This window comes from Ruegeria sp. SCP11 (assembly GCF_040329455.1).
Classification (GTDB): domain Bacteria; phylum Pseudomonadota; class Alphaproteobacteria; order Rhodobacterales; family Rhodobacteraceae; genus Ruegeria; species Ruegeria atlantica_E.
Genome location: NZ_JBDZYG010000001.1, coordinates 57672 through 113775, shown reverse-complemented (window position 1 = coordinate 113775; position 56104 = coordinate 57672). Strand labels below are relative to the sequence as shown.

57 protein-coding genes, 1 tRNA gene, 1 pseudogene and 1 riboswitch (2 of these 60 only partly in view) are annotated in these 56104 nt (G+C 57.4%); of the genes and pseudogenes, 32 read left to right on the top strand and 27 right to left on the bottom strand.

Going from position 1 to position 56104, the window contains the following annotated elements; translation table 11 throughout:
• A protein-coding gene (locus ABLN94_RS00560; RefSeq protein WP_352988178.1) for a DUF1194 domain-containing protein crosses the window boundary here: on the top strand, positions 1-445 show its 3' portion. It extends 269 nt beyond the left edge of the window; 445 of the gene's 714 nt are visible here — the last part of the coding sequence; the start codon falls outside the window, past its left edge; it ends in the stop codon at positions 443-445.
• Here the strand turns inward: ABLN94_RS00560 and ABLN94_RS00555 are convergent, their stop codons facing one another.
• From ABLN94_RS00555 to ABLN94_RS00545, 3 genes are all read right to left on the bottom strand, one after another.
• A complete protein-coding gene (locus ABLN94_RS00555) occupies positions 446-943 on the bottom strand; it encodes a MarR family winged helix-turn-helix transcriptional regulator (RefSeq protein ID WP_417750491.1) in 498 nt (165 codons plus the stop codon).
• Positions 944-1020: 77 nt separating this feature from the next.
• Positions 1021-1245 carry a succinate dehydrogenase assembly factor 2 gene (locus tag ABLN94_RS00550; protein WP_417750496.1) on the bottom strand — a complete coding sequence of 75 codons (225 nt, stop codon included), beginning with the start codon at positions 1243-1245 and terminating at the stop codon, positions 1021-1023.
• A gap of 29 nt (positions 1246-1274) precedes the next feature.
• Positions 1275-1667, bottom strand: coding sequence for a helix-turn-helix domain-containing protein (locus tag ABLN94_RS00545; RefSeq protein ID WP_352988176.1), 393 nt, complete (start codon positions 1665-1667; stop codon positions 1275-1277).
• Positions 1668-1758: 91 nt separating this feature from the next.
• Between ABLN94_RS00545 and ABLN94_RS00540 the strand changes: the two genes are divergently transcribed.
• A complete protein-coding gene (locus ABLN94_RS00540) occupies positions 1759-2961 on the top strand; it encodes a pyridoxal phosphate-dependent aminotransferase (protein ID WP_352988174.1) in 1203 nt (400 codons plus the stop codon).
• 13 nt (positions 2962-2974) lie between these two features.
• On the top strand, positions 2975-3376 hold the full coding sequence (locus tag ABLN94_RS00535) for a hypothetical protein (protein WP_352988172.1): 402 nt from the start codon (positions 2975-2977) through the stop codon (positions 3374-3376).
• A gap of 8 nt (positions 3377-3384) precedes the next feature.
• Here the strand turns inward: ABLN94_RS00535 and ABLN94_RS00530 are convergent, their stop codons facing one another.
• Together ABLN94_RS00530 and ppk2 are read right to left on the bottom strand one after the other, a co-directional pair.
• A complete protein-coding gene (locus ABLN94_RS00530) occupies positions 3385-4737 on the bottom strand; it encodes an MATE family efflux transporter (RefSeq protein WP_352988170.1) in 1353 nt (450 codons plus the stop codon).
• 106 nt (positions 4738-4843) lie between these two features.
• Positions 4844-5767, bottom strand: a complete 924-nt coding sequence (gene ppk2, locus ABLN94_RS00525) for a polyphosphate kinase 2 (protein WP_352988169.1) — start codon at positions 5765-5767, stop codon at positions 4844-4846.
• 122 nt (positions 5768-5889) lie between these two features.
• On the opposite strand from ppk2, the gene ABLN94_RS00520 reads away from it, so the two are divergent.
• Positions 5890-6768: an alpha/beta fold hydrolase gene (locus tag ABLN94_RS00520; RefSeq protein ID WP_352988167.1), complete on the top strand. Its 879-nt coding sequence runs from the start codon at positions 5890-5892 to the stop codon at positions 6766-6768.
• Here the strand turns inward: ABLN94_RS00520 and ABLN94_RS00515 are convergent.
• On the bottom strand, positions 6765-7373 hold the full coding sequence (locus ABLN94_RS00515) for a carboxymuconolactone decarboxylase family protein (RefSeq protein ID WP_352988165.1): 609 nt from the start codon (positions 7371-7373) through the stop codon (positions 6765-6767). The genes ABLN94_RS00520 and ABLN94_RS00515 overlap by 4 nt on opposite strands.
• Positions 7374-7490: 117 nt before the next feature.
• On the opposite strand from ABLN94_RS00515, the gene ABLN94_RS00510 reads away from it, so the two are divergent.
• From ABLN94_RS00510 to ABLN94_RS00495, 4 genes are all read left to right on the top strand, one after another.
• The gene (locus ABLN94_RS00510) at positions 7491-8330 is read left to right on the top strand and encodes a methyltransferase domain-containing protein (RefSeq protein WP_352988163.1); all 840 of its coding nucleotides are present in this window, start codon (positions 7491-7493) and stop codon (positions 8328-8330) included.
• 160 nt (positions 8331-8490) lie between these two features.
• Complete coding sequence (gene parE / locus ABLN94_RS00505) at positions 8491-10449, top strand: DNA topoisomerase IV subunit B (protein WP_352988161.1); 1959 nt, start codon at positions 8491-8493, stop codon at positions 10447-10449.
• A 158-nt stretch (positions 10450-10607) separates the two neighbouring features.
• Positions 10608-11267 (top strand): hypothetical protein, encoded by a 660-nt coding sequence (locus ABLN94_RS00500; RefSeq protein WP_352988160.1) that lies wholly within the window; start codon positions 10608-10610, stop codon positions 11265-11267.
• A gap of 340 nt (positions 11268-11607) precedes the next feature.
• Entirely contained in the window at positions 11608-11889 is a 282-nt protein-coding gene (locus ABLN94_RS00495; protein WP_352988158.1) for a hypothetical protein, read from the top strand.
• A gap of 17 nt (positions 11890-11906) precedes the next feature.
• Here the strand turns inward: ABLN94_RS00495 and ABLN94_RS00490 are convergent, their stop codons facing one another.
• The 10 genes from ABLN94_RS00490 to ABLN94_RS00445 all read right to left on the bottom strand — a co-directional run bounded on the left by ABLN94_RS00490 (position 11907) and on the right by ABLN94_RS00445 (position 23371).
• Complete coding sequence (locus ABLN94_RS00490) at positions 11907-12677, bottom strand: alpha/beta hydrolase (RefSeq protein WP_352988157.1); 771 nt, start codon at positions 12675-12677, stop codon at positions 11907-11909.
• 66 nt (positions 12678-12743) lie between these two features.
• Positions 12744-13583, bottom strand: a complete 840-nt coding sequence (locus ABLN94_RS00485; protein WP_352988155.1) for a DMT family transporter — start codon at positions 13581-13583, stop codon at positions 12744-12746.
• Positions 13584-13651: 68 nt separating this feature from the next.
• Positions 13652-14797, bottom strand: a complete 1146-nt coding sequence (locus ABLN94_RS00480) for an iron-containing alcohol dehydrogenase (protein WP_352988153.1) — start codon at positions 14795-14797, stop codon at positions 13652-13654.
• Between the two features lie 65 nt (positions 14798-14862).
• Complete coding sequence (locus ABLN94_RS00475) at positions 14863-16245, bottom strand: aldehyde dehydrogenase family protein (RefSeq protein ID WP_352988151.1); 1383 nt, start codon at positions 16243-16245, stop codon at positions 14863-14865.
• An 89-nt stretch (positions 16246-16334) separates the two neighbouring features.
• Positions 16335-17696: a glutamine synthetase family protein gene (locus tag ABLN94_RS00470; protein WP_352988149.1), complete on the bottom strand. Its 1362-nt coding sequence runs from the start codon at positions 17694-17696 to the stop codon at positions 16335-16337.
• A gap of 57 nt (positions 17697-17753) precedes the next feature.
• Positions 17754-19439 (bottom strand): Na/Pi cotransporter family protein, encoded by a 1686-nt coding sequence (locus tag ABLN94_RS00465; protein WP_352988148.1) that lies wholly within the window; start codon positions 19437-19439, stop codon positions 17754-17756.
• Positions 19440-19584: 145 nt separating this feature from the next.
• Entirely contained in the window at positions 19585-20619 is a 1035-nt protein-coding gene (locus ABLN94_RS00460) for a TRAP transporter substrate-binding protein (RefSeq protein WP_170490594.1), read from the bottom strand.
• A gap of 51 nt (positions 20620-20670) precedes the next feature.
• Positions 20671-21990, bottom strand: a complete 1320-nt coding sequence (locus tag ABLN94_RS00455) for a TRAP transporter large permease (RefSeq protein ID WP_352988147.1) — start codon at positions 21988-21990, stop codon at positions 20671-20673.
• Entirely contained in the window at positions 21987-22571 is a 585-nt protein-coding gene (locus ABLN94_RS00450; RefSeq protein ID WP_352988145.1) for a TRAP transporter small permease subunit, read from the bottom strand. The genes ABLN94_RS00455 and ABLN94_RS00450 overlap by 4 nt, the downstream gene beginning before the upstream one ends.
• Positions 22568-23371 (bottom strand): N-formylglutamate amidohydrolase, encoded by an 804-nt coding sequence (locus tag ABLN94_RS00445; protein ID WP_352988144.1) that lies wholly within the window; start codon positions 23369-23371, stop codon positions 22568-22570. The genes ABLN94_RS00450 and ABLN94_RS00445 overlap by 4 nt, the downstream gene beginning before the upstream one ends.
• 90 nt (positions 23372-23461) lie before the next feature.
• Here ABLN94_RS00445 and ABLN94_RS00440 point away from each other — a divergent pair, with 90 nt between their 5' ends.
• On the top strand, positions 23462-24349 hold the full coding sequence (locus ABLN94_RS00440; RefSeq protein ID WP_170490585.1) for a MurR/RpiR family transcriptional regulator: 888 nt from the start codon (positions 23462-23464) through the stop codon (positions 24347-24349).
• A gap of 67 nt (positions 24350-24416) precedes the next feature.
• Positions 24417-25163: pseudogene (locus tag ABLN94_RS00435) on the top strand (hypothetical protein); the annotation flags it as partial.
• Positions 25164-25170: 7 nt separating this feature from the next.
• Here the strand turns inward: ABLN94_RS00435 and ABLN94_RS00430 are convergent.
• The gene (locus ABLN94_RS00430; protein ID WP_352988142.1) at positions 25171-25845 is read right to left on the bottom strand and encodes a TIGR04283 family arsenosugar biosynthesis glycosyltransferase; all 675 of its coding nucleotides are present in this window, start codon (positions 25843-25845) and stop codon (positions 25171-25173) included.
• Positions 25846-25917: 72 nt separating this feature from the next.
• On the opposite strand from ABLN94_RS00430, the gene ABLN94_RS00425 reads away from it, so the two are divergent.
• Complete coding sequence (locus tag ABLN94_RS00425) at positions 25918-26655, top strand: YgfZ/GcvT domain-containing protein (protein ID WP_352988140.1); 738 nt, start codon at positions 25918-25920, stop codon at positions 26653-26655.
• Between the two features lie 103 nt (positions 26656-26758).
• A complete protein-coding gene (locus tag ABLN94_RS00420; RefSeq protein WP_352988138.1) occupies positions 26759-27703 on the top strand; it encodes an ABC transporter transmembrane domain-containing protein in 945 nt (314 codons plus the stop codon).
• Between the two features lie 56 nt (positions 27704-27759).
• Here ABLN94_RS00420 and efp read toward each other — a convergent pair whose 3' ends face one another.
• Positions 27760-28323 carry an elongation factor P gene (gene efp, locus ABLN94_RS00415; protein ID WP_170325421.1) on the bottom strand — a complete coding sequence of 188 codons (564 nt, stop codon included), beginning with the start codon at positions 28321-28323 and terminating at the stop codon, positions 27760-27762.
• A 218-nt stretch (positions 28324-28541) separates the two neighbouring features.
• Here efp and ABLN94_RS00410 point away from each other — a divergent pair, with 218 nt between their 5' ends.
• Positions 28542-28862, top strand: coding sequence for a DUF6280 family protein (locus ABLN94_RS00410; RefSeq protein WP_037310273.1), 321 nt, complete (start codon positions 28542-28544; stop codon positions 28860-28862).
• Positions 28863-28929: 67 nt separating this feature from the next.
• On the opposite strand, the gene ABLN94_RS00405 is transcribed toward ABLN94_RS00410, so the two are convergent.
• The gene (locus tag ABLN94_RS00405) at positions 28930-29499 is read right to left on the bottom strand and encodes a cobalamin biosynthesis protein CobQ (protein ID WP_352988136.1); all 570 of its coding nucleotides are present in this window, start codon (positions 29497-29499) and stop codon (positions 28930-28932) included.
• Between the two features lie 61 nt (positions 29500-29560).
• Between ABLN94_RS00405 and ABLN94_RS00400 the strand changes: the two genes are divergently transcribed.
• Entirely contained in the window at positions 29561-31018 is a 1458-nt protein-coding gene (locus tag ABLN94_RS00400; RefSeq protein ID WP_352988134.1) for a cobyric acid synthase, read from the top strand.
• A 3-nt stretch (positions 31019-31021) separates the two neighbouring features.
• Here ABLN94_RS00400 and ABLN94_RS00395 read toward each other — a convergent pair whose 3' ends face one another.
• The 3 genes from ABLN94_RS00395 to ABLN94_RS00385 form a co-directional block, all read right to left on the bottom strand.
• Complete coding sequence (locus ABLN94_RS00395) at positions 31022-31801, bottom strand: hypothetical protein (protein ID WP_352988133.1); 780 nt, start codon at positions 31799-31801, stop codon at positions 31022-31024.
• 75 nt (positions 31802-31876) lie between these two features.
• Positions 31877-33295, bottom strand: coding sequence for a TolC family outer membrane protein (locus ABLN94_RS00390; protein ID WP_170490564.1), 1419 nt, complete (start codon positions 33293-33295; stop codon positions 31877-31879).
• A 96-nt stretch (positions 33296-33391) separates the two neighbouring features.
• The gene (locus ABLN94_RS00385) at positions 33392-34045 is read right to left on the bottom strand and encodes a protein-L-isoaspartate O-methyltransferase family protein (protein ID WP_352988131.1); all 654 of its coding nucleotides are present in this window, start codon (positions 34043-34045) and stop codon (positions 33392-33394) included.
• 230 nt (positions 34046-34275) lie between these two features.
• On the opposite strand from ABLN94_RS00385, the gene ABLN94_RS00380 reads away from it, so the two are divergent.
• From ABLN94_RS00380 to ABLN94_RS00365, 4 genes are all read left to right on the top strand, one after another.
• Positions 34276-34349: transfer RNA gene (locus ABLN94_RS00380), tRNA-Cys, on the top strand.
• Positions 34350-34512: 163 nt separating this feature from the next.
• Positions 34513-35928, top strand: coding sequence for a tyrosine-type recombinase/integrase (locus ABLN94_RS00375; RefSeq protein WP_352988129.1), 1416 nt, complete (start codon positions 34513-34515; stop codon positions 35926-35928).
• Between the two features lie 9 nt (positions 35929-35937).
• Positions 35938-36276, top strand: a complete 339-nt coding sequence (locus ABLN94_RS00370) for a hypothetical protein (protein ID WP_352988128.1) — start codon at positions 35938-35940, stop codon at positions 36274-36276.
• 512 nt (positions 36277-36788) lie between these two features.
• Positions 36789-37361, top strand: a complete 573-nt coding sequence (locus ABLN94_RS00365; RefSeq protein WP_352988126.1) for a tyrosine-type recombinase/integrase — start codon at positions 36789-36791, stop codon at positions 37359-37361.
• Between the two features lie 90 nt (positions 37362-37451).
• Here ABLN94_RS00365 and ABLN94_RS00360 read toward each other — a convergent pair whose 3' ends face one another.
• Positions 37452-38099 carry an FG-GAP repeat domain-containing protein gene (locus ABLN94_RS00360; RefSeq protein ID WP_352988124.1) on the bottom strand — a complete coding sequence of 216 codons (648 nt, stop codon included), beginning with the start codon at positions 38097-38099 and terminating at the stop codon, positions 37452-37454.
• 446 nt (positions 38100-38545) lie between these two features.
• Positions 38546-39373, bottom strand: a complete 828-nt coding sequence (locus ABLN94_RS00355) for a heparin lyase I family protein (protein ID WP_352988122.1) — start codon at positions 39371-39373, stop codon at positions 38546-38548.
• 141 nt (positions 39374-39514) lie between these two features.
• Here ABLN94_RS00355 and ABLN94_RS00350 point away from each other — a divergent pair, with 141 nt between their 5' ends.
• On the top strand, positions 39515-39811 hold the full coding sequence (locus ABLN94_RS00350; protein ID WP_209509588.1) for a hypothetical protein: 297 nt from the start codon (positions 39515-39517) through the stop codon (positions 39809-39811).
• Between the two features lie 4 nt (positions 39812-39815).
• Complete coding sequence (locus ABLN94_RS00345) at positions 39816-40394, top strand: hypothetical protein (RefSeq protein ID WP_352988120.1); 579 nt, start codon at positions 39816-39818, stop codon at positions 40392-40394.
• 1106 nt (positions 40395-41500) lie between these two features.
• Here the strand turns inward: ABLN94_RS00345 and ABLN94_RS00340 are convergent.
• Positions 41501-42295: a sulfotransferase family 2 domain-containing protein gene (locus ABLN94_RS00340; RefSeq protein ID WP_352988118.1), complete on the bottom strand. Its 795-nt coding sequence runs from the start codon at positions 42293-42295 to the stop codon at positions 41501-41503.
• Between the two features lie 403 nt (positions 42296-42698).
• The gene (locus ABLN94_RS00335) at positions 42699-43655 is read right to left on the bottom strand and encodes an NAD(P)-dependent oxidoreductase (protein ID WP_352988116.1); all 957 of its coding nucleotides are present in this window, start codon (positions 43653-43655) and stop codon (positions 42699-42701) included.
• Between the two features lie 102 nt (positions 43656-43757).
• On the opposite strand from ABLN94_RS00335, the gene ABLN94_RS00330 reads away from it, so the two are divergent.
• The 8 genes from ABLN94_RS00330 to cobJ all read left to right on the top strand — a co-directional run bounded on the left by ABLN94_RS00330 (position 43758) and on the right by cobJ (position 52974).
• On the top strand, positions 43758-44642 hold the full coding sequence (locus ABLN94_RS00330; protein ID WP_352988114.1) for a LysR substrate-binding domain-containing protein: 885 nt from the start codon (positions 43758-43760) through the stop codon (positions 44640-44642).
• Positions 44643-44714: 72 nt separating this feature from the next.
• A riboswitch (cobalamin riboswitch) is annotated at positions 44715-44924 on the top strand.
• A gap of 93 nt (positions 44925-45017) precedes the next feature.
• On the top strand, positions 45018-45398 hold the full coding sequence (locus ABLN94_RS00325; RefSeq protein WP_352988970.1) for a DUF1636 domain-containing protein: 381 nt from the start codon (positions 45018-45020) through the stop codon (positions 45396-45398).
• Positions 45395-46450: a cobalamin biosynthesis protein CobW gene (gene cobW, locus ABLN94_RS00320; RefSeq protein WP_352988112.1), complete on the top strand. Its 1056-nt coding sequence runs from the start codon at positions 45395-45397 to the stop codon at positions 46448-46450. Before ABLN94_RS00325 ends, cobW begins: the two co-directional genes overlap by 4 nt.
• A 3-nt stretch (positions 46451-46453) precedes the next feature.
• A complete protein-coding gene (gene cobN, locus ABLN94_RS00315) occupies positions 46454-49747 on the top strand; it encodes a cobaltochelatase subunit CobN (RefSeq protein WP_352988110.1) in 3294 nt (1097 codons plus the stop codon).
• Entirely contained in the window at positions 49744-50871 is a 1128-nt protein-coding gene (cobG, locus tag ABLN94_RS00310; RefSeq protein WP_352988108.1) for a precorrin-3B synthase, read from the top strand. Before cobN ends, cobG begins: the two co-directional genes overlap by 4 nt.
• The gene (locus ABLN94_RS00305) at positions 50871-51500 is read left to right on the top strand and encodes a precorrin-8X methylmutase (RefSeq protein WP_352988106.1); all 630 of its coding nucleotides are present in this window, start codon (positions 50871-50873) and stop codon (positions 51498-51500) included. The genes cobG and ABLN94_RS00305 overlap by 1 nt, the downstream gene beginning before the upstream one ends.
• Positions 51497-52225 carry a precorrin-2 C(20)-methyltransferase gene (locus ABLN94_RS00300; protein ID WP_352988104.1) on the top strand — a complete coding sequence of 243 codons (729 nt, stop codon included), beginning with the start codon at positions 51497-51499 and terminating at the stop codon, positions 52223-52225. Before ABLN94_RS00305 ends, ABLN94_RS00300 begins: the two co-directional genes overlap by 4 nt.
• On the top strand, positions 52222-52974 hold the full coding sequence (cobJ, locus tag ABLN94_RS00295; protein ID WP_352988102.1) for a precorrin-3B C(17)-methyltransferase: 753 nt from the start codon (positions 52222-52224) through the stop codon (positions 52972-52974). The genes ABLN94_RS00300 and cobJ overlap by 4 nt, the downstream gene beginning before the upstream one ends.
• Here cobJ and ABLN94_RS00290 read toward each other — a convergent pair.
• Positions 52947-53696, bottom strand: a complete 750-nt coding sequence (locus tag ABLN94_RS00290; protein ID WP_352988100.1) for a cobalt-precorrin-6A reductase — start codon at positions 53694-53696, stop codon at positions 52947-52949. The two genes, cobJ and ABLN94_RS00290, sit on opposite strands and share 28 nt — an antisense overlap.
• Here ABLN94_RS00290 and cbiE point away from each other — a divergent pair.
• The 4 genes in view from cbiE to ABLN94_RS00270 are tightly spaced (each overlapping or abutting the next) and all read left to right on the top strand, a layout consistent with a single transcriptional unit that may run on beyond the window.
• Positions 53695-54894 (top strand): precorrin-6y C5,15-methyltransferase (decarboxylating) subunit CbiE, encoded by a 1200-nt coding sequence (gene cbiE / locus ABLN94_RS00285; protein ID WP_352988098.1) that lies wholly within the window; start codon positions 53695-53697, stop codon positions 54892-54894. The genes ABLN94_RS00290 and cbiE overlap by 2 nt on opposite strands.
• Positions 54891-55259: a cobalamin biosynthesis protein gene (locus ABLN94_RS00280; RefSeq protein ID WP_352988096.1), complete on the top strand. Its 369-nt coding sequence runs from the start codon at positions 54891-54893 to the stop codon at positions 55257-55259. The genes cbiE and ABLN94_RS00280 overlap by 4 nt, the downstream gene beginning before the upstream one ends.
• Positions 55256-56050 carry a precorrin-4 C(11)-methyltransferase gene (cobM, locus tag ABLN94_RS00275; RefSeq protein ID WP_352988094.1) on the top strand — a complete coding sequence of 265 codons (795 nt, stop codon included), beginning with the start codon at positions 55256-55258 and terminating at the stop codon, positions 56048-56050. The genes ABLN94_RS00280 and cobM overlap by 4 nt, the downstream gene beginning before the upstream one ends.
• Positions 56037-56104, top strand: partial view of a cobyrinate a,c-diamide synthase gene (locus ABLN94_RS00270; RefSeq protein ID WP_352988092.1) — the 5' end (the start) only. 1255 nt of this gene lie beyond the right edge of the window; the window shows 68 of its 1323 coding nt (coding positions 1-68); it begins with the start codon at positions 56037-56039; the stop codon falls past the right edge of the window. The genes cobM and ABLN94_RS00270 overlap by 14 nt, the downstream gene beginning before the upstream one ends.

The window sequence follows — 56104 nt, the reverse complement described above, 5'->3', positions numbered from 1 at the left end:
ACGATCAGCCACTGACCTTGAAAGCATCGCAACCCTTTTGAGCAGCACCAAACGCAGCGCGGCACCACAAGGTACGGCCGTTGGATCAGCGATGCTGTTCGGCGCGGATCTATTGTCTCAGCAATCAGACTGCTGGAAACGCACGTTGGATCTGTCCGGTGACGGCAAACACAATCTCGGCCCCCACCCGCGCGACGCCAAGACTGCCCTAAGAGCCTCAGGCGTCACCATCAACGGGTTGGTTATTGGCGCGGACGACCCAAGCCACGGCGATAAACGCTATGTTCAAGTTGGCGAACTGTCCGCCTATTACAGTGCTTGGGTCATTCTGGGCGCGGACGCATTTGTCGAGGTTGCCCTGGGATTTGACGCCTACGAAGAGGCCATGACCCGAAAGCTGATCCGGGAACTCGAAGGGCTGGTCTTGTCAGACGCGCACCCCTGATCAGTAGATGTACCGGATTTGGTCGGTCCAGTAGCGTTCGACCCGGCGCAGCGAGGTGGTGATGTCGTCGATGCCCTCCAGCCCCAGCACCCCACGGGTCTGCAGCCCTTCGGCGTGGCGCGAGAAAAGCTCTGCCACGATATCGCGGATTTCCCGCCCACGTGGGGTTAGTCGGACCCGAACCGAGCGCCGGTCGATCTCGCACCGTTGGTGGTGCATATAGTCCATTTCCACCAGTTTCTTCAGGTTATAGCTGACATTGCTGCCTTGATAGTAGCCACGGCTTTTCAACTCACCCGCCGTGACTTCATGATCGCCGATATTGAACAACAGCAAGGCCTGAACCGCGTTGATTTCCAGCACGCCCACACGCTCGAACTCGTCCTTGATCACGTCCAGCAATAGGCGGTGCAGCCGTTCAACCAGGGCAAGCGCCTCAAGATAGCTGGTCATAAACCCTTTGGTTTCCGGCGCGGAGACCTGCATTTCCATACTCATCCGACCCTCCGATTCAGTCGCGCTGTTTCAGGCAGCATGAATCTAAATTCCGAAGAATCGGTTAAGCTGGATTTTCTTTATTTTTGAAAGGTCTGCGCGATATCCGCGATCAAGGCCCCGAACGCTTCGGGCGGCTGGATCTGACCGGTGACCCACTGATACAGATCCTGATCGTTTTCGTGCAGCAGCGCATCATACAAGTCCAGACCGGCTGCATCCATCGCCGCCAAATTGCGTTCAGCATAGGCGGACAGGATCAGGTCCATCTCTTTAATCCCGCGGCGCATCGAGCGCATCTGCATGCGTTTGATCCTGACGTCCCGTGTCTCGGTCACTTTCCTTGCTCCAACATCAAGCGCAACTTCTTTTCCAACCGCGCGGCGCGTTCGGCGCTGGCACGCATCTCCCCGCGGATGGCCCGCAATTCCGCGACGGCGTCGGCCAGTTCCAGACTTGCTTCACCGTCTTCAACAGGGGCTTCCATACCTTCGCCCTCGCCGGTCAGCAACCACATGATCGAGACGTTGATCATCCCGGCCATCATCGACAACCGGTTGGCCCGCGGTTCAGAGAGATCGTTTTCCCACGCTGCGATCGTCGCCTTTTTGATCCCGAGCCGCCGCGCGAGTTGGGCCTGTGTCATCCCGGCCGCCTCACGCGCGCCTGCCAAACGGTCCCCGAAGGTTGCTGCTTCTGGTCCGAACCAGTCGTTTTCGTCGTTCATCGGGGTCTCCAATTCTTCAATTCATACGGCTTGATCGTCATTCGGGCGCACCCTATGACAGACAGGTTGAACATACAAACCGAGGCCACCCATGAGTTTCCTGTCTGCGACACTGTCACGCGTAAAACCTTCGCCTACGATCGCGATGACGGCCAAAGCAGCCGAGTTGAAAGCCGCCGGTCGAGACGTGATCGGCCTGAGCGCGGGGGAACCCGACTTCGACACGCCGCAGAACATCAAGGACGCGGCAGTTGCGGCCATCGCGGCAGGCAAGACCAAGTACACCGCGCCCGACGGCATCCCCGAACTTAAACAAGCCGCCTGCGCCAAGATGAAGCGCGATCACGGGTTGGATTACACGCCCGCGCAGATCTCGGTCGGGACTGGCGGCAAGCAGACGCTGTATAACGCGCTGATGGCGACGATGAACGACGGGGATGAGGTCATCATCCCCGCCCCCTACTGGGTCAGCTACCCGGATATGGTCCTGCTGGCCGGTGGTACGCCCGTCGTCGTCGAAACGGCATTGGAAAACAGCTTCAAACTGACCGCCGAACAGCTTGAGGCCGCGATTACACCAAAGACCAAGTGGTTCATCTTCAACTCGCCTTCGAACCCGACCGGCGCAGGCTATAGCCGCGCGGAACTGAAGGCTCTGACAGATGTGCTGATGCGCCATCCGCATGTCTGGATCATGTCCGATGATATGTATGAACACCTGGCGTATGACGGCTTCGAGTTTTGCACACCGGCCGAAGTTGAACCGGGGCTCTATGATCGCACGCTCACCTGCAACGGTGTCTCCAAGGCTTATGCAATGACCGGCTGGCGCATCGGCTATGCCGCCGGTCCGGTCGAGGTCATCGCCGCGATGCGCAAGATCCAGTCACAGTCCACCTCGAACCCCTGCTCGGTCAGCCAATGGGCAGCGGTCGAGGCGCTGAACGGAACCCAGTCATTTCTGGCCCCGAATGCCGAAACCTTCAAACGCCGCCGCGATCTGGTGGTTCGCATGCTGAACGAGATCGACGGCATCTCATGCCCGATGCCCGAAGGCGCGTTCTACGTCTACCCTTCCATCGCAGGGCTGATCGGAAAGACCACTCCGGCGGGCACGGTGATCGACTCGGATGAAGCATTCGCCACCGCGCTGCTGGAAGAGGCGGACGTCGCTGTAGTGTTCGGCGCGGCCTTTGGCCTATCGCCGAATTTTCGGGTCAGCTATGCCACCTCGGATGAAGCCCTGACCGAGGCTTGCACCCGCATCCAGCGCTTCTGCGCGGCCCTGACCTGATCCGGAGTGAACGATGACCGCAGAACTGCCCGAATACTATTTCCGAGTCCGCGAGAATGGCGCGGCGGTTTTCAGAATCGACACTGAAAACCGCCAGCGGCGGATCGAGATGGATCAGATCGCGGTCATCAACATCCGCAATGGCGAGGTCAAACCGCAGGGCCAGCGCACCTTGACCGAGACTGACCAAGCGGAAATCACACGCTGGATGGAAGAGCGCAAAGCCGTGCTGGCGCAGCGCGATATCGACGATATCCACCGCGCGGTCGACTATCTGAACCTGACCACCCAATGGGCGCAGTCAAAGGCATCGGACGATCAGCTTGAGGACGTCACTGATCGTTTGCTACTGGCGATGCACGATTTGCGCACCATTCTGGTGCGCAAAAAGGCGGACCGGCTGAACAAGGGCTGAAGGCTCGGCTATTCCGCAGGCACCCCAACGGTTTGAACTGAGCGCGTCCAGAACCGCGCCATCAACAGGACAGCCGCGCAGGCAAGCCCCAGAACAAGGCCCAACCAGATGCCGATCCCGTCCATTCCCTGCACAAAGCCAAAGTAATAGGACGCCGGAATTCCGACCACCCAATAGCTGAGCCCTGCCATGACCATCGGCACCTTGGCGTCCTGCAATCCGCGCAACAGGCCCAGCGCAATCACCTGGGCCCCGTCGACCAACTGGAACAAGGCGGCCATTGCCAACAAGCCCGTACCGATGGCCAGGATCTGAGGACGTTGCGGATCGTCCGGTTCCACGAATATGGAAATCAGCGGTTCGGCGCAGGTCACGAACAGAGTGATCGTCAGGACAGATACCAGCAGGGACATCACGGTCACCGCTTTTGCGCCTTTTTCCAGATGCGGGCGATCTTTGCGCCCCAGGGCGTTCCCGGCGCGGATCGTGGCCGCATTGGAGAGACCCAGATGCACCATGAATGTGGCCGAAGCCAAGTTCAGCGCAATCCCGTGCGCTGCCAGCGGCACCGGTCCAATCCAACCCATCATGAATGCCGACATGGCGAACAGCGACACCTCGGCAAGCAAAGTAAACCCGATGGGAATGCCCAGACGCAGCACGCTGCACAGCATCTCCCAATCCGGGCGCCAGAACCGCTGGAACAGGTTGTGTTCGGGCAAAACGCGCACGGCGTAGACCACGACGGCAATCAGCGACACCATCTGCGTTACGACCGAGGCAATTGCCGCGCCCATCACGCCCAGTTCAGGCGCGCCCCAATTGCCAAAAATCAGCGCATAGTTGGTCAGCGCGTTGACGACCGCGGCCGTCACGGTGATCCACAAAACGATCTGCGTGCGCTCCAACGCCGCCAGATAGGATTTCAGCACCATAACCACCAGTGCCGGGAACAGCCCCCATCCTGCAACACGCAGATATTGCGATGCGGTTTCAGCCACCTGTGGATCTTGCCCTGCGGCAATCAAAATCGGATGGGACCACCAAAGCAAAGGCATAACCAGCACGGCATATAGCAAGGATAGCCACAATCCCATGCGGGTCGAGCGGCGAATGCTGGTCTCATCCTCTTCGGCAGCAGCTGTCGCCACCATGGGCATCACGGCCAGACCAAAACCGCCGCCAAACAGGAACAGCACGAAATAAAAGCTGCTGGCCAGTGTCACGGCGGCCAGCGCCTCGACCCCGTACCAGCCCAGCATTATCGTGTCTGTCAGACCAATGGCAAATTGTGCCAAGTGCCCGCCAATCAGAGGCAGACCCAGCACAGCGATGGCCCGGAAATGGCCGCGATATGTCATCACCTTATTCATTGCACCAGCCATATGCCCGGCCTGAGGCCGGGACAAGAGGCGATCAATGAAATTTCAAGATGACACCAATCACGCGATTATATAGCCTGCCCGTTTACCGCGCGTCCGGATGCAGAGAATTGCCCAGGATATGCTCGGACCGGTGGATCACGTGATGCGCCTGCCCCACGATCAGGGGATCAGGCTGCCCCACGATATCGTGGTCCTTGTCAGGGTAGTCCAAAGTCGACAGGAAGTGACGCATGGTATTCAAGCGGGCACGTTTCTTGTCGTTTGATTTCACGATCGTCCAAGGTGCATCGGCCGTGTCGGTATAGAAGAACATCGCCTCTTTGGCTTCGGTGTAGTCATCCCATTTATCAAGGCTGGCCTTGTCGATCGGCGACAACTTCCACTGCTTCAGTGGGTCGGTCTCGCGGCTTTTAAACCGACGCTGCTGTTCTGTCTGCGTGACAGAAAACCAATACTTGTAGAGCTGAATGCCCGAACGCACCAGCATCCGCTCCAACTCGGGCGTCTGCCGCATGAATTCGAGATATTCGTTGGGGGAACAGAACCCCATGACCCGCTCAACACCCGCGCGGTTGTACCAGGAGCGGTCGTAGAACACCATTTCGCCGACCGTCGGCAGTTCCTGAACATAACGCTGATAGTACCACTGGCCCTTTTCTTCCCAGGTAGGTTTGTTCAGAGCCACGACGCGAGCCTGACGGGGGTTCAGGTGTTCCATGAACCGCTTGATCGTGCCGCCCTTGCCTGCGGCATCGCGGCCTTCGAACAGCAAAACGAACCGCTGTCCCGTCTCTTGCGCCCAAAGCTGAACCTTCAGTAATTCAGCCTGCAACTGGGCTTTCTGCGCCTCATAGGTGCTGCGCGCCATCTTGCGACCATAGGGATACTTGCCGCTTTCAAACGCCTGCCGAATACGCTCGGGGCTGGGCTGTGACGGTTCGGGGTTCGGTGTTGGGACGATTCTGACAGAGGGGTGTTTTTGTTCGATTTGTGCCGCAGCTTCCATTCAATTTTTCCTTTTTCACTATCCGCATGAACGCCTAGCAAAAAACACGATTTCGCGCTTTGATGCGGGTCAATTTGAAAACCAACAAACCGCGGAAAATGCTGGGTGTAGGAGGTCAGACCATGAACTCGGAATTCATCAAGCTGAACGGCCAAACCTTCTTTCTGCGCAGCTGGGGATCACCCGAGCTTCCCCCTCTTCTGATGCTGCACGGTTTTCCCGAATATGGCGGAGCATGGAGCGATCTGGCTCCGCACCTTTACGACCACTTTCATTGCCTCGCCCCAGATCAACGCGGGTATGGGCAAAGCTGGTGTCCGGACGGTGTTGGGAATTACACACTTTCAAAACTGGTTTCTGACATGGCCGCGCTGGTCGAAAGATTTGACGGTCCGATCACCGTTTTGGGTCATGATTGGGGTGCTTCAGTGGCTTATGGGCTGGCCATGTCCCGACCCGATCTGGTCAGCCATCTGATTATTGCAAATGGCGTCCATCCGGTTCCTTTCCAACGCGCCATGGCCGCCGGCGGAGCGCAATCCAAAGCATCGCAGTACATCAACTCTTTGCGTGCCCAGAACGCGACGGCCCTATTGTCCGCAGACAATTTTGCAAAGCTAGAAATCTTCTTTCGCCACGGCATGGGCGTCGATTGGTTGTCTGAGCCTCGCATGAAAGATTACCGCACCGAGTGGGCCCGCCCTGGCCGACTTGAGGCGATGCTGAACTGGTACCGAGCCTCCCCGCTGGTCGTGGCAAACCCTGGCGAACCCCGCACCGACCTGCCCCACCTTCCACCAGAGCGCCTGATGATCCGCTGCCCGCATCTGCTGATTTGGGGGCCGAACGACAAAGCGCTGCTGCCTGAAGCAACCGAAGGACTCGAGACTTTCGCCCCCGGCCTGACCCGCATCGACATCCCCGACACGGACCATTGGCTGCACCACCAACGCCCCGAGGTCGTAGCGCAAGCTATTCTGGGCTGGATCGCGACCGCTTAGCGATGCCCCCAATCCGCAGGATCGTCCGAGTTCTTCGGGGACAGCCCCAGAATATCACCGTCGGTCGAACATCCCAGACCGAGGACGGTCCGGTTCGCGTATGAGAAGTAGGCGCAGACCTGATTGATCTCAAGAATCTCGCCATCGTCCCAGCCCGCATCCCGCAGGGCCTGGACATCCGCCCGAACCATTTCCGCAGGAGCCTCGGTCAGTTTGCGTGCATATTGCATCGCCGCGATCTGCGCCTCATCCAACGGAGCGGTGCTCAGCGTTTCCGCCTCAATCGCGGTGCGGATCGCATCGCCCCGAGCCGTATCTTTCAGCAAGCGTTGCAGCCCGCTGAAATGATGTTCAACACAATACCCGCACTGGTTCAGCGAACTGACCCAGACCCCTAGGACTTCAAGAAACCATTTGGGAACCTTGTTGGCGGAATGATGCAGAACGTTCTTGTACAGCGCCATATGGCCTTCCATCGAATGCGGTCGCAGCGAATGCACCATCATGATGTTATCCACATTGTTGCCCGGCCCCGTCACACGCTCGTACAGCTTCCTTAGCTTGCCGGTGGCTTCGTCAAACGGAACAGTCTTAATCCAACTCATTCGGTTCCCGCCTTGTTTCTCTAGCTACTCCAGCTTCACGCATCTTAATTTGGCGCAAAACTGGATCAACACACCATGTCAGGCTAGTCTGCCCAAATGCAAGGGAGGGAGTAACTAATGGAAATGGCGGAAAAGACTGTCGCGGAATGGTATGCCAATCATCCAATCTCGGCGCCGCATATTTTGACGAAATTGACGAACCTCCGTGGTTCTACAAAGGATGTGACGCCGCAGGAGCTCTACCCCTACGATCAGGATCACTATGACGGTCTGAATGCAAATGCCCGATTGGCGGACAAGACACAGATGAAGCCCGGTGATCACGTTCTTGATGTCTGCGCTGGATTGTGTGGACCTGCGCGCTGGTACGTCACCGAACGCGGCGTCGACGTAACCGGCATCGATATCAGCCCCAACCGGGTCGATGGCGCCAAGGAACTGAACGCGCTTGTCGGCATGCAGGATCAGATACAACCGATTTTGGGCAGCGCAATGGACATGCCGTTTGACGATAACCAGTTCGATGCGGCGGTCAGCCAGGAGTCCTTCCTGCACATTCCCGACAAGGCCAAAGCCCTGTCCGAAGTGTTTCGCGTTCTGCGCCCCGGTGGCCGCTTTGCCTTCACCGACTGGGTTATGCACTCCTCTCTGTCCGAAGACGAGATGGAGCAATACAGCCAGCGTTTCGCCTGCCAGTCCTTGCTGAGCATTCCCGAATACCAGGACAAATTGGAACAGACAGGTTTCAAAGTAGTCTCAGCCGACGATGTAACCGCATCCTGGGGCGAAATACTGGCCCGGCGGCTCAGTATGTATCAGACGTTGGACGCCGAAGCGGAACGCGCTGGAAACCCCTCCAAAGGAGATGAATTCCTTAAGATGTACGCGCAATTCGTGAGCGACGTACAACAACGAAGGATCGGAGGCGTTCGCTTGGCAGCAGAAAAACCTCAATAACTCTCGCCTGATCGCAGAATCTGCGCATTGATGCGCGCGAAAGGTGCGCATCTTTCTGGAACGGTTTGCAGCCAATCGCCCACAAGACCTCGCGCCCCTCTTCCCCCGGACCACATCACCTGCCATAATGGGCTCCAACCTAAAAACAAGAGCAGCACCGATGCCCGACGATCTGTTGACGCCCAGCGCGACCGCCACCTATGACGCCTCCTCGATCGAGGTGCTTGAAGGGTTGGAGCCGGTCCGAAAACGCCCCGGTATGTATATCGGCGGCACGGATGAGCGTGCTTTGCACCATATGGTCGCCGAGATCCTCGACAACTCAATGGACGAAGCCGTCGCCGGTCACGCCAACCGGATCGAGGTCGAGCTGCACGCAGATTACGCCCTGACGGTGCGCGACAACGGGCGCGGCATTCCAATCGACCCACACCCAAAGTTCCCGGATAAATCGGCGCTGGAAGTGATCCTGTGCACCTTGCACGCAGGCGGTAAATTCTCGGGTAAAGCGTACCAGACCTCGGGCGGTCTGCATGGTGTCGGTGCCTCCGTGGTCAACGCGCTGTCGGATTCGATGGTTGTGCAGGTGGCGCGCGACAAGCAGTTGTTCGAACAACGCTTCTCGCGTGGTATCCCGCTGGGCCCGGTTGAAAAGGTTGGCGCTGCCCCCAACCGGCGCGGCACCACGGTTACCTTCCACGCGGATGAAGAGATCTTTGGCCACCACCGGTTCAAACCCGCACGGCTGTTCAAATCCATCCGATCCAAAGCATACCTGTTCTCGGGCGTCGAAATCCGCTGGAAATCCCACATCGACGATGGGGAAACCCCGACCGAGGCCAGCTTCCACTTTCCCGGCGGCCTGTCGGATTATCTGAAAGAGACGATGAACGGCTCGTCCACCTATGCCGAGCAGCCCTTTGCCGGCACCGTGGACTTTCGGGAGAAGTTCGGCACCCCCGGCAAGGTCGAATGGGCGATCAACTGGACGCCTTCGCGCGACGGGTTCATCCAATCCTACTGTAACACCGTCCCCACGCCCGAAGGCGGCACCCATGTGGCGGGGTTCTGGGCTGCGGTCCTCAAGGGGATCAAGGCTTACGGAGAGCTGATCAACAACAAGAAGGCCGCGCAGATCACCCGCGACGACCTGATTACCGGCGGCTGCGCACTGGTGTCTTGTTTCATCAGCGAACCGGAATTCGTGGGGCAGACCAAAGACCGTCTGGCCACGGTCGAAGCACAGCGGCTGGTCGAAAACTCGGTCCGCGACCATTTCGATAACTGGCTGGCCGCGGACACGAAATCCGCCGGCGCCATTTTGGACTTCCTCATCCTGCGGGCTGAGGAACGCCTGCGCCGACGGGCCGAGAAGGAAACACAACGTAAGTCCGCCACTAAAAAACTTCGTCTTCCCGGCAAGCTGGTGGACTGTTCTAGTTCAACACGCGACGGAACCGAATTATTCATCGTCGAAGGCGATTCTGCGGGCGGTTCTGCAAAAATGGGCCGAGACCGCAAAACGCAGGCCCTGCTGCCCTTGCGCGGAAAAATCCTGAACGTGCTGGGCGCGGCAAGCTCGAAACTGGGCACGAACGCCGAGATCAACGACCTGACCCAAGCGCTGGGCGTGGGGCTTGGCACCAAGTTCAACGTCGACGACCTGCGCTATGACAAGGTCATCATCATGACCGATGCGGACGTGGATGGGGCGCATATCGCCTCGCTGCTGATGACGTTCTTCTTCACCCAGATGCGCCCGATGATCGACGCGGGCCACCTCTACCTCGCCTGCCCGCCCCTCTATCGCCTGACCCAGGGCGCCAAACGCGTCTATTGTCTAGACGAGGCCGAGCGGGACGAGTGGCTTGAGAAAGGTCTGGGTGGCAAGGGCAAGATCGACGTGTCCCGCTTCAAGGGTCTGGGCGAGATGGACGCCAAGGACCTGAAAGAGACCACGATGGACCCGGCCTCGCGCAAACTGATCCGCGTCACCATCGACGAGGACGAACCCGGCGAGACCGGCGACCTGGTCGAGCGTCTGATGGGCAAAAAACCCGAACTGCGGTTCCAGTACATTCAAGAGAACGCGCGGTTTGTTGAGGAGTTGGATGTTTGATCGACTGGTGTGATGCTTCGTTGAACAATTACCAGCGTTTCTAACAATATAGATAGCACTTACCGCTGGTAGGGTATTTCTGACTAGCTTCAGTTTTTGGGACTTTTACGTTGGTAGCAGGGCTTCCAAATACCCTTTGCTATGTTTCGGTAAGATCAATGAAAACTAAGGACACTCAGATTTTGGCAGTTGCATTGTCACTCGTGTGGGTTTGTAACGGGTTTACTGTTCTTGCAGAAGAAAACCCCGTTGATTTCTGGGAAAGTTGCCGCTCCGACGATAGCTGCACTATTGAATATAATCACTTAGCCGATCAAGAAACCGATCCCTTTCTATTTTTGGGAAAAGTTGTGGATAAATTGCATCCCCAATGGACGAGATACCGGCGAGTTCTGCGGCGTTATCCAGACGTTGTGAGTTGTTTGGTTGAAAGCGAGCGCGAGAAAAAAGAGCCAAACTTACTTAAATTGGATTGGGACAGAATTGGCACAGGCTCGGGTGCAGAAGTGTGCGTGTTTCGCGTCGCAAGTAGCTTAGGGAGCGCTGACCGCACCTTGACATGGCTGCAGTATCATAAGTTTCGATTTAGTGGCCTGAATAGGCGGTGGTCCCAGAATTTCCAACCGCGCTTTGACACTCAGCCGATTTACCAAGTAACCGCGCGCTGGTCTATCGAGCAGTATAGAGAGGTTAATCCATCATGGCTCTCGTCGCTAACTGGCTATGAATTGATATACGAATACCGGTTGATTTTAAACTTTGACCAACACTTCAGAGTTTCTGGAGTGGGTGCCGGCACCCCAACAAAACTAAACTAGCTGAAATCCAACTTGTAGCAGGCGAAGGAACGGAACTCGCACCTATCGTTTGGTTGAGTCCAGTTGGGCGCAAACACCCACTCAACAGAGCCACACTCGTAGCGCCCGCACATCAGGGCGGGTCGCGCACGCTTGATGCTCTGCATCAAGCATTGGTCGGATAGCGTGGGACATCTCCACAACCCGTAGGCCGGGCTTCAGCCCGGCACCCTGCAACCCCCTTGCCTAACCCGTTGATCTCGTTCACACTTACCCTCAAACCGTCATTCAAGAACGACATTTGAGGTTTCGAGCGTCCAAGACCCAATTTTAATAACGGATATCCGAACGGGAGGACGACATGAAAACACTAACCCTCGGGCTGGCCTTTGCCCTGCTCGCCAGCCAAGCGACAGCGCAACAGACCCTGACCACCGCATCCCCTATTCCGGACGGGGCCGAGACTAAGTTCTGCTATTATAACGGCATGGCTTATTCGCAAGACGCCTTTGTCCTGCTGGTCGGTGACAACACCGTCACCGAGACGATCAGTACGATTCAGGAACGCCTGTTGCGGTGTCATCGCGAAGGGGACGGCACCCTGAAATGGAAACCGCAGAGCACCTTCTCGACCAATAACTAAAGCCGAAGCTGGGCGTCCTAGCCCAGTTTCTGGTCCAGCCAGTCCGCGATCTGTCCGGCGGGTTTCTCCCAGCCGGGCTCCATGAACAGGAAATGCGCGTGGTCTTCCACGGGCATAAAGGTCGCGCGGTCTCCGTAGCGCTTGGCCAAAACGCGGCAGGTGTTGGGGTTCACGGCCCGATCCTCAGTACCCGAGACGACCAGCACCGGGCAATCGACCTTATCCATATCCACCTTCATCGCGTGGTGGTCGTCGAACATCCAGAAGAACATCTCGAACATCACCCGCCCGCTTTCGGCACCCAATTGGTCAAAAACCTCATGCTGCTGCGCCTCGGGCATCTTGTTCAGCGCAAAGGGGGTCATCAGGCCGAACTCCACTCGCATGGGCTGTTTCCAGAACGCCCCGCCTTCCATCAGCGCACGGGGAATGGCGCGTTCGTCGTCGGTTTCGGGCAAGGTGCCCCACGGCGCGTTCGGGTTAATCAGAACGATGGCACTGGCCAAGCCACGAGAGGCCACCTGCTGCGCCACAACACCCGCGATGGCGTGGCCCAGTATGACCGGCTTGGTGTCCAGCCCCTGCACGAACTCGGCAATATCATCCGCATAGTCGATCACGCTGGTATCGGTCAGGCCGGGATCAGGCTCGGCCTTGGGATCGCCGCCATGATAACGCAGCGCGGGAGTGTGTACGGTCCAACCGCGATCCCGAAAAAACCCGGCGTAATCCTGCATGCACCACGGTCCGGCAAAGGCCCCGTGGATCAGAACAATCTCTTTGGTCATTAAAACGCTCCCTATCTCTTGCCAGTATGAGAGATTGGACGCGTATTCAGCAAGGCTGTCTTGGGTTTAGACAGCCAGCCCGATCAACGCCACGCCAAAGGCCATCAGGATCGCAGCGCCGAGTCGCCGTATCCAGTTACCTTCGTGCAGGAAAATGAAGCCGATCAGTGCCGCGAAGATCACCGAAGTTTCCCGCAAAGCCGACACCGCGCCCAGCGGAGCAAAATTCTTGGCATAGAGCACCAGCCCATAGGCCGCCATCGACACCAAACCGCCCAGCAGGCCAACCACCCACACTTTGAGAGGAAGCTCGGTCAGCGTTTTGCGCCTGCGGATACCGACGAACCCGGCGATAAACAGGTGCAAAAACGCCCCCCAAGCCCAATAGCTGAGCGTATTCCCGGACAGGCGCACCCCGATGCCGTCAAACACGGAGTAGATCGAAATACATATTCCCGTACCCAGCGCAAACAGCAGGGCCGACCGTCCCACGCCCGACCGAAGCGCTTTCCAGTTGCTGAGCTGAATCCCCACCGCGATCAGAGCAATCCCGATCCAGGCCTGTAGAGGAAGGACTTCGCCCACCAAAAGCATCGCCCAAAGCGACACCAGCGCCGGTACGATACCCCGTGCGATAGGGTACACGACGCTCAGGTCGCCATGCTGGTAGGCCTTGCCCAGCATGAAATAGTAGCCGAAATGCACGACGGTCGAGATCAGGATGTAGGGAAAGCTCTCGGCGTTGGGCAGCGGCAAGGTCAGAACCATGATGGCCCCGGGGATGACATGACCCAATGCCACCAATCCCATCGTTGTCGTTCGATCCGCCGCGGATTTTACGATTGCGTTCCACACGGCATGCAACAATGCAGCCGTCAGAATGATGGCAATGACAAACGGGGTCACGTCCGAACCTTTCGTGAAAACCGGCCCGCAGATCGGGCCGGTGTTCTATTGTCCCATTGAGAGGCGGATCACAACGCAGTTCTGAACAACTCTGTCAGGTTGTTTTCAGTCAGTTCGATGGGGTTACCACCGCATGAGGGGTCGATGATCGCCCCTTGCACCAGTTCAGGGATCGATGCTTCGGTGACGCCGAGCTCGGACAGTTTGCGGGGGATTCCCAGGCTGTCGTTGAAGTCCTGCACAAAGGTACGGAAGCCGTCGAAGCCGCCATCGATGCCCAGGTAGGCTGCGGCTGACTGGAACCGGTCGGCGATGGCGGGCGCATTGATCTCCAGAACGCTGGGCATGCAAACGGCATTGGTCGTTCCGTGATGCGTGTTGAATACGGCGCCGACGGGGTGGCTCATGGCGTGGATCGCGCCGAGGCCCTTCTGGAAAGCGGTGGCCCCCATGGCGGCAGCGCTCATCATCTGGGCGCGGGCTTCGATATCGCTGCCGTCGGCATAGGCGCGGGGTAGATACTCTTTGACCAGTCGCATGCCTTCCAAGGCGATACCCTGGCTCATCGGGTGATAATGCGGGCTGGAGAACGCCTCGACACAATGGGCAAAGGCGTCCAGACCAGTACCTGCCGTGATAAATTTCGGCATGCCCACGGTTAGCTCCGGGTCACAGATCACCACCGTCGGCAGCACCTTAGGGTGGAAGATGATCTTCTTGGCGTGCGTCTCGGAATTGGTGATGACGCTGGCGCGACCCACCTCGGACCCGGTGCCGGCCGTTGTTGGCACCGCGATGATCGGCGCGATGGCATCGGCATCCGCGCGGGTCCACCAATCGCCGATATCCTCAAAATCCCACACGGGGCGCGTCTGCCCGGCCATGAAGGCCACCATCTTGCCCAGATCCAGACCCGAGCCGCCGCCGAATGCGATTACACCGTCATGGCCGCCCGCATTATAGGCCGCAACACCGGCATCGAGGTTTTTCTCATTCGGGTTCGGGTCCACCTCCGCGAACAGACCGCGGCCCAGATCGGCGGCTTCCAGGATATCCAGCGTCGCGGTGGTGATCGGCAGATCAGCCAGCCCCTTGTCGGTGACCAACAAGGGCTTTTTCATGCCCGCTGCAGCGCAGGCTTCGGGCAATTCCCTGATGCGTCCGGCACCAAATTTGATTGCGGTCGGATAGGACCAGTTTCCAACAAGGCTCATGTCAGAGTTTCCTTCAAAGCAGGGGCCCACCCCGGGGAGGGATCAATCAGGGCAGGCAAATCATTTCAGCCGGTCACCTTTTTCAGGTGATAGGATTTCGGGCGGGTCAGGTTGTGGTAGCCGATGACGGACAACCCTCCGCCCCGCCCGGTATTCTTGCAGCCGGTCCAGCACAGGCCCGGGTCCAGATAATCGGCCCGGTTCATGAACACGGTGCCGGTCTCAATCTGGTCGCCAACACGTGCCGCATGATCAACGTCGCGGGTCCAGAGGCTGGCGGTCAGGCCAAACTCGCTGTCATTCATCAGCGCAATCGCCTCGTCATCCGAGGACACTTTCATAATGCCGACAACAGGCCCAAAGCTCTCATCCCGCATCACCCGCATGTCGTGGGTCACATTTGTCAGGATCTGTGGTGTCAGGTAAGCGCCGCCATCATCCTCGGGGAAGGTCTCGATATGGGCCACAGCGCCATCGGCCACGGCCTCGGCAATCTGCGCGCGCACCTCATCGGCAAAGCGCACATTGGCCATCGGGCCGATGGTCGTCTCTGCGTCCAGCGGGTTGCCCAGCTTGTAGCCCTTCACGATCTCAACCGCCTTTGCGACAAAGTCATCGTAGAGGCTCTCATGAACGTAAATCCGTTCGATCCCGCAGCAACACTGGCCCGCGTTAAACATCGCGCCGTCGATCAGCGTGTCCACGGCGGCGTCCAAATCGGCGTCCTCCATGACATAACCGGGGTCCTTGCCGCCCAACTCAGTACCCACGCCGGTGAAGGTGCCCGCCGCCGCGCGTTCCATCGCCTGACCACCGCCAACCGATCCGGTGAAGTTCACAAAATCAAAGGCGTTGCCCGCGATCAGGTCGTTGGTCACATCATGGCACAGAAATACGTTTTGGAACACATCCTCGGGCACGCCAGCCGCATGGAAGGCCTGCGCCATACGCTCCCCGACCAACAGAGTCTGCGTCGCGTGTTTCAGGATCACCGCATTGCCCGCGATCAGCGCCGGCGCCACCGTGTTGATCGCCGTCATGTAGGGGTAGTTCCAGGGCGCTACCACAAAGACCACCCCATGCGGAATGCGTTTGATGTAGCGCTTGAACGTCTCATCCTCACCCACGGCAATATCGGCCAGAGAGGTTTCGGCAATCTCCGCCATATGGCTGGCGCGTTCATTGAAGCCGCCAAACTCACCGCCATAGCGCACCGGGCGGCCCATCATTTGGGCCAACTCGGGCACGATCTCATCATTCATCGCGCCCACTGCGGCCACGCCGGCCATGACAAGATCTATCCGCTCCTGCAACGGTCGCGCCGCCCAATCCGCCTGCGCCGCCCGCGCCCGTACGGCAACCTCAAACGCCGCATCACGCGACAGCACTGCGCGCTCGGCAAAAACCGATCCATCGACCGGTGAGATGCATTTCAGTGTCTGGCCCATGCCATCAACTCCACATAGAGGGCATCTGCGCCCTGCTTCCTCATTCCCAAATATCGGTGGTGCGAGAGGCTGACCTCTCACGCTGCCCGTTATGCTCGCTCGAACCCGCGGGCCACTTCCCAATCGGTCACCACACGCTCGAATTCCTCGATCTCGACTTCCGCCGCGCGGGCATAGTGGTCGACCACCTCGTCTCCCATGGCCGCGCGCAGCATCTCTGACCCGTGCAGCGCGTCCCGCGCCGCGCGCAAGTTGCCCGGGATCATTCCGGTATCGCCCTGATAGACGTCGCCCGTGGCGGCGGGCTGCAACTCCAGCCCTTCTTCAATGCCCGCAATCCCGGCGGCCAACATTCCGGCCATCGCCAGATACGGGTTCATGTCCGAGCCGGGAATACGGCACTCAACCCGAACCGCTTTGGTGCCATCACCACACAGACGGAACCCAGCAGTGCGGTTATCCACCGACCAGATGATCCGCGTAGGCGCAAAGGTTCCCTTCATGAACCGCTTATAGCTGTTGATGTAAGGCGCCATAAAATAGGTGTAATCGGCCGCATACTTCAACAAACCAGCCATGTAGCTTTTCATCAGCGCCGACATGCCCAGCTCATCCGCCTTGTCATAGAACGCAGGCTGACCGTCGGCCCAGAGCGACTGATGAACATGCGAGGAACTTCCAACTTTGTCGTGATGCCATTTCGGCAGGAACGTCGCCGCATGGCCGTGCTGCCACGCGATCTCCTTAACGGCATTCTTTGCAATCGAGTGATATTCTGCCGTGTCCATCGCGGGCGCGTATTTGATGTTCAGTTCTTCCTGCCCGGTCTCGGCCTCACCCTTGGTGTTCTCAACCGGAATCCCCGCATTCCACAGATGGTTGCGGATCGGGCGCATCACATGCTCTTCCTTGGTGGTCTGGAGGATGTGATAATCTTCGTTATAGCCCGAGATCGGTTCCAGATCGCGGAACCCTTCCTTACGAATCTGATCAAAGCTTTTTTCGAACAGGAAGAACTCCAGTTCGGTCGCGCACATGGCCTCATATCCCATGGCCTTCAGGCGGTTGACCTGCTTTTTCAGGATCGATCGGGGCGCATGCGGCACCTCTTCATGGGTGTGATGATCCAGCACATCGCACATTACCATCACCGTGCCCTCTAGCCATGGCACAGGGCGCAGAGTGTTTAGGTCCGGCTTCATGACATAATCGCCATAGCCCCGCTCCCAACTGGTCGAGGCGTATCCGTCCGGTGTCCCCATCTCAAGATCGGTCGCCAGCAGATAGTTGCAGCAATGCGTTTCCTGCCACGCTCCGGCAACAAAGTGACCCGCGTGAAACCGCTTGCCCATCAAACGACCCTGCATATCAACCATACAAACCAGCACGGTATCGACCTCACCGGTATCGACCCTGGCTTTCAGGTCGTCCAAACGTGCTTCATTGCCCATCCTGTTCATCCTTTGTCACTCAAAGAGCCCTTGGTCTCTCGCTTGCGTTCCCAACCGTTAATCGTCGGCCGTGTTCTTTTCCATTTCCATGACCAGTCGCGTTTCCAGAACCTGCCCGCTCTTGTAGAGGATCGGATAGGCAATGGCGGCGATGTGCCCGTGCAGGTCCCGCATGGCCCGCAACGTCTCAAGATGCAGATCGCTGGACCGGAAACTTTCCGTCTGCCCGCGTTCCAGCCGTTTCAGATGCGCCTTACGGCTGTGGCGCGACAGTCGTTTGACCTCGGCCTTGTCCAAAACCAGGCGGCGCGCGCAATCCATGTCGTCGACCAGCAGCACGTGACGCGCCAGCGAGAAGCTCTCCAGAATGGTTGCGTGCAGATCCTTCAACTCTTTCCAACCCTGCGTCGAAAACTCGGTCCGCTCGGTGTGTTTGATCTGCGCCGTGCGGGTCATACGGTTCGAAACCACATCGCCCGCCGCCTCTAACCGGATGGCGTATTCCACCAGTCCCCGAGCCGCTTTGACCTGGGCCTTGCTCATATTCTGACGCGGCATCCGAGCGACAAAACGGCGAATATCGGTGAGCTGCGCATTCACCCTCTCATCTTGCTGCCATAGGGCTGAGATGGCGTCGCTGTCGTCTTGCTCATAAATGTCCAGCACCGGGCGGAACATGCGTTCGACCTGCGTCACCATCTGCAACAGCTCATGCCGTACCGAGGACATAGCCACATTCGCCCCCGATGCGCTGGGATCGCCAAGCGGGCTGAGCGCGTCCGAGAATTGATCCATCACGTTTGTCTCGGCCTTGGGTTCCGGTAGCAGAACGCTAATCGGTCTTTCCAGCCAGTTCACAAAGCCGGTCGCCAGCACAAAGACGGCAAGATTAAATCCGATATGCGCCAGGATGAGAGACTGCCCTGCCCCCGCGACCATCAGCGCCTCATGCGCGCCGGTCACATTGACCGCCATCAGCATCACCAGTGCCGCACTGCCCCGCAACAGCAAGTTCGCAAGTGGGATACGGCGGGCTGAAACGGTCAGGTCCCGCGTCAGCCAAATCGGAATGAAGGCCGACCCCAAGTTGGCCCCGAGCACCAGCGAGAGTCCGGCTGCAAATGGAATCGCGCCGATTTGCACCAGCGTCACGCACATCAAAATCGTCGCGACCGAGCTGTGCATGACAAAGGCCAGCACCGCGCCCACGATGAAGGCGCTGAAATAGTCACTCTCAAGATACCCGGCGATGGCCGGTAAAAAGGCGCTTTCCCGGATCGGGTCGACCGCATCGCGCAGAAACTGAAGCGAGATAAGGATGAAGGCGATACCCAGAACGATCCGCCCAATCAACCGCACGTTTGCCCGCTCGGACTTCAGATACAGCCACCCACCAAGCGCCAGCAGCACTGGTTGCAGCCATCCCAGATCGTAAGACAGCACCTGAATGACCAGCGCTGCACCCAGATCGGCCCCTAGGACACCGGCCAGCGCGAGGCCAAAACTCACCATTCCCGCCGCCGCAAAGCCTGTCAGCAAAACCGTAACCGCAGCCGAACTTTGCAAGATCGTAGCCAGAACCATTCCAGCCCCACCCGCAACGAAGGTATTGGAGTGGCGCGTCAGGATTGACTGAAACAGCGCGCCAAAGCGCCGCTCGATGCCGGTGCGCACCAGCCGCACGGCAAACAGCAGCAACATGGTCGCCGCGAAAATCTCGATCAAAAAGCCTGCAATAGCCATATTTCTATACCTCGCCGCACCGGGTCGCGTCACTGCGGCCACAGTATCCGTTTTCTGTTCTCGGAATGAGAGTTAGCATACGAGGCTTCATTTCCGTTTGTTCAATCCCGACGCGCGGTCTCTCGCGCGCGTCGGGACATTGGATTTAAGTATAGCGATAGGGGCGACCAGCCTTGAGCATCTCAGCGTTGTAACGCTTGAATATGTCGACAACCTTTGCCTTGGTTTCGGACTCCGCAGCGATCTCATCCCAGAACTTCACGGCGGCTTCTTCCACGGTTGCCCATTCCTCATCCGGGATAGTAGTCAGCTGCATCTTGGTGCCGTTGACGCGCAGGTTGGCCTCACCGCCCCAATACCACCACTGACGATAGTAGTGCGACTGGTCACAGCAGACCTTGAACAGGGTTTGCAGATCCTCAGGCAACTCGTTCCAACGGTCCATATTGGCAAAGAAGTGCCCCGCCCAAGCGCCCGAGATGTTGTTGGTCAGGAAATAATTGGTCACATCAGCCCAACCGACGGTGTAGTCCTCGGTGATGCCCGACCATGCGATGCCGTCCAACTCGCCGGTTTGAACCGCGACTTCAATGTCCTCCCACGGCAGGGTGACGGGCACCACGCCGAACTGAGACAAGAACCGGCCCGCTGTTGGGAAGGTAAAGACGCGCTTGCCCTGCAGGTCGGCCAAGCTGTTGATCGGGTCTTTAGTGGCAAAGTGGCACGGATCCCATGCACCGGCGCTGATGTGTTTAACGCCGACCTTGGAATATTCTTCGTCCCAGATTTCGTTCAGACCCCACTGGTTGAACAACACAGGCACGTCCAACGAATAACGCGACGCAAATGGGAAATAGCCACCGAACACAGTGACTTCGGTGGGCGACGCCATCGAGTCATCGTCCGATTGAACCGCGTCGATAGTGCCCTTCTGCATGGCACGGAATAGCTCTCCGGTCGGAACCAGTTGATCAGCATAGAACAGCTCGATCTGCATACGGTCACCGGCGATCTGGTTAAACATCTTGATCGCCGGGTCGATCACGTGCTCAGCGAGCGCAGGTCCGGCGTAGGTCTGCATTCGCCAAGTGATAGTGCTTTGCGCCAGCGCAGGTGCGGCCAAAGGTGCAGCGGCAACGCCCACCCCAGCGGTTTGTAAGAACTTACGTCTCGTAGTCATGTCAATTCCTCTCCGTTGAAGTTTCCCGTGCCCATTCGTCGGGCATTCTTATTAATTTCCATAGACATAGCCGGGCAGCCAAAGGGCGATTTCCGGGAATGCCATTATAATAATCAGGGCCAGCACCATCACGCCGACAAAGGGAATGATCGAGCGGTAAATGTCCTTCAGCCCGATCTCGGGCGGCGCCATTGCACGCATCAGAAACAGGTTATAGCCGAAGGGCGGCGTCATATAGGCGATCTGCGTGGTGATCGTGTACAGCACCCCGTACCAGATTAGATCGAACCCCAGTGCACCAACCAGCGGAACGTAAAGCGGGGCTACGATCACCAGCATCGCCGTATCGTCCAAGAATGTACCCATGACGATAAAGCTGAGTTGCATCAGGATCAGGATCATCCAGGGCGACAGGCCCAACTGCTCGGTGAACAGGTTCTCGATGGCTTTCACAGCGCCCAACCCGTCGAACACGGCTCCGAAACCCAGTGCTGCCAAGATAATCCACATGAACATGCACGAGATCGCTAGCGTCTGTTTGGTGCAATCCTCGAAAATCTTCCACGTCATCCGACGTTTAACAACCGACACAACCAGCGCCGTCAGCGCCCCGATGGCCGAGCTTTCCACCAACGAGGTCCAGCCGTTCACAAACGGCACCATCATCGCCGCGAAAATGATCAGTGGCAGAGCCCCAGCCCCCAAAAGTCGTATTTTTTCAGACCACGGCACCTCGTGTGCATCTTCCATCGCCGGACCGAGATGCGGCTGAATGCGGCAGCGGATCCAGATGTACAGGATGAACAAACCGGCCATCAGCAAGCCTGGTACGATACCAGCCAACCACAGCTGCCCAACCGGTTGTCGCGCGATCATGGCGTAGAGCACCAGCACCACTGAAGGCGGCACCAGGATACCCAGACTGGACCCCGCCTGAATGACTCCGGTCACCATTGTCTTGTCATAGCCGCGCCGCAACAGTTCCGGCAACGCAATGGTTGCGCCGATCGCCATGCCCGCAACACTGAGCCCGTTCATGGCCGAAACCAGTACCATCAGGCCGATCGTCCCAATCGCCAACCCGCCATTTACCGGCCCCATCCACACATGGAACATTCGATACAGGTCATCGGCCAGGCGGCTCTCGGACAGCACATAGCCCATGAAGATGAACATCGGCAGCGTCAGTAGCGGGTACCATTTCATTAGCTTCATAGCTGCTGAGAAGGGGATGTCCTGTCCCCCAGTCCCCCAAAGCGCCAATGCGGCGATGGTGGCCACTGCCCCGATCGCGCCAAAAACGCGCTGTCCGGTGAACAGCATCAGCATCATCAGCGCGAACATGAAGATGGCAATAAATTCCTGGCTCATGCCCGTGCCACCCCGATTTCCTGCCCGTTGATCCGGGCTATGTCTTTGAAGAATTCCGATATCGCCTGCAGCAGCATCAGGAAGAAACCAAACACCATGATGGCTTTGACCGGCCAGATATAGGGCCGCCATGCGGTGGAGGAGCGTTCCAGCCGCCCAATCTCCTCGCTGCCCGTTATCAAGCCGGTGAAATAGGACAAAGGCTCATCGCCCCAATATCCAAGGCTATAGGCAGTCGAGCCAAGCCCGCCATAAAACAACACGCCCAGATACAGGATCAGCATGATGACGGTGAAGGCATCGAACCAGGCTTTCTTGTGCGGGCTCCAATTGTGATAGAAAAGGTCCATTCGCACATTCGATCCCAGTTGGATAGAATACGGCCCGCCCACGATGTAATAGGTCACCATCGCGAACTGCGCCATTTCCAGCGTCCACAACGAAGGCAGAAAAAACGTCTTCGAAATCGAGGACCACAGCAGGATACCCATCATCACGAACAGGCCCCACATCATCACTCGGCCGATCCGGTAATTGACCGCATCAACAACTCGAACGTATGCCGCCATCGCCCGGATCACGTCGCACCACCTTCTGGAAACTCGGCCAATATCCGGTTGATCCACGGCACCAGATAATCCGCCATCGCACTTTGCTGATCTGGTGTACGGATCAGATCGTTGCGTATCTCGATCATTACGTTGGGAAGCACGTTCGCATTGGCGTGCGCGTCCAGAGTATGCGCCACCCCGTCGGTGGCCGAATAGGGCTCGTTCAGGCGTGTTACAAATGGTGCGTTCGGTGGGGCCGCTTCCATCATCGCCACTGCAAACCGGTCGTCGCGCCCGTGCAACAGGCCCAGCTCAACATCTCTCTGCTGCCCGTGGTAGACTGGAGTGAAACTATGAACCGTCACCATCAACTTTAGCGAGGAGCGATTTTGCGCAATCTGCGCCGACAGGGCGTCAGAAAACGGAGCATAAACGTTCTCAATCCGTGCTTGCCGCTCTTTCGGTGTCATCGACACGTTGGCGGGTATTTCATACTCCTCGCTTTTGAACGGCATGGCTCCTGGGGCTTCGGGCGGGCGATTGCAGTCATAGACCAGACGAGATACGCCGCCGTAGATCAGGGGCGCGGACATGCGCGCCGCCATATGCTGTGCCACACCCAACGCGCCGGGGTCCCAGGCAATGTGGCTGTCCCGCGCCTCGGCGGTCAGCCCCATATCGCCCAGAAACTCCGGAATGCGGTTCGAGGCATGCTCGCATACCAACAACACCTCAGGCGTTCCGTCCGCTGTATCCGTGTGAACAACAGTTCCGAAGTCCAAAACACCACCCTGTGATTCCGAGAAATAGGTTTGTGGAAAAATTTCCACATGACGCATTCACCTGTCAATAATTTTCCTGTACAAATCCAAACAGACAATTTCGTGCTGAAAAATTCTTCACACAAGCGCGTAAAACTAATGCAGGAGGACTCACACGTGCGGGTGACGGACAGGCTGCTGGCCCATCGGGACGCAATGACCCCGTCTGAGAGGCAATTGATCAGTGTCTTGTTGGACGACTACCCGATGGCAGGCCTGGGTAGCATTACTGAGTTGGCCAGCGCTGCCTCTGTTTCCACCACCACCGTGGCGCGGATGCTGCAGAAAACAGGCTTTGGCGGCTATCCGCAGTTCCAGGCCGCTCTGCGCGGTGAGGTGAAAGAGATGATCTCGGGGCCAGTCGCCAAGCGTGACGTCTGGCAGAACGACCTGCCCGAAGAGCACATCCTGAACCGATATTCCCAACAAGCGCTGGCCAACCAGAAACGCACGATTGATGAAGTTGATCCCGCAGAGTTTGACAGTTTCTGCAGCCTGCTCAGCGACCCTGACCGGCGTATTTTCATTACCGGCGGACGCATTACCGGTACGCTGGCGCAATACCTTTACCTGCATCTGCAGATGATCCGCCCGGATGTCCGGCTGCTACCCTTTGCGGCATCGTGGACGCATGATCTGCTGGATGTGCGCAAAGGCGACGTGCTGATCGCGCTGGATGTTCGACGCTATGAGAACTCGACCATGCTGATCGGGCAGCTGTGTCAGGAACGCGAGGCCGAGATCGTTCTGTTCACCGATCAGTGGCGCTCGCCCATTCACCGGCTGGCCAAACACACCTTTGCGGCTCGGATCGCTGCGCCCTCTGCCTGGGACTCGATGGCCGCCATTCTGATGCTCATGGAATGCGTTATCGCTGAGGTTCAGGAACGCCTGTGGGATTCGGTCAAAGAGCGTACCGACGAGCTGGAACAAGCCTTTGACCGCACCAGGCTGTTCCGGAAATTCGGCCAAAGCTCAGGATCTTAGGTCTGAACCTCTACAACTGACCGTGAGGAGTGTTGCCAGCGTGAAGGCGCGCAGTCACTTTGGTGTCATGACCTTTGTGACCGAAAACCAGTTGCCTCTGCTGATCCTGTTCTTTGTTCTTGGATCCGTCGGCACCGCATTTCTGTTTCGTAAACCGGCCGGACACCGGGCGTGGAAACTGGCCGACCTGGTGTGGGTTGTTCTTGGCGGCATAGGCGCACTGGTGGCGGTTATGGCCGGGCTTTACACCGCTGACAGTTCGCGTCTGGATCGGCAGATCGACGTCGCCTACGCCGCGTCACTGGCCTTTGATCGTGATGCAGCGCGGTTCCGGTTACGCTTCTGCGAACCGGCCTATGATCCGGACACCGCTGTTCTGTGCGACAAGGTCGAATTCCTGTCCGCCTCCACCGCCAGCAATGCCGACCTGCCTTTGTTCATCGCCGTGACCAATGAGGTCGCCCCACTGCAAGGGTTGCATTTCCTGTTCGGGCGACAGGAAAAGGACGAGATGGACCAGATGGCCGCCAAAGCCGACGCGTTCGATATCGACCAGTTTCTGGTCTTTACCACGCTAGACGACGCGACCCGGACCGCCATTGACAGTATGCGCCGCAAGGTGCCCGCCATCGCCGGAGACTACCTGATCCTCGCCCAGAGCTATGACGACCTGATTGAGCAGGTCGGTAAGCTGAAGGATGAATGGGAATACCTGCAAGCCAACGCACATATTCTGGTGTTGCAGATCATCGCGCTATGTCTGGTCAGCTTTGCAGCGCCCTTCCGTCTGGGCAAATCCATTGTTGAACTGCGAACGACCCTCATCGCCGATACGCCTGAGCCAACCGTTCCGGATCAGCCCCCAGAAAATACCGCGTCAGAGTCCACAGGTTCCGTGCGCCCCGACGCAACCACCCCACCTGCGCATAGCGGTCCGCGCTCGTAACGGCTCGGGTGTTCAGCAACGTGAGGCGCGGCAAGCGACGCACCAGAGCGACATCTTCCATCAAGGGTTGGTCCGGGTAGCCTCCGGCTTTGTCATAGACACGACGTGGCACCAGCAACCCCTGATCGCCGTAGGGAAGCCCAAAAAACCGACTGCGTAGATTGGCCCAGCCCGCGACCCAACTCGGCCAGAACCCTTTCGCCCTAAAGGCCAAACAAAAAGCGGCGGGTTTACCCGAGGACAGATGCTCTCCCACCTCTTTGCTCCACCCTTCCTGCAACACGGTGTCGGCATGCAGGATCAACAACCACTCGCCCTTGGCCACCGCACAGCCGCGCCGCAACTGCCCCCCGCGAGAAGGCGTGCCGGTCACGATCTTTGCCCCGGCCTCATCCGCAATTTCAACGGTCGGGTCGGTGGAACCACCATCGGTCACGATCAACTCTCGGATCAACCCGGTGTGCAGCCCCTCCATCAGGGAGGGCAACGACTCTGAGAGGGCTTCACCCGCGTTCAGGGTTGGAATTACGATGCTGATCGGTGCTGGCAAGGCGGATACCCTCTGGTCATGGCGACGCGATCTCCTATATCACGGGGCCAAGGGAAAAGACGAGGACCGCCCATGCCCAATCGCCGTATTCTGCGCCTGAGTGGCTCGGACACAGACAGCTTTCTACAAGGGCTGGTGACCAATGATACTGCCGGGTTGGACAATGGGCTGGTCTACGCGGCCTTGCTTACCCCGCAGGGCAAGTATCTCGCGGATTTCTTTCTGAAACGCGACGGCGAGACGGTCTTGCTGGACGTGGCCGAAGAAATCGCGGACGGTTTCGTCAAAAGGTTGAGCATGTACAAACTGCGCGCCGATGTTGCGATTGAAGACAGCGGTCTAAACATGCAACGCGGAACCGGCCCGGCGCCCGAAGGCGCCCTGCCCGACCCGCGACATAAGGATATGGGCTGGCGCGCCTATACCACGGAACCCGAAGGCGACGACGGAACCGACTGGGACGCCATCCGTGTGCGGCACTGCATCCCCGAAACCGGGATTGAGCTCACTCCCGACAGCTATATCCTCGAATCTGGGTTCGAAGCTCTGAATGGCGTAGATTTCAAAAAAGGCTGCTATGTCGGGCAGGAAGTCACTGCGCGGATGAAGCACAAGACCGAACTACGCAAAGGCCTGCGCAGCGTGCGGGTTGACGGCTCAGCCCCTGTCGGAACCGAGATTACATTCGGTGGCAAACCGGCAGGCACGCTGTTTACGCAATCCAACGGTCTTGGGATCGCCTATCTGCGTTTTGACCGTGCCACTGGCGACATGCAGGCCGCCGACGCAACGGTCACTCTTCAGGCGTAGATGTTGCCAATCCGGCACGGCTGCCCCCTGACTGCACCGGTACGGTTTGTACGCAGCCAGCGTCGCTGCCAAAGTGGCGCCAGTTCACTGAACGGATGCGTATATGTTGAGGTTATACAGCGCGATCTGGCGCGCGAGCGCCGGGCGGCAGGTCATCCTTATTGCTTTGTCGATTGCCATCGCCGCCCTGGCGGCGGTGCCGTTGGAGTTTCAGCGCGATATCATCAACCACCTGACCGCTGACGACGTCAGCACAGATCGGTTGATCTATCTGGGCACAGGCATGATGTCAGTCATCCTCCTGAGCCTCGCCTTGAAATGGCTGCTGGGTTTTCGCGCAGGCACGCTTGGCGAGGATATAGTCCGCCTGATCCGCCAGCGGCTTTTGGTGCGCGCCGCCGATATCCGTGAGACCGGAGAAACGGTGCGCAAGGGCACCATGACCACCGCCATCTCGGCCGAGGCTGAGGAGCTGGGTAAGTTCGCCGGGGGGGCGTTCTCGGACCCCGTTGTACAGATTGGCACGCTGATCAGCGTAATAGGTTATATCTCGTCAACACAGCCAGGCTTGGGCATGATTGCTTTTTCGATGATTGTCCCGCAGATCGTCATCGTGCTGATCTCACAGCGCAAGGTGAACATCTTTGTGGCCGAGCGCGTTCGAATTTTGCGTAGCGCCACCGATAAGCTGACGATTGAAGACATCAACGATGTGGCACGTGATGTCGAAACCCAATTTGACGATATCTACGAAACCCGCCGACGTATGTTTCTGTGGAAACTATCCGCCAAGTTTCTGCTGAGCGTCATCAACGGCGCGGGCACCGTCGGCGTTCTGATGTTGGGAGGCTGGCTGGTTTTGCAGGGACGCACGGATGTCGGCACTGTTGTAGCTGCGGTCAGCGGCCTCGGCCGAATTCAAGGGCCAACCGCCTTTCTGATCGCGTTCTACCGGCAGGTCAGCGCCAACCGCATTAAATATGAGCTGATGCTGGAACTCTTTGGCCCCAATCCGGAACGCTATCGGTATTTGAAGGGCCGGCATTAAAAAAACCGCGCGGCTCGCGCCGTCGCGGTCTTAGGATAGTTCAACCGAACGTGGGCTTATGCGCGCTCGGAATATTCCATGGTTTCGGTGTTCACCACGATCATTTCATCCTGACCAATGAAGGGCGGCACCATGACCTTAACACCATTGTCCAGGATCGCCGGCTTAAACGAGTTCGCAGCGGTCTGGCCTTTCACGACCGGCTCTGTCTCGACGATCTTGCAGGTCACTTTTTGCGGCAGCGTGGCGTTCAGCGCCTCGGATTCGTAAAACTCGACAACAATTGTCATGCCGTCCTGCAGAAACGGGCGGCGCTCGCCCAGCAGTTCAGCGGGCAGTTCGATCTGCTCGTAGGTCTCAGAGTCCATGAACACCAGCATGCCATCAGATTCGTACAGGAATTGCTGATCTTTCTGTTCCAGGCGCACGCGCTCTACTTTGTCCGCCGAACGGAACCGTTCGTTCAATTTCGAGCCATTGCGCAGGTTGCGCAGTTCGACCTGCGCAAAAGCACCGCCTTTACCGGGCTTTACATGGTCAACTTTAACAGCTGCCCACAGCCCGTCGTTATGCTCAAGCACATTGCCGGGGCGAATTTCGTTCCCATTTATCTTGGGCATACCATAAATCCTTCACAAACGGTTGATGCGTCAGTTCCCGTCCCTATATCTGGCAGGACACCACCTGACAAGACAACGAGACCTAGTGCTGCACTTGCAGCAAGCCATGCACATGACGCAACGCAACTATGCATTTTAGCTGTATCCGAATCACGCCGAATAGGTCATAAGGACCGTCACGCCGAAAATGCAAGAGCAAGAACAACAAGGAAGACGAGATGAGAGATTTCGTTGACGGCACTGCCTTTAACAATGAGCAAGGCAATCGTGCACGCAAACTTTTCGCGGCCGTTGTGTTGGCTGCATTGGATGACGCTATCGCCGATGACAAGAAATACGGCAATGGCCCTGAACAAATCGCCCGTTGGGCGCGCTCACGCGATGGTCGCGAAGTGCTGTCCTGCGCGGGTATCGACCCGAACGAACGGGTTGTCAGCGGACTGATGGAGTTCGTTGGTCGTGGCGTGCGTACCTCGGTCGCACTGTCGCGTGAAGAAAGCGAGCGTCGCAACGCTGCTCAGCAAGCTGAAGCCGCCTGATCAAAGGCGACCTCTGACGGAAAAAGCGCGCTCCCGTACATCGGGGCGCGCTTTTCTTTTGCGCCGGTCAGAAAAACAGAAGCCATTGGCGGGCGACCCATAACTCGACCACCAGAAGCGAGGTAAAGAACAGCTTGGCAGCCACCGACAGCCCCCTGTTCCACAGCACCACATAAGACCCCACGCAGATCGCCACAGATACCGGCACGACCAAAAGCGCGTGGTGCGCGCTGTTCCAATAGCTGACCGGGCTGTGAAAGACCCAATCGCTCAGTGGCCAAAACTGCGGCCGACCGTCGTCCGCATGCACCGCGAAATCCATCGCCAGATGCAACAGGCCAGCGGACGCGGTCACCGTCAGAAACCGCCATCCGCGCCAAAGCCCAAACGCCAGTGCCACCCCCCACAAAATAAAAGAATTGTCGATTGCAAACACCGTCTGCCAGGCGGGGGAAAAATAAAGTTCGTCAAAAACTACCTGCGGCGGGATGCGTAGAATGAACAGGGATACCCCGACCATGACAAACAGTGACAGGTCAGGCAGCAACGATCCAAGCATCGCAGCCCAGAGAATTGCTCCCCGTGCAGGCCGCGCAAATGCCGCGGCACCGATCAAAAGATGCGAGGGCGTGTTCATCCGGGGCTTTCCCTTTGGCCTCAAATCAGGTCATGTGCGCGTCAACGTATAGGAGACGGCCATGGTTCGCGCCATCATGATTCAGGGCACTGGCAGCAATGTCGGGAAATCGGTTTTAGTGGCCGGACTGGCGCGTGCCTATACGCGGCGAGGGCTGAAGGTTGCGCCGTTCAAGCCACAGAACATGTCGAACAACGCGGCCGTAACCGAAAACGGCGGAGAGATTGGTCGCGCTCAGGCTCTGCAGGCCCGCGCGGCGAAACGCCCGACTCACACGGATATGAACCCGATTCTGCTGAAACCGGAAACTGACACCGGCGCGCAGATTATTGTTCAGGGCCAACGCGCGGGCACAATGAAGGCGGGTGACTATCGCAAGGATAAGTCCAAACTTCTGGGGGCGGCGCTGGAGAGCTTTGACCGCCTGTGCGGCGATGCCGATCTTGTGTTGATCGAAGGCGCGGGCAGCCCGGCTGAGACCAACCTGCGCAACGGTGACATCGCCAATATGGGGTTTGCCTGCGCTGCCGAAGTGCCTGTGGTTCTGGTCGGAGACATACACCGCGGTGGCGTGATCGCTCAGATCGTAGGAACCCAGGCCGTGTTGAACGCGGGCGATCTAGAGATGATCAAGGGCTTTGCCGTGAACCGGTTCAAGGGCGATGTATCCTTGTTCGACGAGGGGCGCGACGACATTGTTGCGCGCACTGGCTGGCCCTGTCTGGGCGTTGTGCCGTGGTTCCATGACGCGTGGAAACTGCCCGCCGAGGATATGATGGATATCCGCTCACACAGCGGCGGTGCATGTAAGGTCGTTGTGCCGCAACTCGAGCGGATGGCCAATTTCGACGATCTGGACCCGCTGTCAGCCGAACCCGGTGTTACGGTCGAGATCATCCCCGCCGGACGCCCCCTTCCTGGCGATGCCGATCTCGTCCTGTTGCCAGGCAGCAAATCCACGATCGGTGATCTGGCCTATTTCCGGGCGCAGGGTTGGGATGTCGACCTGTACGCTCATGTTCGCAGGGGCGGTCATGTGCTGGGCCTGTGCGGCGGTTTTCAAATGTTGGGCAAATCCATCTGCGACCCCGAGGGCGTCGATGGTCACCCCGGCACGGTCCAGGGGCTTGGGCTGTTGGATGTAACCACCGTCATGGCTGGTGAAAAGACGGTTACCCTTCGCACGGCTCGTACCGTTCCGGACAACGATCCGGTGACAGGCTACGAAATTCACATGGGTCGCACAGAAGGGCCGGATTGCAGCCGCGCATGGCTTGAGATTGAAAATCGCCCCGAAGGAGCCGCCGATCAAACTGGACGGATTCTCGGCAGCTATCTGCATGGAATCTTCTCTTCCGACGAATTCCGCGCCCGCTATCTGAAGCAGCTGGGTGCCGTTTCGGATTTGTCCTATGAGGATAGCGTCGAGGACACGCTTGACGCTCTGGCCGACCATCTGGAACAGCATATGGATCTGGATCAGCTACTTGAACTGGCCCGAGTTCCGAAGCGAGCGTAAGGCTTAATCCAGTTTCTGCTCGGCCAATGCCCGATAAATCTCGCGTCTCACCATCTTGCGGACGTTCCGGGTGATGCGCTGACCCAGCACACCTTGCAACTCTTCCCGTACGACCTGAGCAATCAGACTGCGCAACATATCCTCGTCTAAAGTCAACGAGGCAGTCTTCACCTTTCCCTCATCGAGTTTGGGTTCCTCGGCAGATGCTTGCCGAGGGCTTCTGACAAATGTCGCAATGGGGGCAGGTTCGGGCTCCTCTTGCACCGATTTTTTTTCGACCGTCGAATCTGTAGCGACCGGGGGTTTGGAGTCGATTAGGGCAAATTCTTCCTCGGCGCCCCAAACCAACGTCCCGTTCGGCGTTCCAGCATATTCGTCGTCACTGTCGCCGTCCGGCTCCCACTGATCTTCGGTTTTCGCGATTGCGGTTTCCAAAGCCTCAATTTTTGCACTCAAGCTTCCAACCGGGTCACTCTTCGGTGCGGGGTGAGGTTGCTGTGCGTCGGCTGGCTCCGCGTGCTGAACAATGTCGCAGGCCCTCAGAATCATCGGCTTAACCGAGTCTTCCACCCGGTATGGCGCTTCTTCCTTGGGGAAATGCGTCGGGTCTTCAACACCCGCATCCTCGCCGACCCGCAATGCGTCGGTCAAAACCAACCTGCCGGGTTTTCGTGTTATGGTTGTCGATTGCACGGCCTTAGATTTTCGGCCTTCTTCGTTAACCAAACGCTTGATCGAGGACAAGACGTCCTCGATTCCCGTTCGTACGACTTTATCCGTCATTGTTCTCTACCGCTCTATCCTCAAGAGCGAGTGTAGCCAAACAAGGCGGACCTCACAACAGGTAGTGTTGGAGCATTAATCCCGACGCAACGCTTTGAGGACGCGGTCCAGATCCCTGCTCTGCTTGCTGACCTGTGCCGGTGCGTTCTTGACCAGGTTGTAGTAGAGGGTCGGGTCATAGATTTGCACCGCCAAACCCAGACGCTCAGCCGTCAAAATACCTTGCGCCTGCAGCAATTGATACGCTGCCCGGGAACGTTCAGTACGCGATGCAACTTCGGCCAATTGAGCATCCAGCAGGTCTTGCTGCGCGTTCAGAACGTCCAGAGTAGTCCGCGCACCCAGAGTTGCTTCCTCGCGGATACCGTCAAAAGCAACCTGCGATGCACGTACGCGTTCGGTCGACGCCCGCAGGCTGGCACTGGCGGCCTGAAATGCCGCATAAGCATCCGCAACCCCTTGGGTGATGTCCTTCTGCACGTTTAGTAGGTTGGCGCGCGATGCGTCCCGTGTTGCCATGGCCCGACGGACACTGGCTGCCAGACGGCCACCGGCATAGATCGGCTGGTTGAAACGCAGCGCGATGGTCGCATCTTCGAGGCTGTCATCGTTGTCATAGCTTTCGCGGATGCCTGCATCTGCGTTCAGGCTGACATTCGGACCAAGGTTGGCACGTTCTTGCTGAACCACCAGATCCAGCGCACGCACCTGGTGCTGCGCCGACAGGATCGCCGGATGATTGCGCTGCGCCAGGCTGACGGCCTCAGCTTCCGACCGAGGCAGATTCGGCAGGCTCGGTTGACCGGCTGTGCGCCCGGGCTGTTTCCCTACGGCGTTGACGTATTCCGCCTGCGCAATGCTCAAGTTACCACGTGCAACCGCAAGATCCGCTTGTGAGCTGGCCAGCTGCGCTTCGGACAGCGCGACGTCCGTTCGGGTCACTTCGCCTACGTCAAAGCGGTCCTGAGATGCACGCAGTTCCTCAGCCGACACATCGACGTTGTTCAACCGAATCTGCACTGTTTCTTCCTGCAGCAAGACGCCCAAATAGGCGTTCAGGCCACGGAACAGAACCTGCTGTTCGACATCAAGAAGAGACTGCCGCGTCGCCAGTACCGTTTCCTGCGCCGACTGCTTGCCCAATACCGAGAAGCCGCCATCATAGATCAGTTGGCTCAACGTGAGTCCCGTGAAAAAGCTGGTAGGCTCATTTCTGACGACGCCCAAGTCTGTAGAATTGCGCGTATAGTCCTGACTGACTTCCACCGCCCAGTTAATGATCGGTCGCAGCGCCGACAGCGCAATCGCAACATCTTCGTCGGCCGCACGCAACAGCGCCCGGTTCTGCTCCAGCAAACCGCTGGTGTTATAAGCCCCGATAAAGGCATCGGTCAGGTTATCCGCCCAAACCGCACGCCCTGGAATAGCACTCAGCGCTATACCCGCCGTTAGTGCCAAAGCCTTCACAAACTTCGTCCCCGTCCTTGCACGCATAACGAAATCCTTCTCAAATCAAAATTACGCTGCCCTGACCGCAGTTTGCGCGTATGTGTTCAACTAATCAAGGCAGCTTTGTAATATGCACAAGAACTATAGCGAAAATGCACACTCCGTGTAAAATGCTTTCAAAATCGGGGCATTAGCATTGAACGCATGACGCCAGGTCAACTTGCCGCCAGATTTATGACCGATCCGAACCGTACCGAGCTCGCCCTCGACGAACAGGCAGGCGATGCGGCCGTGGTCCTTCAATTGTGCGATTAGTGCATCAGGCACCTGCTCAACCCCACCCTGAATCATGATGACGTCATAAGGACCATGCTCGGTGGCACCCTGCTCAAGCGGACCCACATGCACAATCGCGTTATCTGCGTCCGCCTCCATCAGGATAGTCTGAGCTTCGGCAGCAAGGGCTTCATCCTCTTCGACAGCAACCACCAATTGCGCCATACGCGCTGCAACGGCCGTGGAATACCCCAGCCCCGGGGCAATATCCAAAACGACCTCGCCATTCGAGATATTCAAGACGTCGAGCATTTTGGCGAGCGTACGCGGCTCGAGCAGACAGCGCCCCTCGCCAAGATCAATCACACCTTCGGCATAGGCGGCTTCGCGCTGCGCATCGGGCACGAAATTCTCGCGCTGGACAGTCAGCATAGCGTCAATGATAGGAAATTTCGTTACATCGGAAGGTCGAACTTGTGTATCAACCATCGTGCGGCGCCGGGTTGCGAAATCTGTCATTGGATCGCTCACTTTAAGTCCCAAGTATGCCCGGTTTGTGCCATATCCAGATTAAACCGGCAACGGCTGTAACGCTGAAAGCTCTAAAGGAAAGCAAGATCTTGGGATGGCATTGCGCCGCATGCCAGAAAAAGGGAATTGGATTTTTGTACCCTACCCACTGGACGCCCCAGACGAAAGGTGTTAAAACGCCGCCCACACCACGGCAAGTATTTGATATTACTTGAAAAGGCGAGTTGGCGGAGTGGTGACGCAGCGGATTGCAAATCCGTGTACACCGGTTCGATTCCGGTACTCGCCTCCACAACATATTGTAAAATCCGCCAAATTTACCCCCACCAACACAAGATATAGCCGCGCGACTTTCGTGCACAATTCGTACACAGTCCGCGTGCAGATTCGACTGCATTTTTTGACCTTTTGCCGTATACTGAGAAAAAACAGGCAACTAGGCGAAGCAGCACGCGATGAGCTACGGCGTTACCACTGAAAATGTGCACAAAAAACTGAAGTTGGATAAGCGCCAGGGCAGCGAAAATTGGTACGTGCGGCTTACTTTGGACAACGGCAAACGTGTTGTGAAAAGCACAAAGACGGACGACTTAGAAGAAGCAAAAGAACGCGCTATTGAATTGTACCACGAAACCAAAGCGCGCATTAAAAACCACCTCCCCGCTCAAACCCGCAAATTCAAGCATGTTGCACAGTATGCCATTGAGAGAATGCAGCGCGAACTTGATGAGGGTGGCGGCAAGCAAGCTTACAAGGATTACTTCTCAGCGCTGCGTATTTGGCTCATCCCGTACTTTGGCAATACGGATGTAGCAAAGATAGATTTGGCTGCGCTGACGGCTTTTGACGCGTGGCGTACTGAGACGAACAAAAAACCATTCTCACAAAGCGGCATCAATAATCACAATGCAGCGCTGAACAGAGTTTTGGATGAAGCAGAGCTGCACGGCTGGATCGTAAAATCCATGCGCCCCACTCTGCTAAACAAAGGCGTCAAAAGCGAAAGCAGAGGCAGCTTCACGGACGCTGAGAATAAAAAAATCTATACGGCACTGCGCACTTGGCACAAAAAGACGAAAGATAAAAAAGCAGCAGCAACGCGCGAGGTGCTACGCAACTATGTGCTGTTTCTCGCAAACACTGGCGTGCGACACGGCACAGAAGCATTAGGGCTGCGTTGGCGCAACATCGAATGGCAGGAAAAAGACGGCGAGCGTTACCTTCTTGTGAACGTAGACGGGAAAACGCGAAAGAGAAGCGCAGTGGCGCGAGACACAGTGGAAGGCTACTTGGACAGACAAAGTAAGCTGAACCCTGCTCTCAGCTACGACAGCTTCGCTCAGCTCGTCGCAGCCAAATCCAACGAACATGTATTCAAGACGCGCTTAGGCGCAGTTGCAAACATCGCGAGCTTAAACCGCGCATTTAATGCGCTGCTGGATGACTTGGGTTTGAAAGCTGGCGCTGACGGCAAATCCCGCACTCTGTACAGCTTGCGGCACTACTACGCGACACGCGACTTGAAGCGCGGCATCAGCACACACGCTTTGAGCAAACAAATGGGCAACAGCACGGCGATGTTGGACAAGCACTACAGCAAATACAGCCCCTTGCTAAACGCTGAAATGCACAGCGGACGCGACATGCGAAAAAGCCCAAAGAAAGAGGCAACGCCAAACAACGGCGGAGTGGTGGAAACGGCGTTCAATATGCTTACAGCGGGTAAACTAGATGAAACTGGGCTGCTGGCAGCTTTGGGCGTTGAACGACAGAACTACGTGGTGACGGAAGAGATTGCGATGAAAGCGCTGGCAGCAAAGAATGACGACTTGATAAAGGGTGATACATTACTGCGGATACTGAACGGCTAAGACACTGAAATGAAAAATTGGATAGCTGAAAAATTCCTGCGCCATGAAATCTGGGCGCTGCGATGGAGCAATAAGCTGCCTATTTTTGCCCTGTTTTTCACTGGAACGCTGTGGATATGGGGTCTTTTGCCTGTGCTACTGCTAGCTCCAATCTTTCTTATTCTAATAGACAAGGTGCCCTTAGTCTTTGTCTTAATTGGCTTTCCAATTGGGCTTGCGGCGTTGTTCTTCATAACGCCGTGGTTCTTTCGTTGGTATTTTGTGGCTGTTGGCTTGATGTTTGGCAATCAGCGTTTGGCAAACAGGAAGCAGCTTGATGTCGAAAAGCGGCTTCAAGACCTACGATAATACTGCATAGAAAACAGAACGTCGAAAAACTAATCACTCCAGCGCTTGTTTTGGGCGGTCAGCGAGTGTCGCAAAACGCTCGCGTCGACCAAAACGTCTTACTTTGCCTTCCTGCGCTGTGTCGCCTTCGCAATCGCCTCGTCAAGTTCGCCAGCTTCCGTCGCCGCTTTCAACACGCTCAACGCGCTAGCAATGTCTTTCGAAGTCTTCACAAATACTGCGTTTCCATTGCCAATCGCCAGCGCCTTGTTTCCGTATTTGCACTGCACGTACCAACCGCCGTCTTGTTCAAAAAGACGAACTAGAAGCCTATCTGCTTGAACGTCACAAGATCGCGGAAATTGCGGGCAACGAAGCATTCCCAGCAAAATGTTAGGTTTCCAATAATATCTAACTTTTTCACTGAACAGCTATTGATCTCAGTGGTTTAGCATCAGCGCCTTTTTCGATCGCTTGGCAAAATGTGTGGCTTTACAATGGATTGCAACGAAACCACACACTTAGGCTGAAACATGAAACAAGCAAAGCTACTGACGCAAGCGGAACAGAAACGCGTTTATGCAGTCATAGATGCCCATCGCTACAGCGCCCGCAACCGCGCCATCTTCGCATTCAGCTTTTTTGCAGGGTTGCGCGCATGTGAGATTGCAGGATTGAACGTTGGTGATGTTTTTGACGCAAGCGGCAACCCGCGTGACACAGTTTTTCTTGCGGCAGCACAAACCAAGGGCGATGAAGCAGGAACAATTCTTGTCAGCAATAGGTTGAGCAAAGCTCTTACTGTGTACGCAAACACCCATCCCCATCACGTTGGCAAACCTGACGCTCCATTGTTCTTCAGTGCAAAACGCGGCGGGTTCAGCCCTCAGACGATTGTGAACCTGTTTGCCAAATTTTATGCAGCGGCAGGCATTAAGGGCGCTAGCTCGCACAGCGGACGCAGGCAGTTTTTGACGGAGCTTGCGGACAAGGGAGTGAACGTGCGGGTAATACAGGCCCTGGCACGGCACAAAGACATAAGTACAACGCAACGCTACATTGACTACAACGAAAGCAAACTTCGCAACGCCATTGAGCTAATCTAGTCAGTAGCTACTCTCACTCCATCAGTTGTGCTGTCAGAACCTACAAACGTGCGGCCGTTGTAATCCCAAGAAGTAATCCATGGAAACCACCTAGAGAATTTTGTTGCAGCGAGAAATTCTCGAAGTACTAGTTTCTAAATCAAACGCTTGGATGCAGTACCCTTTGTAAAAACTCCCGTCGCCACCAGATGTACGCAATACCCAAAGCTGCCTGCCGCTTGCAACTCCAGTGGCCACCGCATCCAATACCACCCCCTCACCTTTCACAGCGGGAACGGTTATTGATTTACCTGCACGAAAGCCCCTCTTTGCTTTGTTCAAAAACACTTTCGTAGGTGCAGAGTTGCCAAATTCATGTCCTCCCACAAACAAGTCAAAACGTCCGTCGCCATCAACATCAGGAAGCTCAACTGTAAAGAAGTCTCCTCGCTTTTTTAGCTCTGACGGTACCGTCTTAGTCGTGACACGAAATCCACCTTTGCCGTCCCCCAGCCACACTCGCACGGGGCGCTCATCAAAGTTGTTTGTAACAATCACATCTGGGTTCCCGTCACCATTAAAATCCGCAGATGCTCCGCTATGAAAGAAGCCAACATCATTTGCAGCGTCCCGTATTGCGTAGCTACCATCTGGTTGGCTCAGTACGATTTTGTTTCGTTCACCTGGATATGGCCGCTTATCCCAACCGTGACAGACAACGAAGACATCCAACTGCCCGTCGCGGTTGTAGTCATTCACAACTGCTTTACGTGGATGAATACATCCCCTGCCCGCACCCGCTAACAGCTTCGTGGACCTTTTGTAGCCGCCGCTACCAGCACCCAAGAACAACACGAAGTCGCTCTTGCTCGCAGTGCTAGGAGTTTGACTAAAGTTGTATTTTTGCTGAGCGGCAAAGTAGTCCAGCCGTCGTCACCATTTGCATCGAAGAACGCTCTGGCAAGCACCCTCTTACTCATTGGGAGGTTGCGCGGCCTTTGCCCAGTCTTAGTGATGTTGGTTGAAACAGCGCTTGACGGTTGCGCGCTAACGTTGCCTGACAGAATCGGACTGGCGATCATAAGTGCAACCAGTGCTGCTATATTTGGTACCCGCTTAATGAGCATAGTTTTCCTAAATATGACTCGTGTTTTTGGGTTCTAAGACACTGAGAAATACATGAACCAAACCCCAGATCAGAGCGCTTACCTACTAAGCTTCTTTTGGCTGCCTGCACGCTTCACATTCGCGAAGTACACCGTGCCTGGGCGGACGTGCTTAACCCCTGCCGTGCAGCACAAATAAACGCCAATATCAAAGTGGTTCATTTTCGCTTTTTTGTGCGGGTGGTTTGGAGGCACGTTAAGTGTAGGACCCTTGTAATTCGCAACCTGCTGACCATCCAAATAGATGATGATTTGCCCATCTGACTGGTGGGACCACTTCGCAAAAACTTGAAAATTCCGCCACTGTCCTTTGAAATCCCGCATTTTCATCAATGGTATTCGAACAACGTTTTTGCATTCGTGATTGGCAGGATCACCACTCGCTACCTGCAACTTCAAAAATAAGGCGTCATCGTTACCTTTGCTCGTCCAATGGGATAGGGACGCGTGTGTGCAGCGATAACCTTTCCACTGCGCAAAAATGTAGCCGCCTTTAGTCTGTGACCCACGAGTTGGAAATGAATCTGGAATGAGCATGTCCCAGCCGTACCAAGCCTCTGACGGTTGGGGAAAAACCCAACGACCATCACCTTTCGATTCCCTAAGCATGGAGCGCACGGATCCATAGGAACAGTCACCCTTACCTGTTCCATCGCCGTAGGCTGATGTTACGCAATCACCGCCATAAATCGAAAACGAATGGATACGCTTTGCTTCGATTCCTTCGAATTTTCGCAACCGCTTGTATGAGTTTGGCAAGTTCGAAGCGCTCTGCTCAAATCTCACACCGCCCGCATTCGACGGACCACTGAATGTAGCTAAGACAATTGCCACCACCAAAATTACTTGTGGTACAAAAATTTTCACTGTCTCAATCCTCCAACTTTTCTAGTTAACGCGGCACAAAACGGTCTGTGCATTAGATATAAGTACAAAATTGGGACTTGTTGTGCGTGCCAGTCAAGCCCTATGTTGGAAGACATCTAGTTTGCAGTTTTGAGCTTAAGCATGGCAGGGATTGAAAAATTAGCACGTCTGAAGCAATTGCTACTTGGCATGGAGCGGGACTTAGGTATTGATGATTTAAGTGCCGTGCAGAGAAATATTGTGTACGCCGCAACGCTCCTGAGCGAAACTTCAAAAACGGTTGAGACGGAAGAACTGCGGCAACATGAATTGCTGAATGGCGTATCGCGCAGCGCCTTTTTTCGAGCATTGCGAGAGCTAGTAGAAGCAGGGTATTTGCAACACGCGCAGGGGCGACAACGATCTTCGTATGTCGTGTCGAAAGAGCTAGGTAGCTGAGCCGTTGAAAGCACTTAGAAACCAAAACCTGCTGACCCCGTTTCTTGTTATTTCGCTTGCGCACTTACTCGCATTTGGAATCTCAATTTACATTCTGCTCCCACTACAAGCCCAATACACGCCTGAGCTAGCACCCTATGCCAGTTTACTTTTCCTCCCACATGGCGTCCGCGTATTGTCAGCATGGATGATGGGTTGGAAAGCTATACCGCTGTTCGCTCCAACTGCCTTACTAGCGCACTGGATGAACTTTGGGGTTGCGGGTTTCACACTGGCGGGGCTTGCTGGTGTTTTCTCTGGAATAGTGTGTGCCGCTGTAACCTTTTGGGCGCTAGCAAAGATTGGGATGGACTTTCGAATAACGGCAAATCGAGCAGCAAATTGGCGAGATGTGATGGTAGCAGGTGCGATTGCCTCAGCAATCAACACCTTTGGGATGGGATGGGCGTTTAGTCACAACACAGATACGCTGATTGGCTATTTCATTGGCGACGTAAGTGGATTGTTCGCTTGTATGCTAATCCTCATGCTGGCTTTTAAAGTCATGCGCGAGGCAGCTGAAGAGGCGAATAAGATCAACTAATTGCGGAAAAATTTGATTGTACACAATATGGCGCACATTGAAAATTATACCACGTATAGTATTGAATTTATTAAATTATTATTAATGTAGATCTTTTGCAAATCCGTGTGCACCGGTTCGATTCCGGTACTCGCCTCCCATACTTGGTGAACAGTGCTTCGCCCGGTTTGCAGGCTAGTTCACACAATAGTTCGCAATTTTTCCTTTGCGTGACAAAAGTAATCCCCCGGCATAGCCTGGCGAAATGCGGGGTGAGGATTGGTCAGACTTCGAAAACAGCGCTCTCTTGGAGGACTATTTTTCTATACATTCTGGCGTGTTAGCGGGTAAGCGATACAGCAAAGCAAAACAAAATCTTCAAAAGCTAGTTGGCCGATCAAAGGGCGCGATCGAATTCAAATACCAGAATGTTTCGGCCACCCTCAAAGGTTTAGGTGAGAACTGGATAAACGGCTAAAAGCCCACATTCAGCTTTCAAATGTCTCTGGTTGATGCTTTCGCACGATCCCTTCATTCACAGGGAGCCCCCTGACACTGGATGATGTCGACATTCTCGAAAACGAGGCTCAGGAGTTTTTTACAGGGATAATTCGAACGGGAAGATAAACAAACCCATCAAATCTTAGTATTGGTACGATGCTTAAGCTCAGGTACGCTTTTTCTTACGCGTGTCAAACAGATCATTTAAATTGAACGTGGAAAAACGGACTTAGTCGTGGGCGATGTTGCTAAGTTTTCCTGAGATTGCATGGCTGGTTTTGAAGGCCGTCAAAGCTGGTGAGTTTGATGGTCTGATCAAAAGATCAGTTTAGCAACGAACTAAATTAAGCCGCCATTCTCAAAAGCTCTAAGCGCAGCACCCCTCAATTTGTTTAAATAGTTGACAACGCATTCGTGGACTCTTTTTCAAAAGGCAGCGTGCAAATAAACTAGCAGGCAAGGATATCAACGCGCCCTCAAATTTCTTGCGTGCTAAATAAACTGAATACTATTAGGCGCTACATTAATAACCTGAACGAGAACAAGTTGAGAAACGCGATAGATTTCACCTGAGACGCAGGCGTTATCAGAAGTTCAATCAACTTCCTACACTCCGATCGAATAAACTATGCCTCTTTACTTCCCAACTCGTCAAGCATTTCATAATCCTGCCAGTATATCTCGCGAACAACTCTCTCCAATTCCCCAGATACAAGATTAGACTTTCCGAAATTAACACCCTGTGAGCGCAGCTCCATCAAATCTCTTGCACAATGATCACCCAAAAACCGCGCGTAACTTGATGTATCAGAATCGGTGGAATTCACTCTAGCTACAAAAAATCTGTCAACCATGTCCTTTCTCAAAACTTTCAACATGGAGTCTCTAAGGTTCCCCATTTCAACTGCCAAATATTCAATCTCGTATAAATGGGCTTTCTGGGGGTACATATGGCAATCAAGGTCTTTCATTTCAAACTCGGCATATGCCAAGAAATCAAAGATAGTCGCTGCATCTGGGTCTAACCCAGTGATCGTTCTATAATTACTTAGTATATCACTCGCATATTCTCTTCGAACAAATTTATTTAAGTACACAGAGATGAACCTATCCAGCGGATTTCTGTATACAAATAGATTTAGCGCACCTGTTGCATCTTGCCCATCCTCAAGCTTCGCCTGATGATACGCCATATTTCCCTTAATGTGGAAGTGACCATATATATTTCGACCCACTAGCCTAGAGAGAAAATATCTGGGGTGAGTCTTGTCATTGATCAGTCGCTTAAATGCAGTGCACGCATTCTTTCTGATGTATGCATAATTTACGTCTACTCTTTTGCCGCGGATTCTATAGTGGTTCGCAAGTGATCGAAATTCACTGCTCGAGAATTGCGGCGTATAAAGAGTATCATTAGTCATGCACGAAGCCTAATAGTAATATTGCACGCACAAATCTCAACGAAAGCGTACCCAAGCCTCTACACTGAGGCCCCTGGATCTCTACGTAAAGCGTAGAGCATGCGCAATACTAAGTATCGCTTCATATGCGAGATGGCGCACTCCCAGCAGATCACAAATGCAGTTCACCTAAGAACATTGCGTAAGGGGCGTAGGTCCGCAAGGCGGTGGCTGACCATGTCCTACCAATACGCACTGCTTATACACCAATTCATGCACATGAAATGTTATTTCAACTATGCGACTGTTTTTATTTCGTCATTTACAATGTCGCCCTGTTGCAAATCCGTGTACACCGGTTCGATTCCGGTACTCGCCTCCACTTCTACGATCTGTACGCACACTAAGAAGCGCGCTCGTTGCGTCATTCGGCCTCACGTCCCTGCGGGATCACTTCATAGCCCGGCTCTTCTGGCTCGTCGTCCAGCATCTCGGGCGGGAAACCCGGCGCTGTGATGTCAAGGCCGGTCGCCTCTTCCAACCGCTTGATAATGTTGGGGGATAGTTCGCGGTCGCCGTATCGCGCGATGCCATCGTCGAAGATCTTGATCATTACCGGGTTGATTTCAAGCGGCACACCGGCACGGTCAGCGACCTCTTGGAACAGGCCAATGTCCTTTTTCACCAGATCCATCGTAAAGGAGATATCCCGCGAGCCGTTCAGAATGACCTGACTCTCTGTCTCATGCACGAACGAGGTGCCCGAGGAAATCTTGATCGCCTCATAGGTCGTGTTGAGGTCCATGCCCGCGGCCTTGGCCGTTACTAGGGCTTCGGCGCAGGTGATCAGGTTGGCGGTAGCCAGATAGTTTGTCAGTACTTTCAAAACCGACGCTGAGCCTAACTCACCGGTATGGAGCACGCGCCGACCCATTGTGGTCAGGAAAGGCAGGATTTGCTCAAAGGTCTCTCGGTCACATCCCGCGAAGATCGAGATATTGCCGGTAGCCGCCCGATGGCACCCCCCGGATACGGGGCAGTCGACCGCCGCGCCTCCGCGTTCGATAACCATGGCACCAAGGCGTTTGGCTTCAGCTTCGTCAGTGGTCGACATCTCCATCCAGATTTTGCCCGGTCCGACCTCGGGCAACATCTCTTGCATCACCGCGTCCGAAGCTGCGGGTGACGGCAGACAGGTGATGACCGCGTTGCAATCCCGCATCATCTGTGCCGGGCTTTCAGCGGCCTTAGCGCCTTGGGCCACGAACTCGGCCAACAGATCAGGATTCAGATCATGAACCGTCAGATCAACTCCGTTGCGCAACAGCGAGCACGAGAGTTTGCCGCCAACATTCCCCAAACCGATAAATCCGACTTTCATATTTCCCTCCTGACGGTCGCATTTTGGCCGAGTATCCTTGTTGCCTGCCGGAAACAAAAATGAATAATACGGCACGTAATGGTCAAAATAATTTGGTGATCAATGGACCGTCTGCCAAATCCCGCATGGTTGCGCAGCTTCGAATCCGCAGCTCGGCATCTGAACTTTACCACCACTGCGCGTGAGCTTGGCCTGACACAGACTGCCGTCTCTCTGCATATCCGCTCGCTTGAGGCTGAACTGGGGCAAAAACTGTTTACCCGGAACGCGCGTCGGCTGGAGCTTACCGAGTTGGGGCAGTCCTATTCTTTGACGGTGCGACGTGCATTGGCCGACATCGCTCTGTCCACCAACAGCCTGTTCGGCCCCGCTTCGCGCCAGACCTTGACGATCCGGGCGGCGATCTCAACGGCAACTTACTGGATAGCTGCGGAACTGCCTGATTTTACCGCGCAACACCCCGATATCCCCGTTCGTCTGATCTCGCACATCTGGAACGACAGTGTCGCCCCCGCTGATGTGGATGTGGAAATCCGGCTGGGTTATGGCGACTGGCCCGGTGTTCGAGCCGAGAAACTGACCGACGAATATCTTGTACCAGTATGTCGGGCTGATAACGGTTCAGCGGATCTGAGCGGCCTGCCGAAAAGCCCGCTCATCCACATCCTTGGATATGAGGACAACTGGACGCGGTATTTTCAGGCCAACGGTATCACAGCGACGCATCAGCCCCCTCAGCACTCGGTAGACACTTCGGTAGCCGCGCTGCAGCTTGTTATGGCAGGTGCGGGCTACGCGACGATGTTGGAGCGTTTCGCCAGAAACGCGATCCGGCAGGGTGCACCGCTAGACATCGCGGGCCCAGCGATTCCCTTTGCCCAATCGCATTACTTGATCAGCGCTCAAGGAGCCGCCCACCCGTCGGCGGCGGCGGGTTTATTTTGCGCCTGGCTGCGGGATCGGCTGGCCTCGGATGCCGCTGGTTGACACAACCTAGTCGCTTTTCTGATCTGAACGATTTCGTCTTACCCCTCGCGCTTGACAAGCCCCCTGCCCGTGCCGCATGTCCGGTGCGTTGGTGTCCATCACTTGATGGATGAAAAGGGAATGCGTCAACGGATCTTCCGCCAAACGCAGCCGCCCCCGCGACCGTGACCGGAGAGGGTGCCCAAAGCCACTGGCCCAAAAGGCCGGGAAGGCGGGACATCCGACAGAGGCCCGCCTCTGACATCCGCAAGCCGGGAGACCTGCCAGCACCCGAAGATGAATCCGGGCGGGGTGTTCCGGTGTCGGGTCCATGTCGCAACACGTGGCCCGCATGAAACCCCGTCCCCCGCAATGAGGATTTGGGGGATGAGAGACATGACCGTGACCGCACCAGTCGAGTTGCTGGTCTGTACCACGTGCCGCCGCGGCCTGCCCGTCGAGGACGACGCGCGACGGCCCGGCACCTTGCTTCACAAAGCGTTGGAACAAGCGGATCTGCCCGAGGGCATCACATTGAAAGCCGTGGAATGCCTGTCGAACTGTGATGAAGGCTGTTCCATCGTGCTGCGCGGTGGGCCGGATCGCTGGACCTTTGTCTACGAACACCTCAACGAAAACGACCATGTCGAAACCATTGTCGAAGGTGCCACCAAGTACCTCGCGACTGAGGACGGCTTGGTCAAATGGCGCGAGCGCCCCGAACATTTCCGCAAAAACTGTGCGGCCCGAATTCCCCCGATTGGAGCCCTGAAATGAGCAACCTCGAGAAACTCCCCGTCACTGTGATCACCGGCTTTCTGGGCTCGGGTAAAACCACTCTGGTCAAGCACCTGATGCAGAACCCGCAGGGCAAGCGTCTGGCCGTGGTGGTCAACGAATTTGGCGATGTGGGCGTCGATGGCGACATCCTGAAATCCTGCGCCATCCCGGATTGCCCGGCGGAAAACATCATGGAACTGGCGAACGGCTGCATCTGCTGCACCGTGGCCGATGATTTCATTCCGACCATCGAAGCACTGATGGCGCTGGAACCGCGCCCGGATCACATCCTGATCGAAACCTCCGGCCTCGCCCTGCCCAAGCCGCTGCTGAAAGCGTTCGACTGGCCGGATATCCGGTCGAAGATCACCGTGGATGGCGTGATCGCTCTGGCCGATGCCGAGGCCGTCGCCGCAGGTCGCTTCGCCCCGAATGTCGAGGCCGTGGACGCCCAGCGCCTGGCCGATGACTCGATCGACCACGAAACACCCCTGTCCGAGGTGTTCGAGGACCAGATCTCCTGCGCCGACATCATCCTGCTGACCAAGCCCGATCTGGCCGGTCCCGAAGGTGTGGCCAAAGCCAAGGAAGTCATCGCCGCCGAGGCCCCACGCCCCCTGCCCGTCGTGGAAGTGGCTGAAGGCGCCGTGGACGTGCGCGTCGTTCTGGGTCTGGAAGCCGCAGCCGAGGATGACATGGACGCCCGCCCGTCGCATCACGACGGCCACCACGACCACGAACATGACGATTTCGAAAGCATCATCGTTGAGCTGCCGGAACAGACTGACCCGGCTGACCTAGTTGCCAAAATCGAACGTCTGGCTAAAGAGCTGAACATCCTGCGCGTCAAAGGCTACGCGGCAGTTGCCGGCAAACCGATGCGCCTGCTGGTCCAGGCCGTAGGCGCTCGCGTCCGTCACCAGTACGACCGCCCTTGGGCATCCGGCGAAAAACGCCGCTCGCGTCTGGTGGTCATCGCCGAGCATGACGATATCAAAGAGGCCGAAATCCGTGATATCCTTGTTGGTGTGACCGAGGCTGCAGAGTAAGCCATGCATGTCGTCTTCCGCGAGAGCCACGGGTTAGAGGAAACAGAGACTCCAACCGATCTGGGCCAAAGCCCGGCGGATTTGGTGGTGCTGTCGTTCTCTGACAGCGACCTAGGCGCATTCGCGGCAGGCTGGCATCGCGGGGGCGGGTCCGAGGGTCGTATGCCAACGATGCGGCTGGCTAACCTGACGGCGTTGAAACACCCGCTGTCCGTCGACACCTATGTCGAACAGACGCTAGAGGGGGCCAAGGGTATTTTGATCCGCTTAATCGGTGGGGTGCCCTATTGGTCCTATGGCTTGCAGCAGGTTCTGACGTTGGCACAGGCCAAGGGCATCGCTTTGGCCGTACTACCAGCCGACGGGCGCGAGGACACGCGGCTGGACGACTACTCTACCCTGCCCGTCTCGACGCTGCGCCGACTGACGCATCTATGCGATACCGGCGGCGAAGTTGCAGCGCAGGCCGCTTTGGCACAGATGGCGCTGGCGGCCGGTCTTTACGCCGGGCCGGTGATGGGAGCCAAAACCCTCCCAGAGTACGGCGCTTGGTGCCCTGATCGTGGCGTTATTCCGGTCGACACGGCGTTTTCTGATGACGCAAAACGCATTCTGGTTACGTTCTACCGCGCCTATCTGACTTCTGCCGACACCGCCCCGGTCGCCGCGCTGATCAGAAGCCTGCGCGCCCGAGGACTCGAGGCCATTGGCATATTCGCCCCGTCCCTGAAAGCTCCAGCCGCCGCCGACTGGCTACGCGAGCATGTTGCAGCGCTAGCCCCGTCGGCCATCATCAACGCCACTTCGTTTTCGGGCAAAGGCGCGTCGGGCATCTCGCCGCTGGACGCCGCCAATGTGCCGGTGTTTCAGGTCGCCCTCGCAACCTCGCGCCGCAAGGCCTGGACCGAGGCGGAACGCGGCCTCTCGCCCGCCGACCTGGCGATGCATGTGGTTCTGCCCGAAGTGGATGGGCGCATATCAGCGGGCGTCGCGTCCTTCAAAGAACCTGGCAGGCGCGATCCTGACCTCGAATACTCGCGCTTTGCCCACCGGGCCGAACCCGAGCGGATCGACGCGATCATCGACCGTGTGACCGGCTGGCTGAGCTTGAACGACAAACCAAAAGAGAAACAGGTTCCGGCGCTGGTTCTCTCTACTTATCCGGGCAAAGACTGGCAGATGGCCCATGCAGTAGGCTTGGATGCTCTGGCTTCGGCTGAGGCGATGCTGTCCGACCTGCAAGGCGAAGGATATGACACTGCGCCTACCGAACCGATTGCCGAGGCACTATTGGATGCCCGAATTTCTTGGCCGCTGAAAGACTACCAGACGGCTCTGGCGGAATTGCCAGAGCAACTGCGTGCGGACCTGCAAACTGTCTGGGGTCGCCCCGAGGACGATCTCACCTTTGCAAACGACGCATTCCAGTTTACCGCCCTGAGACGCGGAAAAGCACTGGTCGCGCTGCAACCCGAACGTGGCACTCCAGAATTGCGCGATGACGACTATCACGACCTGTCGCGCACCCCGCGCCACAGCTATGTGGCCTTCTATCTTTGGCTGCGTAAGGGCCTCGGTGTGGATGCGCTGATCCATATCGGAGCGCACGGCACGTTGGAATGGCTGCCCGGCAAATCCGTCGCCCTGTCCCAAGACTGCTGGCCCGAGGCATTGATCCGCGATCTGCCTGTGATCTACCCCTTCATCGTCAACGATCCCGGCGAGGCTGCGCAGGCTAAACGTCGGATCGGCGCGGTCACACTGGGCCATATCCCGCCTGCGTTGAAGGAAAGCGGCACCCCGGATCGGATGGTCCGGCTGGAATCGCTGCTGGATGAGTTCTCGAACGCTGATGGCCTAGACCCCAAACGCCGGGACCGTTTGCAGGAAGATATTCGCGACGAAGCTCAGGCCATCGGGCTGGAGAGTGATCTGGGTCTTGATCAGGCCACCTGCACCGCAGAGGCAATCACCCGCATCGACCGTTTTGTTTGCGACATCAAAGAGAGCCAGTTCGGTGACGGCCTGCATATCTTTGGTCGCGTGCCTGAGGTGACCGGCAATTTCGACCCGACCCCTTCGGCGCTTGCTGAACGCAGTGCTTTAATCGACGCACTCGCGGGCAAGCGGATTGAGGCAGGGCCGTCCGGTTCACCCTACCGCGGCCGGTCGGATGTGCTGCCCACGGGGCGAAACCTTTACACAACCGACCCACGGTCCGTCCCTACACGCGCCGCCTATACGCAAGGCGTGAAACTTGCCGAAGAACTGGTGCGGCGACATCTGCAAGAAGAAGGCGACTATCCCAAGGGGCTGATCGTTGACATGTGGGGGTCCGCCACCATGCGGACAGCCGGGGAAGAGTTTGCCATGGCGTTGCACCTGTTGGGTGTCAAGCCCGTTTGGGACAAAGGCTCCGAGCGGGTTTCCGGTATCGAAGTGCTGCCTATCACAGACCTTAGCCGCCCGCGTCTGGACGTGACTCTGCGGGTCTCGGGCCTTTTCCGCGATGTATTCCCGACGCTATCGGCACTGTTCGGTCAGGCGATCCGTGCCTTGTCGGACCGCGATGAGGCATCGGACTGGAACCCCTATGCGGGGCATGCCCCAGCCGCGCGGGTCTTTGGCCCCGCTCCCGGCAGCTATGGCCTGAACATGACCCACCTTTCCGAGACCTATACGGATGAGGCCCGGTCGCAGGCTGGCGAGGCATGGCTTCAGGCCAGTTCCTTTGCTTTGGAAGGCGAGCAAATCGCGCAGGATGTCGACGGCATCACGGAACGCGTCGCCAACGCGGACAGTTTCGTCCACCTGCAAGACCTGACCGAGACAGATCTGCTGCTGGCCAATGACTATGCCACGCATGAGGCCGGGTTTGCCGCAGCCAAAAAGATCACCGGCGGTAATGCGCAGCTGTATCATTTGGACAATACCAACCCGGAAAACCCACGCGCCCGCACCCTGCCCGAAGAGATCAGCCGCGTTGTCCACGCCCGCGCTGCCAATCCCGGCTGGATCGCAGGGATGCAACGGCACGGGTTCCGCGGCGCGGCCGAGATCGCGGCAACGCTGGATCACATGGCCTCGTTCGCGCATCTGTCCGGCACGGTGGCACCGCATCTGTTCGACCTCTACCACGATGCCACCCTTGGCAACGAAGAGGTCGATGCCTTTCTGCAAGAGGCCAACCCGCAGGCGCATCAGGCCATGCAGGACCGGTTCCGTGCGCTGTTGGAAGCCGGGCTTTGGAATACGCGCCGCAATTCGATCCGCGCCGATCTGGAGGGTCTGAGATGAGCGCCCCCATTGTTCAAGGCTGGTGCCCCGGCGCACATCGCCCGATGATGTCGGGTGATGGATTGGTGGTACGGGTGCGGCCACGGTTGGCCCGGCTGAGCGCAGTACAGGCGCTTGGCCTGTGCGAACTGGCCGATCGGTTCGGCAATGGTACCATCGACCTGACCAACCGCGCCAACCTGCAAATGCGGGGGGTAAAAGAAGCCGACCATCAGGCTCTGCTTACGGAACTGGCGGCGCTGGACCTGCTGGATGCCGAACCCGGCATCGAAGTGCGGCGCAATATCCTTGTTACGCCCTTGTATGAAACGGGCGACCTGACCGCCCGGTTGGCACAACAACTGATCAACCGGCTGGGGGAACTGCCCGCCCTGCCCGCGAAATTCGGCTTTGCCATCGATACCGGCCCCGAACGCCTGCTGGTCGGCGACTCGGCAGATATCCGGCTTGAGACCGATGCCGAAGGGTTGATCCTGCGCGCCGACGGGAGTGAAACCGGATGCCGCGTGTCAGAAGCGGAAGCCATCGACCGGGTAATTGCTCTGGCTAAGTGGTTCGCCGAGCATTTCACACCCGACACACGCCGCATGGCGCGAGTGGTTGCGGCGCAGGGCTTGCCACAGGACTGGCAGGGCAGCACAGCGAATGCCACCGGCGCCCCACTTCAGCCCGGTGCCTGCGATCTGGGCGTACTGTACGGCGCGGCTTTCGGGCAGCTGCCCGCACGGCGCCTGATCGGCTTGATCGAAGACACCGGCGCGTCGGCCCTGCGTGTGACCCCGTGGCGGCTGATCCTGTTGGAAGGCGGTGCAGCGATTCCCGCTTCGGCCTTTGTCACAGATGGCACCGACCCTCTGATGACCACGGACGCCTGCCCCGGCGCGCCGTTCTGCCCTCAGGCGCAAGCGGAAACCCGTAACATTGCCCGCGCATTGGCACCGCGTGTCGCTGGCAGCCTGCACGTTTCCGGCTGTGCCAAGGGCTGCGCCCGGATGGGCGTGGCGGATGTCACATTAGTCGCCCACAACGGACGATTTAATCTTGTCAAACACGGCCACGCGGGGGATGAGCCCTGCCAGCACGGCCTGACCCAAGAAACACTCATGACCATGGACTTCACCTGATGCCCTATGAATACGAAACCGACGGTGCGGCGATCTACAAGGAGAGCTTTGCCACTATCAGGTCCGAGGCGGATCTCGCCCGGTTTGACGCCGACGAAGAACAGGTCGCCGTCCGGATGATCCACGCCGCCGGCATGGTCGGGCTGGAAGAGTTCGTGCATTTCTCCCCCGGTTTTGTCGCGACTGCCCGCACGGCACTGGAAAACGGTGCGCCGATCCTGTGCGACGCGCGCATGGTCAGCGAAGGCGTTACCCGCTTTCGTCTGCCTGCAGACAATGAGGTGATTTGCACTCTGCATGACGAGCGTGTGCGCCCGATGGCCGCCGAGATGAGCAACACACGCTCGGCCGCCGCGCTGGAGTTGTGGCGTCCACATCTGGAAGGCGCACTGGTCGCAATCGGCAACGCGCCCACCGCCCTGTTCCACCTGCTGAACATGCTGGAAGACCCCGATTGCCCGCGCCCCGCCGCCATCATCGGCTGCCCGGTGGGCTTTGTCGGTGCGGTCGAATCCAAAGACGCCCTGTGGGAGGCCCAACCGGTGCCGTCCTGCATCGTCAAGGGTCGCCTGGGCGGCAGCGCCATCACCGTGGCTGCCGTCAACGCCATCGCGAGCCGCGCGGAATGAACGCGGGCAAGATATACGGCGTGGGCCTCGGCCCCGGTGACCCGGACCTGATGAGCGTCCGCGCCGACCGCCTGTTGCGCAATGCGCGCCACGTCGCCTTCTTTCGCAAACCGGGCCGCAGCGGCCAGGCTCGCAAGATCGTCAACGGCATGATCCCCGGCGACGCGGTGGAATTCCCGATGGAATACCCCGTCACCACCGAAATCCCGGTAACCGATCCGCGCTATAACGAACTGCTTTCGGCTTTTTACAAGGACTGCGCCGCGCATCTGAAAACTCTGTCGGATCAGGGCGAGGACGTGGTGGTCCTGTGTGAAGGAGATCCGTTCTTCTACGGCTCTTTCATGCATCTTTACAGCCGCTTGCGTGACGAAACTGATGTCGAGGTTGTGCCCGCAATCACCGGCATGTCCGGCGCATGGACAGCGACCGGCGACCCGATCACCTGGGGTGATGACGTACTGACCGTTCTCGTCGGCACTCTGCCCGAGGACGATCTGGCACGCCGCATGGCGCAGACCGACGCTCTGGTCGTGATGAAGATCGGACGCAATATCGACAAAGTGAAACGGGCGCTGAAGACAACCGATCTGTATGATCGCGCATGGATCGTGGAATTCGCGCAGATGCCCAACCAGACCGTGACGAAGCTGTCCGAGGCCTGTGATAAGGTCACCCCCTATTTCTCGATCATCATCGTGCATGGTCAGGGGCGGCGGCCATGAGCGGCTGGGTCAAGATCGCGGGTCTCGGGCCCGGCAACGAAGACTTGGTTACGCCCGATGTGTCCGCTGCGCTGGCCGAGGCCACGGATATTGTTGGCTATATCCCCTATGTCGCACGTGTTGCGGAACGCCCCGGCCTGACGCTGCACGCCAGTGACAACCGGGTGGAGATCGACCGCTCGCAGCACGCATTGCAGATGGCGGCCGAAGGCAAGCGCGTGGTCGTTGTGTCCTCGGGCGATCCCGGAGTGTTTGCGATGGCCGCGGCGGTTTTTGAAGCATTGGAGAACGGCCCTACCGAATGGCGCAGCATCCCAATCGACGTCCTGCCCGGCATCACCGCAATGCTGGCCGCGTCGGCCCGTGCTGGTGCGCCTTTGGGGCATGATTTCTGTGCCATCAATCTCAGCGATAACCTGAAACCGTGGTCCCTGATCGAAAAACGCCTGCGTCTGGCGGCGCAAGGGGATTTCGCAATGGCGTTCTACAATCCGCGGTCGAAGTCCCGCCCCGAGGGTTTTGTAAAGACGCTGGAAATCCTGCGTGAGGAATGTGAACCCGAACGTCTGATCCTATTCGCCCGCGCTGTGTCTCGCTCAGATGAGGCGATCCGGATTTCGACCCTCGCCGAGGCGACGCCGGAAATGGCCGACATGCAGACAGTGGTCATTGTCGGTTCCTCGTTGACGCGTGTGATAGAACGGGACAGCGCCCCTATCGTCTACACCCCGAGGTTCACGCCGGAATGATCCAGCCAGTCCAGAACCTGTGCGACATTCGACAATTCGGTCCGCTGCGGCAGAGCCGGTCGATCGATCATGAGCACCGGCACGCCCAGCGCCCGCGCAGCGTCAAGTTTGGCGCGCGCGCCGGTACCGCCCGCGTTCTTGGACACAACCAGCTCGATCCCGAGGCGCTGCAACAGCGCCCGGTCATTCTCTTCGCTAAAGGGCCCGCGTGCGACAACCACATCGCAATTCGGCAGCGACAAAGCGTCGGGTTCATCCACCAACCGAAGCAGGTAGTGGTGCTGAGGCTGAGCCGCGAAGTCTTCCAGATGCATCCGGCCCACAGCCAGAAAGACGCGCTGCGGCGCACCGGACAGCGCGGCCACTGCGCCGTCGATATCCGCGACGTGGCGCCAGTTGTCACCCTCCTGCGCCGTCCATGCCGGGCGGGTCAGCGCGGCCAATGTCACTCCGGCTTCGCGACATGCATTAACAGCGTTCCCGCTCATCTGCGCGGCAAAGGGATGAGTGGCATCAACCACATGGGTCACCGCGTGGTCGCGCAGGTAACGCGCCAAACCTTCGACACCGCCAAACCCGCCGACGCGCACCGGCAAGGGCTGCGGGCGCGGGTTTTCCACGCGGCCAGCGTAAGAATAGGTCGCCGGGATGCCCCGTTCGGCCACGGCTTTGGCCAATGCATTGGCCTCGGTTGTGCCACCAAGGATCAGGAGGTGTGTCATGTCTGAAGCTCCGTGGCTGACCGTTCTGGGCTTGGGCGAAGATGGACTGGATGGCCTGCCCCCCGCAAGCCGTCAAGTGCTGGAACGCGCCGAAATCATCATGGCCCCCCCGCGCCACCTGTCTTTGGTTCCTGAAACGTCCGCTCAGCGGATTGAGTGGCCTGTACCCTTCGCTGACGGTTTGCCGATCCTGACAGGTTTCCGTGGGCGACCGACCGTAGTGCTGGCCTCTGGCGATCCGTTCTGGTTCGGCGCAGGCTCAGTCATCGCGCGCAAATTCGAGGCTGGAGAATGGGCGGCCCTGCCCGGTCAATCAACCTTTTCGCTGGCCGCCGCCCGGCTGGGCTGGCCGCTGGAAAGCACGCTGACCTTTGGCCTGCACGCAGCCCCGCTTACCCGGTTGCGGCCTCATTTGGCGCGCGGCTTGCGCGCCATCCTGCTCCTGCGAGACGGTAAGGCTGTGACCGAATTGGCGACCTACCTAACCGAGACCGGGTTTGCCGACACACGCCTGCATGTGATGGAGGCTCTCGGCGGCCCTCGCGAACGGTCGCGCTGCGTCTCGCTGACCGAGGCGCTTTTGGGAGGATTTGATCACCCGGTTTGTGTGGGGCTTGAAGTAGCTGGCGAAGGGCGCGCTTTTCCCAAGGCCTCTGGCAAGCCGGATGAGATATTCGAGACCGACGGTCAAATCACTAAACGCCCCGTACGGGCACTGACCCTGTCGGCGCTGGCTCCGCAACGGGGCGAACATCTGTGGGATATCGGTGGCGGCACCGGCTCGATCAGTATCGAGTGGTTGATGTGCGACCCGTCCCTGACCGCCACATCAATTGAGCCGCGCGAAGACCGTGCCGAGCGTATCAGGCGCAACGCCGATGCGCTGGGACAGGACAGGCTGAAGGTCATCCACGGCACCGCCCCCGAAGCGCTAACCGGTCTTCCTCTGCCGGATGTCGTCTTCATCGGTGGTGGGCTCAGCGCCAACCTGCTGGCCTCGCTACGCGACGCCCTTCCCGCAGGTACACGACTTGTTGCCAATGCGGTGACGCTGGAAAGCGAGGCGCTGCTGGCGCAATGGCACGACAAGCTGGGCGGAGACCTTCTGCGTATAGAACTGGCACAGGCCTCGGCGCTTGGCCCCCGACGTGGCTGGAAATCGGCCTATCCGGTCGTGCAATGGAGCGTCACCCTATGATTGTTGCAGGTTTGGGTTTCTCATCAGCAGCCACTACGGACAGCCTGCGCGCGGCTTTTGACCAGGCCAGTGTTGGTCAGAACATTGATGCATTAGCCACCATCGCAGAGAAGAAGGGCCATACTGCGCTGGCAGAATTCGCCGCAACCACCGCCCTGCCTCTACATTTCATTGCGCCCGCCGATTTGGCCGCGCAACGCACCCTCACCTGCTCGCCCCGCAGCCGCGCCACCTATGGCACCGGCAGTGTGGCTGAAGCATCAGCCTTAGCCGCAGCCGGACCGGGCGCGCGGCTTTCATCCCCCAGACAGATTTCGGACGACCGGCTTGCTACCTGCGCCGTCGCCATCGGAGGACAAACATGACCGTTCATTTTATCGGTGCCGGACCGGGCGCCGCCGACCTGTTGACCCTGCGCGGGCGCGATATCATAGCGTCCTGCCCCGTGTGCCTCTATGCTGGGTCGCTGGTTCCCGAAGAGATCCTCAGCCATTGCCCCGAGGGCGCAAAGATCATCAACACCGCGCCGATGGATCTGGACCAGATCATGGCCGAGATCGATGCTGCACATCAGGCCGGTCAGGACGTGGCGCGACTGCATTCGGGCGATCTGTCCGTCTGGTCGGCGATGGGAGAGCAAATCCGCCGTCTGAAAGCGATGGGTATTCCGGTCAGCGTCACACCGGGCGTGCCATCCTTCGCGGCAGCGGCTGCGGCGTTGGGCAGCGAACTGACCCTGCCCGGGCTGGCGCAATCGGTCGTGCTGACCCGAACGCCAGGGCGAGCCTCCTCGATGCCCGAGGGCGAAACGCTGGAAAACTTTGCCCGCACGGGCGCGACGCTGGCGATCCACCTGTCGATCGGCAATCTGGACAAGGTGATCGCTGACCTGACCCCGGGCTATGGCGCGGACTGCCCTGTGGCGGTGGTCTATCGCGCCAGTTGGCCGGATGAGCGGATCATCCGCGCGACATTGGCGACGTTGAAAGAGGCGCTGGACGAGAGCATCGCGCGCACCGCCTTGATCATGGTCGGCCCCGCGCTTGCGGGCGAAGGCTTTGACGAAAGCTGCCTCTATTCAAAGGACTACGATCGTCGGTACCGCCCGCAAAGCGCGAACAGCCCGTGGTCCAGCTGGAGCCATGGTGATGACTAACCCTCCGGGCCTTCTGATTTCTGCGCCCTCCTCGGGCACTGGGAAAACGACCGT

Bases quoted from the DNA above. Each gene is read 5' to 3' on its own strand.
- ABLN94_RS00425 (WP_352988140.1), top strand. From the start codon at position 25,918: ATGCCCAATCGCCGTATTCTGCGCCTGAGTGGCTCGGACACAGACAGC.
- ABLN94_RS00405 (WP_352988136.1), bottom strand. From the start codon at position 29,499: ATGAACACGCCCTCGCATCTTTTGATCGGTGCCGCGGCATTTGCGCGG.
- ABLN94_RS00280 (WP_352988096.1), top strand. From the start codon at position 54,891: ATGATTGTTGCAGGTTTGGGTTTCTCATCAGCAGCCACTACGGACAGC.
- ABLN94_RS00520 (WP_352988167.1), top strand. From the start codon at position 5,890: ATGAACTCGGAATTCATCAAGCTGAACGGCCAAACCTTCTTTCTGCGC.
- ABLN94_RS00390 (WP_170490564.1), bottom strand. From the start codon at position 33,295: ATGCGTGCAAGGACGGGGACGAAGTTTGTGAAGGCTTTGGCACTAACG.
- ABLN94_RS00490 (WP_352988157.1), bottom strand. From the start codon at position 12,677: ATGACCAAAGAGATTGTTCTGATCCACGGGGCCTTTGCCGGACCGTGG.
- cobN (WP_352988110.1), top strand. From the start codon at position 46,454: ATGCATGTCGTCTTCCGCGAGAGCCACGGGTTAGAGGAAACAGAGACT.
- ABLN94_RS00480 (WP_352988153.1), bottom strand. From the start codon at position 14,797: ATGAGCCTTGTTGGAAACTGGTCCTATCCGACCGCAATCAAATTTGGT.
- ABLN94_RS00545 (WP_352988176.1), bottom strand. From the start codon at position 1,667: ATGAACGACGAAAACGACTGGTTCGGACCAGAAGCAGCAACCTTCGGG.
- ABLN94_RS00365 (WP_352988126.1), top strand. From the start codon at position 36,789: ATGAAACAAGCAAAGCTACTGACGCAAGCGGAACAGAAACGCGTTTAT.
- ABLN94_RS00400 (WP_352988134.1), top strand. From the start codon at position 29,561: ATGGTTCGCGCCATCATGATTCAGGGCACTGGCAGCAATGTCGGGAAA.
- cbiE (WP_352988098.1), top strand. From the start codon at position 53,695: ATGTCTGAAGCTCCGTGGCTGACCGTTCTGGGCTTGGGCGAAGATGGA.
- ABLN94_RS00440 (WP_170490585.1), top strand. From the start codon at position 23,462: ATGCAGGAGGACTCACACGTGCGGGTGACGGACAGGCTGCTGGCCCAT.
- ABLN94_RS00325 (WP_352988970.1), top strand. From the start codon at position 45,018: ATGACCGTGACCGCACCAGTCGAGTTGCTGGTCTGTACCACGTGCCGC.
- cobM (WP_352988094.1), top strand. From the start codon at position 55,256: ATGACCGTTCATTTTATCGGTGCCGGACCGGGCGCCGCCGACCTGTTG.
- ABLN94_RS00395 (WP_352988133.1), bottom strand. From the start codon at position 31,801: ATGACGGATAAAGTCGTACGAACGGGAATCGAGGACGTCTTGTCCTCG.
- ABLN94_RS00535 (WP_352988172.1), top strand. From the start codon at position 2,975: ATGACCGCAGAACTGCCCGAATACTATTTCCGAGTCCGCGAGAATGGC.
- cobJ (WP_352988102.1), top strand. From the start codon at position 52,222: ATGAGCGGCTGGGTCAAGATCGCGGGTCTCGGGCCCGGCAACGAAGAC.
- ABLN94_RS00370 (WP_352988128.1), top strand. From the start codon at position 35,938: ATGAAAAATTGGATAGCTGAAAAATTCCTGCGCCATGAAATCTGGGCG.
- ABLN94_RS00410 (WP_037310273.1), top strand. From the start codon at position 28,542: ATGAGAGATTTCGTTGACGGCACTGCCTTTAACAATGAGCAAGGCAAT.
- ABLN94_RS00530 (WP_352988170.1), bottom strand. From the start codon at position 4,737: ATGACATATCGCGGCCATTTCCGGGCCATCGCTGTGCTGGGTCTGCCT.
- ABLN94_RS00540 (WP_352988174.1), top strand. From the start codon at position 1,759: ATGAGTTTCCTGTCTGCGACACTGTCACGCGTAAAACCTTCGCCTACG.
- efp (WP_170325421.1), bottom strand. From the start codon at position 28,323: ATGCCCAAGATAAATGGGAACGAAATTCGCCCCGGCAATGTGCTTGAG.
- ABLN94_RS00550 (WP_417750496.1), bottom strand. From the start codon at position 1,245: ATGCAGATGCGCTCGATGCGCCGCGGGATTAAAGAGATGGACCTGATC.
- ABLN94_RS00340 (WP_352988118.1), bottom strand. From the start codon at position 42,295: ATGACTAATGATACTCTTTATACGCCGCAATTCTCGAGCAGTGAATTT.
- cobW (WP_352988112.1), top strand. From the start codon at position 45,395: ATGAGCAACCTCGAGAAACTCCCCGTCACTGTGATCACCGGCTTTCTG.
- ABLN94_RS00290 (WP_352988100.1), bottom strand. From the start codon at position 53,696: ATGACACACCTCCTGATCCTTGGTGGCACAACCGAGGCCAATGCATTG.
- ABLN94_RS00555 (WP_417750491.1), bottom strand. From the start codon at position 943: ATGAGTATGGAAATGCAGGTCTCCGCGCCGGAAACCAAAGGGTTTATG.
- ABLN94_RS00455 (WP_352988147.1), bottom strand. From the start codon at position 21,990: ATGAGCCAGGAATTTATTGCCATCTTCATGTTCGCGCTGATGATGCTG.
- ABLN94_RS00515 (WP_352988165.1), bottom strand. From the start codon at position 7,373: ATGAGTTGGATTAAGACTGTTCCGTTTGACGAAGCCACCGGCAAGCTA.
- ABLN94_RS00465 (WP_352988148.1), bottom strand. From the start codon at position 19,439: ATGGCTATTGCAGGCTTTTTGATCGAGATTTTCGCGGCGACCATGTTG.
- ABLN94_RS00335 (WP_352988116.1), bottom strand. From the start codon at position 43,655: ATGAAAGTCGGATTTATCGGTTTGGGGAATGTTGGCGGCAAACTCTCG.
- cobG (WP_352988108.1), top strand. From the start codon at position 49,744: ATGAGCGCCCCCATTGTTCAAGGCTGGTGCCCCGGCGCACATCGCCCG.
- ABLN94_RS00500 (WP_352988160.1), top strand. From the start codon at position 10,608: ATGAAAACTAAGGACACTCAGATTTTGGCAGTTGCATTGTCACTCGTG.
- ABLN94_RS00475 (WP_352988151.1), bottom strand. From the start codon at position 16,245: ATGGGCCAGACACTGAAATGCATCTCACCGGTCGATGGATCGGTTTTT.
- ABLN94_RS00495 (WP_352988158.1), top strand. From the start codon at position 11,608: ATGAAAACACTAACCCTCGGGCTGGCCTTTGCCCTGCTCGCCAGCCAA.
- ppk2 (WP_352988169.1), bottom strand. From the start codon at position 5,767: ATGGAAGCTGCGGCACAAATCGAACAAAAACACCCCTCTGTCAGAATC.
- ABLN94_RS00305 (WP_352988106.1), top strand. From the start codon at position 50,871: ATGCCCTATGAATACGAAACCGACGGTGCGGCGATCTACAAGGAGAGC.
- ABLN94_RS00510 (WP_352988163.1), top strand. From the start codon at position 7,491: ATGGAAATGGCGGAAAAGACTGTCGCGGAATGGTATGCCAATCATCCA.
- ABLN94_RS00420 (WP_352988138.1), top strand. From the start codon at position 26,759: ATGTTGAGGTTATACAGCGCGATCTGGCGCGCGAGCGCCGGGCGGCAG.
- ABLN94_RS00330 (WP_352988114.1), top strand. From the start codon at position 43,758: ATGGACCGTCTGCCAAATCCCGCATGGTTGCGCAGCTTCGAATCCGCA.
- ABLN94_RS00460 (WP_170490594.1), bottom strand. From the start codon at position 20,619: ATGACTACGAGACGTAAGTTCTTACAAACCGCTGGGGTGGGCGTTGCC.
- ABLN94_RS00385 (WP_352988131.1), bottom strand. From the start codon at position 34,045: ATGACAGATTTCGCAACCCGGCGCCGCACGATGGTTGATACACAAGTT.
- ABLN94_RS00375 (WP_352988129.1), top strand. From the start codon at position 34,513: ATGAGCTACGGCGTTACCACTGAAAATGTGCACAAAAAACTGAAGTTG.
- ABLN94_RS00350 (WP_209509588.1), top strand. From the start codon at position 39,515: ATGGCAGGGATTGAAAAATTAGCACGTCTGAAGCAATTGCTACTTGGC.
- ABLN94_RS00300 (WP_352988104.1), top strand. From the start codon at position 51,497: ATGAACGCGGGCAAGATATACGGCGTGGGCCTCGGCCCCGGTGACCCG.
- ABLN94_RS00470 (WP_352988149.1), bottom strand. From the start codon at position 17,696: ATGGGCAATGAAGCACGTTTGGACGACCTGAAAGCCAGGGTCGATACC.
- parE (WP_352988161.1), top strand. From the start codon at position 8,491: ATGCCCGACGATCTGTTGACGCCCAGCGCGACCGCCACCTATGACGCC.